This window comes from Chryseobacterium sp. ISL-6 (assembly GCF_018613715.1).
Taxonomy (GTDB): Bacteria; Bacteroidota; Bacteroidia; order Flavobacteriales; family Weeksellaceae; genus Chryseobacterium; species Chryseobacterium paludis.
On record NZ_JAGGPT010000010.1, the window covers coordinates 576,714 to 617,767 of the forward strand.

39 protein-coding genes (1 of these 39 only partly in view) are annotated in these 41,054 nt (G+C 34.2%); 24 read left to right on the forward strand and 15 right to left on the reverse strand.

Annotation, left to right across the window (positions count from 1 at the left end; translation table 11 throughout):
- From J7E44_RS20630 to J7E44_RS20640, 3 genes are all read left to right on the forward strand, one after another.
- Positions 1-765, forward strand: the final stretch of a protein-coding gene (locus J7E44_RS20630) for a TonB-dependent siderophore receptor (protein WP_214833127.1). The gene continues 1,467 nt to the left of window position 1, outside the view; only the last 765 of its 2,232 coding nucleotides appear in the window; its start codon lies off the left edge, out of view; it ends in the stop codon at positions 763-765.
- An 84-nt stretch (positions 766-849) separates the two neighbouring features.
- On the forward strand, positions 850-1,365 hold the full coding sequence (locus J7E44_RS20635; RefSeq protein ID WP_214833128.1) for a PepSY-associated transmembrane domain-containing protein: 516 nt from the start codon (positions 850-852) through the stop codon (positions 1,363-1,365).
- Positions 1,366-1,527: 162 nt separating this feature from the next.
- Positions 1,528-2,121 carry a hypothetical protein gene (locus tag J7E44_RS20640; protein WP_214833129.1) on the forward strand — a complete coding sequence of 198 codons (594 nt, stop codon included), beginning with the start codon at positions 1,528-1,530 and terminating at the stop codon, positions 2,119-2,121.
- Between the two features lie 100 nt (positions 2,122-2,221).
- On the opposite strand, the gene J7E44_RS20645 is transcribed toward J7E44_RS20640, so the two are convergent.
- Positions 2,222-2,857, reverse strand: coding sequence for a peroxiredoxin (locus tag J7E44_RS20645; protein ID WP_214833130.1), 636 nt, complete (start codon positions 2,855-2,857; stop codon positions 2,222-2,224).
- 98 nt (positions 2,858-2,955) lie between these two features.
- Between J7E44_RS20645 and J7E44_RS20650 the strand changes: the two genes are divergently transcribed.
- Complete coding sequence (locus J7E44_RS20650; RefSeq protein ID WP_214833131.1) at positions 2,956-3,834, forward strand: mechanosensitive ion channel family protein; 879 nt, start codon at positions 2,956-2,958, stop codon at positions 3,832-3,834.
- Positions 3,835-3,896: 62 nt separating this feature from the next.
- Here the strand turns inward: J7E44_RS20650 and sucC are convergent, their stop codons facing one another.
- The 4 genes from sucC to J7E44_RS20670 form a co-directional block, all read right to left on the reverse strand.
- Entirely contained in the window at positions 3,897-5,087 is a 1,191-nt protein-coding gene (sucC, locus tag J7E44_RS20655; protein WP_214833132.1) for an ADP-forming succinate--CoA ligase subunit beta, read from the reverse strand.
- 131 nt (positions 5,088-5,218) lie between these two features.
- A complete protein-coding gene (locus tag J7E44_RS20660) occupies positions 5,219-6,496 on the reverse strand; it encodes a chloride channel protein (RefSeq protein ID WP_214833133.1) in 1,278 nt (425 codons plus the stop codon).
- Between the two features lie 5 nt (positions 6,497-6,501).
- Positions 6,502-6,888: a DUF423 domain-containing protein gene (locus J7E44_RS20665; protein ID WP_214833134.1), complete on the reverse strand. Its 387-nt coding sequence runs from the start codon at positions 6,886-6,888 to the stop codon at positions 6,502-6,504.
- 198 nt (positions 6,889-7,086) lie between these two features.
- Positions 7,087-8,415 carry a hydroxymethylglutaryl-CoA reductase, degradative gene (locus tag J7E44_RS20670; protein WP_214833135.1) on the reverse strand — a complete coding sequence of 443 codons (1,329 nt, stop codon included), beginning with the start codon at positions 8,413-8,415 and terminating at the stop codon, positions 7,087-7,089.
- Positions 8,416-8,561: 146 nt separating this feature from the next.
- Between J7E44_RS20670 and J7E44_RS20675 the strand changes: the two genes are divergently transcribed.
- From J7E44_RS20675 to J7E44_RS20735, 13 genes are all read left to right on the forward strand, one after another.
- Positions 8,562-9,821, forward strand: a complete 1,260-nt coding sequence (locus tag J7E44_RS20675; protein ID WP_214833136.1) for a putative DNA modification/repair radical SAM protein — start codon at positions 8,562-8,564, stop codon at positions 9,819-9,821.
- Between the two features lie 54 nt (positions 9,822-9,875).
- Complete coding sequence (locus tag J7E44_RS20680) at positions 9,876-10,634, forward strand: TIGR03915 family putative DNA repair protein (RefSeq protein WP_214833138.1); 759 nt, start codon at positions 9,876-9,878, stop codon at positions 10,632-10,634.
- An 81-nt stretch (positions 10,635-10,715) separates the two neighbouring features.
- Positions 10,716-11,582, forward strand: coding sequence for a DUF4846 domain-containing protein (locus tag J7E44_RS20685; RefSeq protein WP_214833140.1), 867 nt, complete (start codon positions 10,716-10,718; stop codon positions 11,580-11,582).
- Positions 11,583-11,664: 82 nt separating this feature from the next.
- Positions 11,665-12,651 carry a 6-phosphofructokinase gene (pfkA, locus tag J7E44_RS20690; RefSeq protein WP_214833142.1) on the forward strand — a complete coding sequence of 329 codons (987 nt, stop codon included), beginning with the start codon at positions 11,665-11,667 and terminating at the stop codon, positions 12,649-12,651.
- A gap of 28 nt (positions 12,652-12,679) precedes the next feature.
- Positions 12,680-13,684 (forward strand): type I glyceraldehyde-3-phosphate dehydrogenase, encoded by a 1,005-nt coding sequence (gene gap / locus J7E44_RS20695; RefSeq protein WP_214833144.1) that lies wholly within the window; start codon positions 12,680-12,682, stop codon positions 13,682-13,684.
- Positions 13,685-14,100: 416 nt separating this feature from the next.
- Positions 14,101-14,880: a LuxR C-terminal-related transcriptional regulator gene (locus J7E44_RS20700; RefSeq protein ID WP_214833146.1), complete on the forward strand. Its 780-nt coding sequence runs from the start codon at positions 14,101-14,103 to the stop codon at positions 14,878-14,880.
- A gap of 79 nt (positions 14,881-14,959) precedes the next feature.
- Positions 14,960-16,156, forward strand: a complete 1,197-nt coding sequence (locus tag J7E44_RS20705) for an oxygenase MpaB family protein (protein ID WP_214833148.1) — start codon at positions 14,960-14,962, stop codon at positions 16,154-16,156.
- Between the two features lie 175 nt (positions 16,157-16,331).
- Complete coding sequence (gene recA, locus J7E44_RS20710) at positions 16,332-17,339, forward strand: recombinase RecA (RefSeq protein WP_214833150.1); 1,008 nt, start codon at positions 16,332-16,334, stop codon at positions 17,337-17,339.
- Between the two features lie 223 nt (positions 17,340-17,562).
- The gene (gene htpG / locus J7E44_RS20715) at positions 17,563-19,455 is read left to right on the forward strand and encodes a molecular chaperone HtpG (protein ID WP_214833152.1); all 1,893 of its coding nucleotides are present in this window, start codon (positions 17,563-17,565) and stop codon (positions 19,453-19,455) included.
- Between the two features lie 179 nt (positions 19,456-19,634).
- A complete protein-coding gene (locus tag J7E44_RS20720; protein ID WP_214833154.1) occupies positions 19,635-20,720 on the forward strand; it encodes a hypothetical protein in 1,086 nt (361 codons plus the stop codon).
- Between the two features lie 6 nt (positions 20,721-20,726).
- Complete coding sequence (locus J7E44_RS20725) at positions 20,727-21,287, forward strand: LemA family protein (RefSeq protein WP_214833156.1); 561 nt, start codon at positions 20,727-20,729, stop codon at positions 21,285-21,287.
- Positions 21,278-21,640 carry a hypothetical protein gene (locus J7E44_RS20730; protein ID WP_214833158.1) on the forward strand — a complete coding sequence of 121 codons (363 nt, stop codon included), beginning with the start codon at positions 21,278-21,280 and terminating at the stop codon, positions 21,638-21,640. The genes J7E44_RS20725 and J7E44_RS20730 overlap by 10 nt, the downstream gene beginning before the upstream one ends.
- Positions 21,641-21,643: 3 nt before the next feature.
- Entirely contained in the window at positions 21,644-22,417 is a 774-nt protein-coding gene (locus tag J7E44_RS20735) for a hypothetical protein (protein WP_214833160.1), read from the forward strand.
- A gap of 92 nt (positions 22,418-22,509) precedes the next feature.
- Here the strand turns inward: J7E44_RS20735 and J7E44_RS20740 are convergent, their stop codons facing one another.
- Positions 22,510-24,648, reverse strand: coding sequence for a S9 family peptidase (locus J7E44_RS20740; protein WP_214833162.1), 2,139 nt, complete (start codon positions 24,646-24,648; stop codon positions 22,510-22,512).
- Between the two features lie 143 nt (positions 24,649-24,791).
- Here J7E44_RS20740 and J7E44_RS20745 point away from each other — a divergent pair, with 143 nt between their 5' ends.
- From J7E44_RS20745 to ygiD, 3 genes are all read left to right on the forward strand, one after another.
- A complete protein-coding gene (locus tag J7E44_RS20745) occupies positions 24,792-24,953 on the forward strand; it encodes a hypothetical protein (protein WP_214833165.1) in 162 nt (53 codons plus the stop codon).
- Between the two features lie 125 nt (positions 24,954-25,078).
- Complete coding sequence (locus J7E44_RS20750) at positions 25,079-25,591, forward strand: YceI family protein (protein WP_214833166.1); 513 nt, start codon at positions 25,079-25,081, stop codon at positions 25,589-25,591.
- A 74-nt stretch (positions 25,592-25,665) separates the two neighbouring features.
- Positions 25,666-26,493, forward strand: a complete 828-nt coding sequence (ygiD, locus tag J7E44_RS20755; RefSeq protein ID WP_214833168.1) for a 4,5-DOPA-extradiol-dioxygenase — start codon at positions 25,666-25,668, stop codon at positions 26,491-26,493.
- 110 nt (positions 26,494-26,603) lie between these two features.
- Here the strand turns inward: ygiD and J7E44_RS20760 are convergent, their stop codons facing one another.
- The 4 genes from J7E44_RS20760 to hutH form a co-directional block, all read right to left on the reverse strand.
- The gene (locus tag J7E44_RS20760; protein WP_214833171.1) at positions 26,604-28,088 is read right to left on the reverse strand and encodes a S8 family peptidase; all 1,485 of its coding nucleotides are present in this window, start codon (positions 28,086-28,088) and stop codon (positions 26,604-26,606) included.
- Between the two features lie 124 nt (positions 28,089-28,212).
- On the reverse strand, positions 28,213-28,659 hold the full coding sequence (locus J7E44_RS20765) for a GNAT family N-acetyltransferase (protein WP_214833173.1): 447 nt from the start codon (positions 28,657-28,659) through the stop codon (positions 28,213-28,215).
- 106 nt (positions 28,660-28,765) lie between these two features.
- Positions 28,766-29,224: a DUF2059 domain-containing protein gene (locus tag J7E44_RS20770; RefSeq protein ID WP_214833175.1), complete on the reverse strand. Its 459-nt coding sequence runs from the start codon at positions 29,222-29,224 to the stop codon at positions 28,766-28,768.
- An 8-nt stretch (positions 29,225-29,232) separates the two neighbouring features.
- Positions 29,233-30,720: a histidine ammonia-lyase gene (hutH, locus tag J7E44_RS20775; protein WP_214833177.1), complete on the reverse strand. Its 1,488-nt coding sequence runs from the start codon at positions 30,718-30,720 to the stop codon at positions 29,233-29,235.
- A gap of 123 nt (positions 30,721-30,843) precedes the next feature.
- Between hutH and J7E44_RS20780 the strand changes: the two genes are divergently transcribed.
- Entirely contained in the window at positions 30,844-31,608 is a 765-nt protein-coding gene (locus tag J7E44_RS20780; protein WP_214833178.1) for a hypothetical protein, read from the forward strand.
- Between the two features lie 91 nt (positions 31,609-31,699).
- Entirely contained in the window at positions 31,700-33,490 is a 1,791-nt protein-coding gene (uvrC, locus tag J7E44_RS20785) for an excinuclease ABC subunit UvrC (RefSeq protein ID WP_214833180.1), read from the forward strand.
- A 56-nt stretch (positions 33,491-33,546) separates the two neighbouring features.
- Here the strand turns inward: uvrC and J7E44_RS20790 are convergent, their stop codons facing one another.
- A complete protein-coding gene (locus tag J7E44_RS20790) occupies positions 33,547-34,365 on the reverse strand; it encodes an anti-sigma factor (RefSeq protein WP_214833182.1) in 819 nt (272 codons plus the stop codon).
- A 1-nt stretch (position 34,366) separates the two neighbouring features.
- Positions 34,367-34,876: an RNA polymerase sigma factor gene (locus J7E44_RS20795; RefSeq protein ID WP_251040635.1), complete on the reverse strand. Its 510-nt coding sequence runs from the start codon at positions 34,874-34,876 to the stop codon at positions 34,367-34,369.
- A gap of 385 nt (positions 34,877-35,261) precedes the next feature.
- Here J7E44_RS20795 and J7E44_RS20800 point away from each other — a divergent pair, with 385 nt between their 5' ends.
- Positions 35,262-35,831, forward strand: a complete 570-nt coding sequence (locus J7E44_RS20800; protein WP_214833183.1) for a fasciclin domain-containing protein — start codon at positions 35,262-35,264, stop codon at positions 35,829-35,831.
- Positions 35,832-35,914: 83 nt separating this feature from the next.
- Here J7E44_RS20800 and J7E44_RS20805 read toward each other — a convergent pair whose 3' ends face one another.
- The 3 genes from J7E44_RS20805 to J7E44_RS20815 are packed head-to-tail and all read right to left on the reverse strand — an operon-like array spanning position 35,915 to position 38,656.
- On the reverse strand, positions 35,915-36,670 hold the full coding sequence (locus tag J7E44_RS20805; RefSeq protein WP_214833185.1) for a hypothetical protein: 756 nt from the start codon (positions 36,668-36,670) through the stop codon (positions 35,915-35,917).
- 11 nt (positions 36,671-36,681) lie between these two features.
- On the reverse strand, positions 36,682-37,764 hold the full coding sequence (locus J7E44_RS20810; RefSeq protein ID WP_214833187.1) for a putative type IX sorting system protein PorV2: 1,083 nt from the start codon (positions 37,762-37,764) through the stop codon (positions 36,682-36,684).
- 13 nt (positions 37,765-37,777) lie between these two features.
- Positions 37,778-38,656, reverse strand: coding sequence for a DMT family transporter (locus tag J7E44_RS20815; RefSeq protein WP_214833189.1), 879 nt, complete (start codon positions 38,654-38,656; stop codon positions 37,778-37,780).
- Between the two features lie 438 nt (positions 38,657-39,094).
- On the opposite strand from J7E44_RS20815, the gene J7E44_RS20820 reads away from it, so the two are divergent.
- A complete protein-coding gene (locus J7E44_RS20820) occupies positions 39,095-40,723 on the forward strand; it encodes an acyl-CoA carboxylase subunit beta (RefSeq protein WP_214833191.1) in 1,629 nt (542 codons plus the stop codon).
- Positions 40,724-41,054: the final 331 nt, after the last annotated feature.

Sequence of the window (41,054 nt, forward strand, 5' to 3'; positions counted from 1 at the left end):
CTTGTTTATATGCCTAATGACAACCTATCTGTTTTCGCAACCTATACCAATTCTTTTGCACAGAATACAGGGCAGGACATTTATCAGCAAACTCTAAAGCCCACAACCATTGATCAATATGAAATGGGTATTAAAAAGAATTTTTGGAACAATGCGCTTGCGGTTAATTTAACTGCTTATCAAATTGTATATAACAATTATTATCAGACTGCACCTTTTTTAGCAAATGGAAATGCAAACTCTGATTCATTCTATAAAGAATTTGCAGGTAAAATGAGAAGTCGTGGTGTAGAACTGGACATTACAGGAAATCCAATTGATGGTCTTTCAATCATTGGAGGCTTCTCTTATAATAATTCTGTTTATTTAGATACTCCTGAAATATCCGGTTATATAGAAAAACAAAGATTAGTAAGGACTCCGGCAACTACAGCTAATGGTTCAGTATTCTATACCCTACAAAATTTTGCAAAAGGACTAAAAGTAGGATTAAGTGCATACTATATAGGAGATAGGCTGGCAGGATGGAATGACACTAAAACTGGAGCAAATAGTCTGCAAGCCCGAAAAGGAATTAGTAGAGTATTTGAATTAAAAGATTACACCACTGTTGCATTATCTCTAGGCTATGCATGGGATAAATTCAGTATCCAAGGAAAAGTAGGTAATCTATTTGATGTTGTTAACTACAACGTTCATGAAAACTACTCTGTAAATCCAATAACTCCAAGAAACTATTACTTTACATTGACTTACAAACTTTAAAAATAATAACATAAATTATTTTTTCATTTAAAGTGGAAGTTGCATTTTTGCAGCTTTCACTTTTTTAAATAACAAACAATAGATATGGATAAAATAAAGGATACAAGAAGTTTTATGAGGATTACCCATCGATATTTGGGTTATTTTCTGGCAGGAATTATGGCCGTTTACGGAGTAAGTGGTGTTCTCCTCGTTTACAGGGATACGGACCTCTTAAAAAAAGAAAAAAATTACAGTACAATTGTCGGTAAAGATCTTTCTGAAAAAGCATTAGGTAAAGAGCTAAAGATTAAAAATTTTGAAATAGAAAGTAAGGTTGGCAATATCGCATATTTTAAGCAGGGAGCTTACAATATGACAACCGGTGAAGCAAAATATGTAAAAAAAGAATTGCCCTTTATTCTGGATAAAATGACAAAACTTCACAAAGCACAGTCTAAAGACACCCTATCACCACTCAATACTTTTTTCGGAGTCGCTTTATTTTTCTTTGTTATTTCCAGCTTCTGGATGTTCAATCCAAAAACAAAAGCCTTCAAACGGGGAATGATTTTTACTGTTGCGGGACTTATCATTTCTATTATATTGGTCTTTATTTAGAAATTATAAAATACTTAATGAAACGCCCTTTAAAATTGGATTTTCATTTTTCTTAATTTAACATTAATTTGGTAAAATTAGCTAAAAATGAGTACTATGGCACATTTATTGATTTTCACCATCTATAGAATAATAAACATTAATTATTAAAAATTATAAATTATGAAAAAACTAATCTTAACAGGAATACTAGCAGTGGCTGGTTTAGCTACAACAATGAATGCTCAGATTCAAAAAGGTAACTGGATGGTTGGTAGTAGTATTGTAGCTAGTAATTTTGGTCTTAATACAGGTGGCGGATACAACATTTCTTTACAACCGAAAGCAGCTTATTTTATTGAAGATAATATCGCTGTCGGTGGTTATGTTGATTTAGGTTTTAATAAAGTTACAAAGGGAACACCTACAAATTTTGTATATAAAGTTGGTGCTTTAGGACGTTATTATGTATCGCCAGGAGAACAAGGTATAAATAATCTTTTACACCACGGACGTTGGTTCTTTGAAGGTAACGTTGGTATCGGAGGAACATCTACTGAAGGTAGTAATTCTACAACAGGTTTAGATTTTGGTGCTGGTCCTGGATATTCTTATTTCATTACACCTAACATCGGTGTTGAAGGTCTGGTTAAATACAATGGTGTTGCAGGATTTGGTAATGAAGGTTTAACATCTACATTAACTTTCAATATTGGATTTAGTATTTATTTACCTACATCTAAAGGAAAAGAAATTATGAACGACGTAAAAAATTAATCTGTAAAAAGATTAGCTTTTACAAAACATAAAAGTGCCTCGAAGAATTTCGAGGCACTTTTCGTACAAATTAAAACTAAACTATAAAAAATCAAATAAATCACGTATTGGGTTGAGGCGTATATCTTAAATACGGCTTTATTTCAGTAACTCCTTTAGGGAATATTTTACGAGCATCTTCTGTTGATATGGATGGTGGTATAATAACATCTTCTCCATTTTTCCAGTTTACAGGGGTAGCTACTTTATGAGAATCTGTTAACTGAAGAGAATCGAGAACTCGGATAATTTCATTAAAATTCCGTCCAGTGGATGCCGGATAAGTAATAATTAAACGGACTTTTTTTGCCGGATCAATAATCAATAAAGAACGAACTGTAGCAGTCGCTGAAGCATTTGGATGGATAAAATCATACAACTCTGAAATTTTCCTGTCTTTATCTGCGATAATCGGGAACTGAACTTCTGTATTCTGTGTCTCATTAATATCTTTGATCCAACTTTGATGATCTTCCACTCCATCTACGCTCAACGCAATTACTTTTGTATCTCTTGCTTCAAATTCTGACTTCAGTTTAGAAGTAAAACCGAGCTCGGTAGTGCAAACAGGAGTATAATCTGCAGGGTGTGAGAATAGAATCCCCCAGGAATCTCCCAGATAATTATAAAAATCAAGATCACCGGCAGTTGTTTCTGCCTGAAAGTTTGGCGCGGAATCTCCTAGTTTAATTGACATAATATTCTCTTTTTATAGTCTACAAATTTAGTAGACTTTTTCAAACTGGCAAATTTTTTGATGAAAAATTATATATTAGATTAAAAAAAAATTAATACATGGAGAAAATTGGTTTAAGTTATGTTGATGTGGTCTATAAAGTCTTGCAAAGCTGGTATCTGAAATTTGCAGAACTTACCCCTAAATTGATTGTTGGAGTACTGGTTTTTTCTTTTTTCTTATTTACAAGTAAATATCTGAGTAAGATTGCGGTTAAGGTCTTCCATAAATTATTTCCCAAAAGCCAAAAAGAAAGTTCTCTGGTCACTTTACTAGCTGTTTTTCGATTCATCATTATGATGATGGGAAGTTTTATAGCTTTAGAAATAATGGGATTCAGTGGCTTTCTCTGGAAATTCATCGGAAGCTTAGGAGTTGCCGGGGTGATTGCCGGGGTTGCATTAAAAGATCTTGTATCCAGTATATTTTCTGGGATGCTGATAGGAATTGATAAAGCTTTTAAGGTGGGTGATTATGTATCTATCGGAACCAACTCCGGAACCGTACAGGAGATTGGATTTCTTACTACAAAAATAATTACAGATGACGGAAAAAAAGTATATATTCCTAATCAGGTCATTTTCAATTCTCCGTTTTCAAATATTACCGCTTCACCACAGAGAAGAATCATATTGAATTTTGAAATTCCTGCAGATGAAGATATCAACAAAGCTCAAAAAGGAATCTTAGAAGTCATAAAAGGCTTAGAATATGTCGATAAACTGGATACCGCTGAAGTTGTATTTACAGATCTTAAACAGGGAGTATTTAATCTTCAGGCTAAATTCTGGATGACTGTAGGTGCTAATATCACCCGTGTTAAGAGTGATGCTTATTTACAGATCAAACAACGCCTCGATTCCGATAATATCTTACTTGTTACCCCAACAAGTATCAGTATTACAAGTGGAGACAGTAATCTGGCAGGAAATCAATAGAAAAATAAAAAAAACCGTTTCAGTTTTGAAACGGTTTTTTTATTTATTTAAAAATTTCAGGCTTATGCTAAAACTTCTTTTACTTTGTTTGCAGCTTCTTCTAAAGTAATTGCAGAGTGTACTGGAAGACCAGACTCATCAATTAATTTTTTAGCTTCTACAGCGTTAGTCCCTTGTAATCTTACGATCAACGGAACAGGTAAGCTTCCCATAGCTTTGTAAGCATCTACAACACCCTGGGCAACTCTGTCACATCTTACAATACCTCCGAAGATGTTGATCAAGATTGCTTTTACATTTGGATCTCTCAAGATAATTCCGAAAGCAGTTTGTACTCTCTGAGCATCAGCAGTACCACCAACGTCAAGGAAGTTTGCAGGGCTACCACCAGATAATTTGATGATATCCATTGTTGCCATTGCAAGACCAGCTCCATTTACCATACAAGCAACGTTACCATCTAGTTTTACGAAGTTAAGACCAGCTTCACCAGCTTCAACATCCATAGGATCTTCTTCTCTTGTATCTCTTAAAGCTTCAAGATCTTTGTGACGGAACAATGAGTTACCATCCAAAGTTACTTTAGCATCTACAGCGATAATTTTGTTATCAGAAGTTTTCAATACAGGGTTGATCTCAAAAAGAGAAGCATCAATTCCTACGTAAGCGTTATATAAAGAAGTAATGAACTTTGTAAATTCTTTGAAAGCATTTCCTTCAAGACCTAGGTTGAAAGCAATTTTTCTAGCCTGGAAACCTTGAAGACCTAAAGCAGGATCAATAAGTTCGTTGTGAATCAAATGAGGGGTTACTTCTGCAACGTGCTCAATATCCATCCCACCTTCAGTAGAATATACAATTGTATTTTTACCTTCAGCTCTATCTAAAAGAATAGAAACATAAAATTCTTTAGTTTCAGATTCTCCAGGATAATAAACGTCTTCTGCAACCAAAACAGAGTTTACTTTTTTACCTTCAGCAGAAGTTTGTGGAGTTACCAACTGCATTCCGATGATGTTCTGTGCATTTTCTTTAAGTTTATCCATATTTGGAGAGAACTTTACACCACCACCTTTACCACGACCACCTGCGTGAATTTGCGCTTTTACAACCCAAGCTTGTGCTCCGGTTTCAGCAGTCAATTTTTCAGCAGCTGCAACAGCTTCGTCTACATTATTAGCTACGAAACCACGTTGTATTGCTACTCCGTACTTTGATAAAATCTCTTTTGATTGATACTCGTGAAGATTCATATTATTTTTATTATTTTATTTTAAATTTTAAAGGTTGACAAATTTACTAAAAAGACATGGAAGTTCAAGATTCTAAGTCCAAAAATTAAAGGTTAAGCATCTTGATTTTTAACAGGTCTTAGAAATTTTCTTTATTCTTCAGTTAATTTTTCAGACTGTGAACCTATAAAAGGAATTTTAGGCGCCAGGAAATATCCTGTTAAGCTCGCAAAAAGTATAGGAACAAAATAAGTAAACCCAGTTAAGGTCCCCAAAATAATAGTCGTACTCATAGGAGTTCTTGTGACACAGGCGTTGATTGCCGCCATACAGCTTACTATTGCCAACGTGGTATCTACAGAAGGAAAAAGATGATGAATGATTAAACCTAAAGTAGTTCCCACAAAGAATAATGGAATGATAAAACCTCCCCTCCAACCAGAAGTTACGGTAATGGCTATGGCTAAAATTTTAAAGATCAAAACCGAAATTAAAAAGTTTAATCCAAAATTCCCCCCGATAAGTTCATTGACTTCATGATGTCCAAAGTATCTTGTAATTGGAAAATAATAGGCGATAATTCCTAAAATAATTCCGCCAACTAATGTCTTAATATAGATCGGAAAGTTTCTGTATTCAAAAACTTTCTTGAAAAATTTAACTACAAAAATAAAGATCCATCCAACGAAAGTAGCTACAACCGCAAACAGACAAGCGAAGGCAAAATCGTAGACCCCTGAATAATGGTAAGCCTTCAGATCCCATGTTGCTCCAATACCCAAGTGAATGATCAATGCAAACATGACATAGCTAAAGCAGCTAGCAACCAATGCCGGTATTATCGCTCTGTAATATTCTACCGCATGTTTGTGATGCAATATTTCGAGTGAAAAAAGACTCCCTCCAAGTGGAGCACCAAACAAAGCTGTAAAACCGGAAGCCATTCCTGCAATACTTAGAGAACGCAGTTCTTCACCTTTCAATCTGAAAATCTTCCCCAGCCAGGTTCCTGTAGATCCCGTAACCTGAACCAATGGTGCCTCTGGACCTAAACTCCCTCCAGAAGCCACACAAAAAAGTGATGACAAAATCATTGAAGGATTATTTTTAGGATCAAGCTTTCCTTTATTAAATCTGATATTATTAACGATCAAATGGATTTCTCCGGGATCACCAATAAAATGAATCACAAGGCCTGCCAACAATCCGCAGATTGCCATGGTTGGTATCACCATCCATCCCTGGTACTGTGCTAAAAATTCCGTAAAATGTTCAAGAACGATCCAATATAATCCTGCGATCACACCACCCACCAATCCAGTAAGTGCCCACATGAAAAAAGTCCGGCTGAATACAAAAGGATTAAACTTTATAGGCTGATCTAAAAGATTGAACGTTTTTATTAACCTCCTTCTTCTGTTGATCTTCATTGCAACTATATCTTATTTTTAGCAAAATAAAGAATAAGCATCCCCCAGCTAAGGATCATTAGTAATCCTCCAAGTGGTGTAATTGGTCCTAAAAATTTAAGATTAGCACCTAAATAATCCTGAAGGCTCAGAAAATAAATACTGAATGAAAATAACATGGTGCCGGCAATCATTAATATGGAAACCCATTTTTCTGATGAGGTTTCAAATTTCAAAATATACCCTACAATCAATAGAAAGAAAGCAGCATACATTTGGTACCTTACACCAGTTTCAAAACTTTCCAGTCTTTCAACGGATAAAATTTTCTTTAAAGCGTGCGCGCCGAATGCACCTAAAATTACCGACAGCATGCCATAAACGGCACCAAATACTAAAGTAATTGTTTTCATTTTATCAATTTATGAAAACAGATCAATTGAAAATCTGTTTTCTATTTATAGTTTACAATTTTGAATATCAATGCTAAAGCTCCAATGGCAATAAAAACCCAGGCTAATTTTTTATTCTTTGCAAAACCCGGATTTTTAGTAATGCTTAGAAAGATCCCGAACAACAACATAAAAGCTGACAATACAATTCCAAACATGTTATTGGGCCCTTAATCTGTTAAATTCATTGATAACCTCATGATGAGTTACCGTTTTATCTTTAAAGTAAGTGACAAAGTGTTGTTTTTCATCTTCTGTAGCACCCATCTGATTCAAAATATTCAGTAAGTGCATTTTCATATGTCCTTTTTGAATTCCTGTTGTCACTAAGGAACGGAGTGCTCCAAAATTCTGTGCCAATCCTGATACTGCAAGAATACTCATTAATTCCTGAGCCGATGGTTTACCAAGGAGTGCTAAGGAGAATTTTACCAAAGGATGAAGATTTGTTAACCCTCCTACAACTCCAACAGAAATAGGAAGATCAATCCAGAATCTGAATATCCCATTATCCGTAGTACAATGAGTCAGTGACCTGTACTGCCCATCTCGCGCAGCATATGCATGAGCACAAGCTTCCGTTGCTCTGAAATCATTACCTGTAGCAATTACTACAGCATCTACCCCATTCATGACTCCTTTATTATGGGTTGTCGCACGAAACGGTTCTATTTCAGCAATGGTTACCGCCTGCTTAAATTTTCTGGCAAATTCTTCGTTAGAAATTCCACTATCATCTTTCAGATCGTCAATCTTACAGGAAACCTCAGCTCTTACTATACAATCAGGCGTAAAATTGGAAAGGATATTCATAACGATCTGTAAAGAATCTTTTTCCTCCTGGTTAAAATCTTCTTCTTTTGCTACTTCTTCTTTCAATGTCTTTCCAAATTGCTCAAGACAAGAATTAATGAAATTAGCTCCCATTGAATCTACGGTATCAAAACTTGCCTTTAACTGGTAGTAATTAGCCATCTCAGTGGTCTTATCTACCAGTTTGATATCTAAAATTCCACCACCACGGTTTCTCATGTTGGCTGTTATTGCTTCCGTAGCTTCAAATAACTTTTTCTTCAATTTAAAATTAAAGAAGTGTAACAATTTGTGAGCCTCTACATTAAATATAAAATGGGTATGTCCCAGTTTCTCTGTATTAATGATCGTTGTTTTAAAACCTCCTTTATCGATCCAGAATTTAGCCGCTTTAGATGCTGCTGCTACTACCGAACTTTCTTCCACAGCCATTGGCAAAGCTATTAACTTACCGTCTATTAAAAAGTTCGGGGCAATTCCGTAAGGCATATAAAAATTGGAAATTGTATTTTCGGAAAATTCATCATGAAGTTTCTGAAGATCAGTATTTTCGTTCCAGTATTGTTGCAATATATTTTGATATTCCTGGTTTCCGTCAAGATACTCATTAACGAGCCAGTCCATTTTCCCTTGTTTCGTCAACTTGGAAAAACCTTCAATCGGTTGATGATTCATAGTTTAACTTTAAAGAACCGTAAATATAATGATTTTGATGCGTTATTCTGTTGATAACTTTATGTTAAAAAGCCTGACATTTCTCAATTTTGGAATTACATTTGATCTTAAATTCATGACGTTAAACCGACGTTACATTATAACAAATGAACTTTGACCGTCTAAAAGAAAAACTTGAAATCCTTGCTGACGCAGCGAAATACGACGTTTCCTGTTCCTCAAGCGGAGGTACCCGAAAGAACAAAAAAGGGGCTTTAGGAGACAGTTCCATAAGCGGAATTTGTCATACCTATACAGAAGACGGACGATGTGTTTCACTTCTCAAAGTTCTTTTAACCAATCATTGTATTTATGATTGTGCTTATTGTGTTTCAAGAAGCTCCAATGATATCAAAAGAGCAGCCTTCACGGTGGAAGAGGTGGTTGATTTAACTATAAATTTTTACCGAAGAAATTATATTGAAGGACTTTTCCTAAGCTCAGGTATTTTCAAAAATGCTGATACTACCATGGAGCGTTTGGTAAGAGTAGCTAAAAAGTTGCGTCTGGAAGAAAACTTTAATGGATATATTCATTTAAAATCTATTCCTGGGGCGAGTGATGAACTGATGCAGGAAGCCGCCTTATATGCAGATCGGCTATCTATAAATCTTGAAATTCCAACTGAAAGTGGATTAAAATTACTTGCTCCGGAAAAGAACAGAGCAGATATGATCAGTCCAATGCGATATATCCAAAATGGAATTTCGCTGTATAATGACGAAAAGAAAATCTTCCGAAACGTTCCAAAATTTGCTCCAGCTGGCCAATCTACTCAAATGATTGTTGGAGCTACTAATGAAAATGACCTGCAGATCATAAAAGTTGCAGATCATTTTTATAAAAATTTCAACCTTAAAAGAGTTTATTATTCAGGATATGTTCCGGTTTTAGAGGATAAAAGATTACCCTCCTTAACGACAGAAGTTCCGATGTTAAGGGAAAACAGATTATACCAATCGGACTGGTTAATGAGATTTTATGGTTTTAAGGCAGAAGAAATTTTAGATCCCAATATTCCGTTTTTAGATCTTGAGATTGACCCTAAATTAAGTTGGGCACTCAGAAATCTGAACCAATTTCCCATAAACCTGCAAACAGCAGATTATCGAATGATTCTTAGAATTCCTGGGATTGGTGTAAAGACCGCAAAAAAAATCGTTCATGCCCGACGTTTTCAGGTCTTAAACATCGATCATCTTAAAAAACTGGGAGCCGCTGTAAACAGGGCAAAATATTTCATTGACTTTGATGCTGGAAATATGTACCTAAGATATCTTACCGATAAGAATTTCAGAAGGCTACTTATTGGCGGAAGCTCTTCCAAATTTCAAAATCAGTTTTCGCAGCAACTTACTTTGTTTTAGACACTATTTTTTTTCAGAAATGAACACGAAACTTTTACATTGCTATATTAAATAATGATCACCCTACTCTATGACGGCAGTTTTGACGGACTTTTAACTGCGGTATTTGAAGTATTCGAATACCGTTATAAAGATGTGGAAATTTTCAATAGAGAAAGGTTTCATCAGGAAAATATTTTTGCAGAAATACACGAGGTAATCACCCAAAATGATAAAGCAGAAAGGGTTTTAAGTAAACTGGAACAAAATATAGGTAAATCCGGAATCAATCAATTATTAAAAGTCTTTTTATCAGAAGACCCAGAGTCAGAACAAATCATTTTATCTGCCATAAAACAATCCATTCAACATCCCGTAGAAAATATCCTTCAAAATTATGCTGATAATGATATTTTAAAAATCTCAAAGATCTGTAAATCTGTAGATAGAGAACGACATCGGATGACCGCTTTTGTAAGGTTTGAAAAAATGCAGGATGGTGTTTTCTTTGCAAAAATAGACCCGGATTTCAATGTGATCCCGCTGATCAGAAAACATTTTAAAGACCGATATCAGGATCAGAAATGGATGATTTATGATCTCAGAAGAAATTATGGGATCCTATATGATCTTGAAAACTGTGATTTCTTCTATCCCGATGAAAAATTAAACCTAGATCAGTATCAACAGAAATTCCATGAAGAAGAAGCACAGTATCAAAAACTCTGGCAGCGTTATTTCACTAAAACAAACATTGTAGAAAGAAAGAATTTAAAACTTCATATTCAGCATGTTCCAAGAAGGTATTGGAAGTATCTGACAGAGAAGAGTTAATTTCAAAATAGGTCCTCCTGCAGATAAAATGCAGATTTTAAATCCAACTATTTGATAACATGCTTAGGCAAATGAACTATGATGATAAAAATACTATTAACAATCACTTTAACAACAATTCTAAGTTGTAACAATGATAAAACCTCAGGTATCAAAAGTGGCACAAAAGAAAATTCAGCTCCAAAAACTTTAGTTACAATCAATAAAGATAAAAATACCATCAAGAATAGATTTTCTACTCCTGATGGTTATGAATGGATCAATGAAAAGCCAGAAACATTTGGATATTTTCTCGAAAACTTTAAACTAAAACCTTATGAAAGTCCAATCCTTAAATATGACGGAACTCCTATTTCCACGCAGCATCTTCATGAAGCTGTGTTTGATATAGATACCGGAAATAAAGATTTACAACAATGTGCTGATGCAGTCATTCGACTAAGGGCTGAGTATTTATTCAAAATAAAAAAATTTGATGACATAAAATTCCATTTTACCAACGGAGATCTGGTTAGTTGGAATGATTATAAAAATGGAATAAGAGCCTATATAAATGGTAATTCTGTAAGCTTTAGGAAAACAGCTAGTTTCGACGATTCTTATCAAAATTTCAGGAATTATCTAGAATTGATCTTTAATTATGCAGGAACCATTTCTTTAAACAAAGAAACTACACCAATTACAAAAAATACAGACTTAAAAACCGGGGATATTTTAATAACAGCCGGTAGTCCAGGACATGTTGTATTGATAACCGGAATATGCAGAAATAAAGAAGGTAAAAGCCTATTTTTGTTAAGCGAAGGCTTCACACTAGCCCAATCTATCCACCTTCTTTCCAATCCTTTTGATAAAAATATTTCGCCATGGTACGATTTGGATGTAAATGCTCCAGAGACGAAAACTGCGAGATATGTTTTTAAACCAACAAATTTTAGAAGTTTTTAAAAATTTATATCCAAACTATTGTCAAGTTACTACTATAATCTGAACTTGTTTTTGTAAATTTGTGTTCGAAATTTTTTACTAGATGAAAGAAAGTGCTGTAAAAAAAATTGCAGTTCTTACTTCCGGAGGAGACGCTCCGGGTATGAATGCCGCATTAAGAGCGGTGGTAAGAACGGCAAATTACTATGATATCGAATGTTACGGAGTAAGAGAAGGTTACAATGGCCTTATCAACGATGATTTCTTAAAAATGGGACCACGTTCCGTAAAAAATATAATCAACCAGGGTGGAACCATTCTAAAGTCCGCCAGATCCGTAGAATTTAGAACTGAAGAAGGGCGTAAAAAAGCCTACAATAATTGTGTTAAACACGGTGTTGAGGCCATCGTTTGTATTGGTGGGGACGGAACTTTTACCGGAGCAAAGATCTTCAATGAAGAATTTGGCATCAGAGTAATTGGAGTTCCGGGAACTATTGACAATGATATTTTCGGTACCGACAATACTATTGGCTACGATACGGCTTTAAATACTGCTATGGAAGCCATTGATAAGATCCGTGATACGGCAACTTCTCACAATAGAGTTTTCTTTGTTGAGGTAATGGGTCGTGACGCTGGTTTTATCGCTTTGAACAGCGGATTAGCAACCGGTGCTTTAGATATTCTGATTCCCGAGAAAAAAGACAGCATAGACGAGCTTTTTGCAACGTTCAGAAATGCTGAAAAAACGGGTAAAGCTTCCAGCATCGTTGTGGTGGCAGAAGGCGAAAGACTAGCAAATATTTACGAACTTGCAGAGAAAACCAAGCAGGAGTTTCCTGATTACGATATTCGAGTTGCTATTTTGGGACATATCCAGAGAGGTGGTTCTCCAAGTTGTGCAGACAGAGTACTGGCAAGTAGATTAGGTTATGGAGCTGTAGTCGGATTAATGGAAGGAAAAACGAATGTAATGGCTGGAATGCGATCTAATGATATGGTTTATACACCGATTGAAGAAGCCATTAAAAAACATAACGAAATTAATAAAGATCTTTTATTGATCTCAGAAATATTAGCAATCTAATTTTTATAATTGTAAAAATCAAAATATTATGTCAACAATTAAAGTAGGTATCAACGGGTTTGGTAGAATTGGACGTCTTGTTTTCAGAGCAATGACTGAAAGAGACAACATTGAGGTAGTAGGAATCAATGACCTTATCAATGCAGAATACATGGCTTACATGTTAAAATACGATTCTGTACACGGAATCTTCCCAGGTGAGGTATCTGTAGAAGGTAACGATCTTGTGGTAAACGGGAAAAAAATCAGAGTAACTGCAGAAAGAGACCCGAACAACCTAAAGTGGAATGAAATAGGAGCTGACTATATTGTAGAATCTACAGGTCTTTTCTTATCTAAAGATACTGCTCAGGCTCACATTAATGCGGGTGCAAAAAAAGTAATCCTTTCTGCTCCTTCTAAAGATGATACACCAATGTTTGTAATGGGTGTAAACCACAAAGAGCTTACAGATGATATCAAAATCTTATCTAATGCTTCATGTACTACAAACTGTTTAGCTCCTTTAGCTAAAGTTATCCACGATAACTTTGGAATTGTTGAAGGTCTAATGACAACAGTACACGCTACAACAGCTACTCAAAAAACAGTAGATGGTCCTTCAGTAAAAGACTGGAGAGGTGGTAGAGCTGCTCTTAACAATATTATTCCTTCTTCTACAGGTGCTGCTAAAGCAGTAGGAAAAGTAATCCCTTCATTGAACGGAAAACTAACAGGTATGTCTTTCAGAGTACCAACAGTAGATGTTTCTGTAGTAGACCTTACAGTAAGAATTGAAAAAGCGACTTCTTACGATGAAATCTGTGCTACCATTAAAGCAGCTTCTGAAGGAGAATTAAAAGGTATTCTTGGATACACTGAAGATGCAGTAGTTTCTCAGGATTTTGTAGGAGATAAGAGAACTTCAATCTTCGACAAAGATGCAGGTATCATGCTTTCACCTAACTTTGTAAAGCTTGTTTCTTGGTATGACAACGAAATGGGTTATTCTAACAAATTAGTTGATATGCTTGTTCACGCTGCTTCTTTATAGTAATTAACTAAGCAATTAAATATATAAACCCCGCTCAGAATTTGAGCGGGGTTTTTAGTTTATCATTTCCAAACAACTAATAAAGAAAGTATAAACTATTATTTTCCTGAAGACTTTTTTCCATACTGCACATACACTCAAAAGGATATATGTTTAAATATTCATTAAAAAATAAATATTACGAAATAATATACTACTTTATAATTACTTTAATTTAATAAATTAATATATTTCCGAATTGTAATTAAATTACCTAAAATGACAATTAAAATAAAATTTCTAAAACAGTTTTGGAAATTAAGTTTTCAGGGTTATTAGTTTACAACAAATTTTGCATTTTTTTCAAAGCAAAAAAATCCCCCTTTGGGGGGATTTTTTAAGAAAATTTTAACTATTTTTAAAACAAAGCAATATTCATGGAAGATTCTGAAAAAAAACATCCATTAATCGAGGTTTGGAATACTTATCCAGGTACCAGGAAAGAGAAGAAGGAAATATTGAAAAAGCCTCCTATCGAGCGTATCATAGGTGAAATGTTTGCCATCGGGGAGTTTTACTATTATGTAATGAATCTTACCAACAGTACCCTTTCTCATCACCATGAAAATATTTTAAAATTGCATGGTTTAAAGAAGTTTCCGGAAAATTTAAAAGAAGTCATTGATCTTACCCATCCAGAAGATATTCCTTTTGTTATAAAAGCAGAGCAGGCTGTTATTACAAAAATGTTGGAAATAGGTGTAGAACACCATCTTTATCTTAAATCCAGCTACTGTTTCAGAATGAAAACAGCAAAAGGAAATTATGAACTGTTCCATCATCAGGCGATGCCTACACTGGAAGATGAGAATGGTAATCTTATTCAGGCAATTAATATACATACCAACATTAATCACATTACCAAACAAAATCCGTATACCGTGCTGGTGTCAGGAATAGGCCCAAGAAATGATTTCCACCAGATTAAAATAGAAGATCCTTTTCTAGCTACCCATCAATGTTTGGAAAGCTTAACTAAACGGGAAGTGGAGGTACTATCTCTCATTGCAAAAGGTTATTCGGGTACAGAGATCTCGGAAATACTTATTTTATCACAACATACAGTTCGCTCTCATCGCAAAAACATTTTAACTAAAACCAATTCAAGGAACGGCAAAGAACTTTTAAAAAAAGCTTTCGAATGGGGTATTATTTAATGTATATATAAAAAAACATTTCTCCAACTGATAAATCTCACTCATACATTTCGGTGTAAAACTTGTACTTTTATAAGAGATGGAAAGACCTATTTTACAACCACGTTTTAAAAATTCACCTCATTTCAAAGACTTCTGGGAAAAAGGAAATGGAAAACAGCTTATTGAGTTTTCCGGAGCAGAAATAAGTTTCAAAGATTTTGGAAAATTTGCAGCGTATTTCTATCACGTAGATGAAATTGGTGACCAGGTTGTAAAAGATGTTTATCTGACTAAAAAGTTTCATGAAGCATCACGAGAGATTGAACACTATATTCGTAATGGAGTTTTACAAGATGACAATGTACCAGAAAGTGTAAAAAAACTTTTCATAGAAACTCAAAGAAAACCGGAATGGCTGAATGATGACTTACTGAAAAGTGGTGCTGAACTTTGTATGAGAAGCGGATTGGATGCCTTAATTTCTTTGCGGGATTATTGTTTAATCGGCGGTTACGATTATGCTTACCTCAACAAACCTCTTATTGTAACTGAAGCTTTAAAAAAAGGAGCTGTAAAACGTCTTTCTGAAACCCTTGATTTTTGGGTTAATGCTACTCGCTATAATGCGTTAGAAATCCATTCTAAAGGTTATGAATTCGCCATCAAAACTCGCCTTATTCACTCCTACGCCAGACTTTCTATTAAAAAACATTATCAAAACTGGGATACTGAGAACTGGGGTGAACCCATTAATTCATGGGATATGATGGCAACCTATATTGGTTTTAGCCTGGTTTTTCTACACAGTTTACAAAAATTGGGAAACACTTTTTCTAAGGAAGAAGAGTTGGGTATTTTCCATCTTTGGAAATATGTTGGATATTTATTGGGTATACCGGAGAGTCTTTTACCTGATAATAAAAAGCAGGCTACAGAATATTTTTATTTATGGACAGCTATTCAGCCACCTTCGGATAAAGATTCGGCACTTCTCGCCCACTCTCTCCTGAATGAATCTTTAGAGAATCCCATATTAAAGTTTAAGTTTCAAAGAAAAAATCTGAGATATCTCCATATCTGCTGCACCTGGTATCTTTTGGATGATGAAGTGTGCAAACGGTTAAGCATACCCGATGTTTCCAATAAGAATGCATTTCCAGTAGTAAAAAAAATGATCAACAAAGTTTACAATACCTTGATAAGCCGTAATACACGAATTGAAGCCGGCAATAAAAAACATCTCAAGGTTCTGGAGGATTACCTAAGAATTACAGCAGCTTCCAACTTTCATTAAACCAAATTGTCTTAAACTATAATTTAGGTATCCTATCATTTCATTCAGAATAAGATAGCACTTATTTAGCCAATCGGATTTATTGGATTTTTAACGTTAAAAAGAGATTTTGAAATAGAAAAATATTAGTTTTTGATTCCAAAATTATGTACTTTTGAGAAATTATTTTATAGAAATGAGTAACATTGAAGATAAGAAAAAAGCATTGGCATTAGTGCTTGATAAACTAGATAAAACATACGGAAAAGGAACTGTAATGACATTGGGAGATAATTCTGTTGATAACACAATAGAAGTTATCCCTTCTGGATCTTTGGGATTAGATATTGCACTAGGAGTAGGCGGATACCCAAGGGGAAGAATCATTGAAATTTATGGTCCTGAATCTTCTGGTAAAACAACTTTAACTCTTCACGCTATTGCGGAAGCTCAAAAAGCAGGTGGAATTGCAGCATTTATTGATGCTGAGCATGCTTTTGACAGAAGCTATGCTTCAAAATTAGGTATTGATCTAGAAAACTTAATTATATCGCAGCCAGATAACGGTGAGCAAGCTTTGGAAATTGCTGACAATCTTATCCGTTCAGGAGCTATTGACATTGTTGTTATTGACTCTGTTGCGGCTCTTACTCCAAAAGCGGAGATCGAAGGCGAAATGGGAGATTCAAAAATGGGTCTTCATGCAAGATTGATGTCTCAGGCATTAAGAAAATTAACGGCTACTATTTCAAGAACAAAGTGTACCGTAATTTTCATCAACCAGTTGAGAGAAAAGATAGGTGTCATGTTTGGAAATCCTGAAACGACAACAGGGGGTAATGCTTTGAAATTCTATGCATCTGTAAGAGTAGATATCAGAAAAGCAAGTGCACCGATTAAAAATGGCGATGAAGCAGTTGGAAGCCGTGTGAAAGTGAAGATTGTTAAAAATAAAGTAGCTCCACCTTTCAAACAGGCTGAATTTGATATCATGTATGGAGAAGGGGTTTCTAAAACAGGAGAAATTCTTGACCAGGCTGTTGAATTAGGAATTGTTAAGAAAAGCGGTTCTTGGTTCAGCTACGAAGAAACAAAATTAGGACAAGGGCGTGATGCCGTAAAAGATGTTCTGAAAGACAATCCTGAACTTTCCGAGGAACTTGAAAACAAGATCAAGGCAGAATTGAAAACCAAAGTAAAATAGTTTTTCAAAACACTATAATTAAAGACAGCCATCGTGCTGTCTTTTTTGTTATAATAAAGTTTACTTATTTCTGATTAATCATCATATTCATATATAAACGCGTTTTAATTCTTATCTATTTTAATTTTTAAATTTTTAAATTAAGGTAAGCCTGTCAATCTGTCACTTTCCTTGGTATGGTATTTTTTTTGAGAAATTATAGGAAATTTAAAACCCAAAAATTATGACTAAAGGAAATATTAATGTTTCTGTGGAAAATATCTTTCCACTTATCAAAAAATTTCTTTACAGTGATCACGAAATATTTTTAAGAGAATTAATTTCCAATGCCACTGATGCTACTTTAAAGTTAAAACACTTAACAAGCATTGGTGAAGCTAAAGTAGAATATGGAAATCCTAAGCTTGAAGTAAAAATCAATAAGGAAGAAAAAACACTTCGTATTATTGATCAGGGAATCGGGATGACTGCAGAGGAGGTTGAAAAGTACATCAATCAGGTTGCTTTTTCCGGAGCTGAAGAATTTTTAGAAAAATATAAAGACAGCGCAAAAGATTCAGGAATTATCGGACATTTTGGTCTTGGTTTTTATTCTGCATTTATGGTTGCTGAAAAAGTAGAAATTCTTACAAAGTCATATCGTGATGAACCTGCTGTTCGTTGGATATGTGATGGAAGTCCTGAATTTACTCTTGAGGAAACTGCAGATAAAACTGAAAGAGGAACTGAAATTATTCTTCATATTGCAGAAGACTCTACAGAATTTCTTGAGGAATCAAAAATTCGTGAATTACTATTAAAGTACAATAAGTTCATGCCTGTTCCGATTAAATTCGGTACTAAAACGCATACACTTCCACTACCTGAAGACGCGGCAGAAGATGCTGTAGCTGAAACGGAAGAAGTGGACAATATTATCAATAATCCAAATCCAGCATGGACGATCGCTCCAAGTGATCTAACGAAAGAGGATTATGTAGCGTTCTATCACGAGCTATATCCTATGCAGTTTGAAGAACCATTATTCAATATCCACCTGAATGTTGACTATCCATTTAACCTTACAGGAGTATTGTTTTTCCCTAAACTGGCTAACAACCTGAATATTGAAAAGGATAAAATCCAGTTATACCAGAATCAGGTATTCGTTACTGATGAGGTAAAAGGAATTGTACCTGATTTCCTAATGCTTCTTCGTGGAGTAATTGATTCTCCGGATATCCCGTTGAATGTTTCCCGTTCATACTTACAAGCTGATGGCGCAGTAAAAAAGATCTCTTCTTACATTACTAAAAAAGTAGCTGATAAAATGGCTTCTCTTATCAATGAAAGCCGTGAAGACTACGAGAAAAAGTGGAATGATATCAAGATCGTAATTGAATACGGAATGATCTCTGAAGAGAAATTCTATGAAAAAGCTGATAAGTTTACTTTATACCCTACTGTTGATGGAACTTACTTCTTATGGAATGAGCTTACAGAAAAAGTAAAACCGATACAAACTGACAAAGACGGCAATCTGATCATTCTTTATGCATCCAATGCTGATGAACAACACAGCTATATTCAGTCTGCAAAAGACAAAGGCTATGAGGTTCTTCTGTTAGATTCTCCAATCGCACCTCACGTTATTCAAAAGCTTGAAGGTTCAAAAGAGAAAATTTCATTTGTAAGAGTGGATGCAGATCACGTTAATAATCTGATCAAGAAGGATGAGCCTGTTATTTCTAAATTGAATGATACTGAAAAGGAATCATTGAAAAAGAATGTTGAGGAAACAATTAGTGATAAAAAGTTCACTGTTCAGCTGGAAGACCTTGATAGTACGGATGCACCTTTTACTATTACGCAACCAGAATTCATGAGAAGAATGAAAGAAATGCAGGCAACCGGTGGAGGCGGAATGTTCGGAATGGGAGGTTTCCCTGAGATGTACAATCTTGTTGTGAATTCAAATAGTGAATTTGCTGGTCAGATCCTGAAAACAGAGAGCCCTGAAGAAAAAGAAAATCTTATAAAATATGCATTAGACCTCGCTAAGCTTTCTCAAAATTTACTAAAAGGGAAAGATCTTACAGACTTCATTCAAAGAAGTTATAAGCAGCTTGAGAAATAATACAATCAAAGCGGTACAGATGATCTGTACCGCTTTTTTATTATACTGTATTTCCTTTTCTGGTAAGAGTACATAGATTCATCTCGCTTTAATTTTATTTAGCTGTAAGGTTTTTGTCAATTTGTAATTGATATTTAATTCTTTACCGAATATTCTTACATTTGTTCAAAACCTAATAAATGTTTGAGATCTCTCCTGAAATTCTTCCTTTCTTAGTCCTATTCAGTTTAGGGATTGCCTTATTCCATACTTTAATTTTATCCGGAATATTTAATGTGAATTTAAAGCCAAGCTGGTTGATGTTCATTATAGATCCGGTTATTTTAATCCTTGCTTATTTATTTGTCCCAAAAGAATCAGGAATTATTTTTATCGGATTATTTGTATCCGTTTTTATAATGGCCATCATTGGTTTTATTAAAAACGGAATAGAATCGACCATAGAATCTTTCAGGGAACAACGAAAAAATAAGACTCCTGTATGGAAAATTATTGGCGGTGCATTTTTAGCTCTTTTTGCTTACTTAGCTTTCTTCTATCTGGGAATCTATTCTTTCTTTATTATTTTTTTTCTGATCATCTTAAGCTCTTTACTTCCCAATAATAAAAACAGGTTTTATTTTTACCAGAGGACTTTGCCGACCTCAACTATAAAAAGTATTGCTATGGGTCTTGCTGAAATTTCAGGGAGGGCTAAGGCTATAGAAACGGTTATTTCTCCCGATACAGATACTCCATGTGTAGGATACATTTACACTGTTGATGAAATAAGTACTTCCAGAGATGATGATGGCAGAACCTCAACTTCATACCACGAAATTTCCAGGAAAACTGAAATTAAAAACTTCCACATCGAAGACGAGACAGGGAAAATAGAAATTATCCCGGATAAGTTGCAATGGCTTAATTTTTCAGCTACAAATTCCAGAGAAGATCTGGGACGTCGATACCGGGAATTTATCATTGACGAAAAAACGGATTTCCTTTTAATAGGTCAGGCTTTTTATGAAGGTTCAAAATCGGTTTTCCGTTTTGATGAAAACAAGAATGTCTTCGGCATTGCACCATTAGATATTGTTAATTTCTCGAATAAATGGAGACCTTTAAAATTAAGAGCATTAACTACTTTATCTTTTATAGCTATTTTCTCAGCATTCATTCTTTTTACACCAATCAGGATGGTAGGAAATAAAATTATTATAGAACAAAAAAACTGGAAAGAAACCTTTCAGTCCAATCCTTTTGACTGGTTCATAAAGAAATAACTAAATATGATTTCACTTTTAATTTTAATTATCGTTAGCGTTGGACTGGTTACATTTCTAATCAACACCTACAACCGATTGGTATTATTAAAAAATAACATGCAAAAATCTTTTGCCAACATTGATGTGGTTTTAAAACAACGTGCGGATGAGGTTCCTAATCTGGTAAAAACAGTGAAAGCAACTGCTCTTTATGAGAATACCACCCTTAAAGACTTGGTTTCACTCCGTTCTCAGTATTTTAATTCCAATAAAGACAACGAAAAGATGAAAATTGCAGAACATATCGATAGCAAGCTTAAGTCATTTATGATTACCGTAGAAAACTATCCAGAGATAAAAGCAACTCAGTCTTTTCTTGAGCTTCAGAAAAGATTAAGTGAGCTGGAAGACATCATTGCAGACCGAAGAGAATATTTCAACGAATCTGTAAATTTATATAATACGGGTATCGAAGTCTTTCCTGATTTTATTTTCGCCAAAATGATGAACTATCAAAAAAAGGAAATGTTGAAATTCTCTGAGTCAGAAATACATAACAGCAAAGAAACATTATCATGGAAATAGATCTAGGTATTATTGGCAGTTTTATCAATTCTCAAAAATTTTTTGGAAGTCTGGCTATTGGATTTCCGGTTTTCACCTTTGGATTGTTTGGTTTATACGGTATTTTTAAAAATGTTTTTTTTATAAAAAAGATCCTGAAGTTTATTATTCTCACCTTCGGATTATCTATTATCATACTTATTCCTTTTGTTTTTTTCTCGGCTTTTGTTGGTTTTGATAAGTTGAAACTTAGTCTCATTTATTTATCTATCTTACTTTGTGTAACGGTCTACACACTATTTAATACCGAAGAAACTGTAAACTTTATAAAAGAGGCATCAAAATTAAAAGATAAACAAAATCGAAAATTTTAATTGATGGGAAATTTCATGTTATACATACCGTTGGCTTTTACAGCTTTTATTCTTTTTATGAATTACCGAAAAAAGAAGTCGAAAGATGAAAAAATCTCTTTGCTCACCGTTGTTTTTCAAGGTGTAGTTGTTTATGCATTATCTGCCCTGTTCTTTGGACTTGTTGCAATGTGTTCTTCTACCATCGGCTCCCTTTTATTCAAAACTAAGTATGAAGCCCGGGTTGTAGAGCATGAAGCCTCAAGTTCTGAAGATACATATCGTGCAGTGGTGGAATTTAAGGACAGTAATAACCTACTGATCAAAAAACCTCTGAACTATGGTGGAAGTGATCCTGTCGAAATTGGAAAAATGATTACAATAGGATACGAAAACGGAGATAAAACCGTGACAAATCTAAGTTTTGGAACGCAAAAGCTTGTTGTTGGCGCAGTTCTTCTTTTCTTTTTCGTCCTGGGTTTAGCTGTATCAGCAATATTCTTACATGCTGTGGGTAAAGATTACTCAATCGTTCTCCGTATTGCTTTAGGATTTGTGGTATATATCGTCTTTCCACTTGCAATGCTTTTTTTTATAGGGGTAATGTCCTGGGTGATATGGGAGTATTTTCAAGGAAAAAGAGATGACATGCCAATTTGGGCATTGGGAATATGCAGTCTTTTTGTTACCATTTTAATTCCTGCTTTTTTTGGATATATGAAAATGCTTTTCTCAAAAGACAAGTCAGTCATTAAATTAAACAGAAGATCTGAGATAAAGAGAAGAATTTCTAAATAAGTAAAAAAACAGTGATCTGTTTTATCCTTTTGAAAAATATTATATCAAGAATATTCAAATAAAAAAATCCAACCTCATCGGTTGGATTCTAATTATTTTTTCAAGTTCTGATCAAAATAGTCTGTGATCTTTTGCATCAGATGCACTCTGTCTTTTCCTATTACATTGTGAGGATGTCCCGGATACACAAAGTAATCCAATTGAACTCCGTTGTCTACAGCAGATTTGATAAATTTAATAGAATGCTGCCAAACGACTACATCATCCTGTGCTCCATGGATCATCAATAGTTTACCTTTTAGATTCTGAACTTTATCCAATAGGTTTGCCTTTGCATATCCTTCAGGGTTCTCCTGTGGAGTATCCATATATCTTTCACCATACATAATCTCGTACATCTTCCAATCGATAACAGGCCCTCCGGCTACACCTACTTTGAAAACATCAGGCTGACGAAGCATAAAACTTGTGGTCATAAATCCACCGAAGCTCCATCCATGAATTCCCATTTTCTCAGAGTCCACGTACGGAAGAGACTTTAAATATTCCACTCCTTTCATCTGATCATTCATTTCCGTAGTTCCCAGATTTCTGAATACTGCCTGCTCAAATTTCAGTCCACGGTTTGAAGAACCTCTTCCGTCCATTGTAAAAATGATGTATCCATTTTGAGCCATATATTCATACCAAAGATTTCCTGATGCCGGAAATGTATTGGTGATCAATTGAAGATGGGGTCCATTGTATAAATAAACAATAACCGGATATTTTTTATTAGGATCAAAATTGGTTGGAAGAATGATCTTTCCAAACAATGGAGTTCCATCATCTGCTTTTAGATTTATATTTTTAATTTCCGGTCGCTGATAATTTTTTAATGTGTTTTCAGCAGTAAGGATATTGTTATACTTTAAAGTATTGGTGTTAATAATATTGGTGACTCTTGGTGTATTGGCATTACTGTATACATCATATAAATAATTTCCATCACTGCTCAAAAGCCCTGTATGCATTCCTTCCGCATCATCCAGTTTTTGCATTTTAAAATTCGTCCAGTTGATTTTATATAGATGTCTTTCAAGAGGAGTTTCTTTTGTAGAAACGAAAAAGATTTCTTTTTTCTTTTCATTAAATCCTAAAATATCAGTAACCAACCAATCTCCTTTGGTAATCTGAGAAACCAATCCTTTTTCTAAACTGTAATGAAATAAATGATTATATCCAGTTCTTTGACTCTGCCAGATAAAATCGGTATTAGATTTTGGAAAAAACACAAGTGGATGCTGAGGTTCTACATATTTATCACTTGACTCTTCAAAGAGGGTTTTAACAAGCTCTCCTGTTATAGCATCATACTGATTCATTTTCATATGGTTTTGTCCTCTGTTTAAAACACCAACAAAAATATATTTTGAATCAGGACTCCAGGTAATAGCAGTCAGATACTGATCTTTCTCTCCTTCTACCTTTAAGAAAGTAGTTGATTGATTTTTAATATTGTAAACACCCAATGTCACCTGATGTGATGCCTGCCCAGCCATTGGATATTTCATATTGTGATTTACAGCAGGTGTTACAGACCAATCGATAACAGGATAATCTGCAACCATACTCTGATCCATTCTATAGAAAGCTACAGACTCGGAATTTGGAGCTGGAAAAATTCCTGTATCAATTCCAAATTCATTTCTATGTACTGCCTGTCCGCTGATGATATTTTCATCAGTATCATTTGTTACTGCTATAGATTTTCCATTTCTATTGACGTACAAATTATTTTTTACTGTGTAAGCTAATGTCTGATTATCTCCAAAGATCTTTACATTTGCTGCATTTTCATTCAGTGATAAAGTACTTTTTACTTTCCAATCGTTTCCTGATTTTTCCACCCAAAACATCTGGCCATCAGAATTAAAATAACCATTGGAATTGTTTAGAAATTTAACTGGAGGCAATGCATTCAGTTTATTTGTTGTAAACTGTTTATTCAGCTGGTTTAAAGACAATAAAGTATCTTGCTTGCTTGTCTTCAGATCGGTAATTAAATACCCTCCTTTTACAGCCTGAATGTAAGATTTACCATCTTCAGTCCATGAAAATTGAGAGATATTTTTCACTGCCAGATTAGTTCTTAAGCCATTTACAGCCTCCGCCATCGTAAATTTTTGGGTCTGGGCAAAAGCTGATCCACCCAAAACCACCATCAATAAAGTAAACTTATGTAATTTCATTATTTAAAATTGAATCCACCAAAAATAAGAAATAAAAGTCATCCGTTAAGAAATGTTAAATTAAAAACATTCATAAAATGATATTATTATGTTAATTAAATAATTCCTTAACTTATTGTCGTGTTTTCTTGACCGTTTTTTAATTGGTTCCTACTGAGTTGTCATTCAGAGGAGAACAAAGTGGAGTGCGGAATCTGCGCTTTGCTCACAATGACAGATATCTTAGCCCCGATAGTAACGGTTACCCCACAGCAAGAGCTTGGAAAGCGATGGAGCGAGGAGTAAAAGTGAATAGCGGGAAATAGCTCCAAATTCTGATACTCTAATATTAATAAATCATTAATCCTCATTTCTTATCCTATATCAATGTTTTGAACCCGGTTCTTGGTGTAGATTTGCATTATAAATAACAATAAAAAAATACAATACAATGGCAACAAAATGGAATTTAGACCCAGCACATAGTGAAATTACTTTTAAAGTAAAACACATGATGATCTCTAACATTAAAGGAAATTTCACCAATTTTAATGCAGAAATCGAAGCTGACGATGACACTTTTGCTAACGCAAAAACAACGGCTACTATTCAGACTAATTCTATAGCAACCCATAATGAAGACAGAGATAATCACTTAAAAGGTGAGGAGTTTTTTAATGCTGAACAGAACCCTACAATTACATTCGAATCTCAGGCATTGAACGGAGATGTAACTGGAAATCTTACGATCAACGGAATTACAAAACCTGTAAAGCTTGATGTAGACTTCAATGGAATTAATGTTGATCCATGGGGAAATACTAAAGCAGGTTTCTCTTTTGAAGGTAAAATCAACAGAAAAGACTTCGGATTAAACTGGAATGCAGCTCTTGAAGCGGGAGGTGTAATGGTAAGTGAAGAAGTAAAATTAGGCGGTGAATTACAGTTTGTAAAACAAGCATAATTTTCATTCATATATTTAAAAGGTTCGGGGATTTCTAAAAACCTTGAACCTTTTTTATTTTTAATACAATTCTTATGAACCTCAACGATCTACAAAACATCAGTGATAATTTTCAAAGCACTCAAAGAATGCCGGTTCTATTTCTTGGACATGGTTCGCCAATGAATGCTATTGAAGAAAATCAGTTTGTACAGGGATTTCGAAAAGCGGCAACAGAGATTCCCAAACCCAATGCTATTTTGTGTATTTCTGCACATTGGTATACACCGGGAACTTTTGTAACTGCGATGGATATGCCAAGAACAATTCATGATTTTGGAGGTTTCCCTAAAGCTTTATTTGATGTAGAATATCCTGCTCCCGGAAATCCTGAATTGGCAAAAGAAACGGCTGAGCTTTTAGCTCCTGTTTTGGTTGAAGAAGATCATAATTGGGGATTAGATCATGGTGCATGGTCTGTCATTAAACATATGTATCCTAATGCGGATATTCCCGTAATTCAGTTGAGTATTGATTATACAAAACCTCCGCAATATCATTTTGATTTATCTCAGAGATTAAATAAGCTTCGTGAAAAAGGTATTTTAATTATTGGAAGTGGAAATATCGTTCATAATTTACGATTAATAGACTGGAGAAATATTAATACAGTTGGAGCTGGATGGGATTGGGCTATTGAAGCCAGAGAAAAAACTAACAATTGGCTTCTTGACGGCAACTTTCAAAATATAATTGACTACCAAAAACAGGGTGCTTTTCTACAGTATGCAGTTCCTACACCGGATCATTATTTACCTTTGCTTTATAGTTTAGGATTAAAACATCAGTCGGAAGAACTTCGTTTATTCAATGATGAATTAATAGGTGGTTCTTTGAGTATGACGAGTGTGAGGATCGGTTAGAAGTAAGGGATGTTTTTATATTTATACATTTTGTAATATTGTTTACATTCTCTCTGAAAAATAAAAAAGGAAATATCTTAGTTGAGATATTTCCTTTTTTATGTATTATTTTATTGTACCGCGTTTAGCACATTAATATTTCCATATCCGTAACTGGAATTCGGATTCGGATAATATGTTGCTGACTGTCTCATTTTATTAAGCACCTGTTCTCTTGTCCATGATGGATTTTTTGACCATACTAAAGCTGCAATTCCGGCAGTAGCCGCTGTTGCTACAGAAGAACCACCTACATAATCGGCCTGTTCATTATAGTAACTTAGAACAGGAACGGTATTTCCTGAAGCTCTTTCCATCTGGAATGTAAAATCGATCTGGCTTCCAGAATGGCAAACATCACATTTCTGATTGGAAGTGTTTTCTTTAACCCCTGTAATCGCCTGTGTTTCCGACATTGATGCCGGGAATATCACCCCCACAAAGTTGGTAAAACTGGTAGATGTTCCACCCGCACAGAAGATCAGTTTTCCTTTAGAATAGGCATATTTTACGCCATCTTCAATTTTTCCGACAGAGAATATATGTCCCATCGACATAGAGATAATCTTTACATTGGTATTATTTGCCAGTTCGGTAAAAGCTGTTTTAACACCAGTCTGCTCACTGGAAGTTTCCAGTACAACATTTTCTGCAGCTCTGTAAGCTATTAAATTGGCATTATAAGCGACACCTACTGGTAATCCCGAATTATTTCTTGGAGCTGTCATTACGGAAGCCATTTTTGTTCCGTGTCCACATTGATCTCCTGAGCCATCAGAATTATATACTCCAAATTTATTGATTGTTCTTCCTGATGAAGCACCATTGTTAAAATTGCTTCCTAATAAGGTCTGGTCCGGAGAGATTCCAGTATCAATGAGACCAATGGTAACACCTGCCCCTGTACTGTAACTCCAGGCATCAGGAATACTGTGTTTTGTAAAAGCCCATGGAATTTTTGCACTTGGAGTAGTAGCGGTATAATCTGCTGCATTTATAGTAGTTGATGAAAAGCCACATCCCGAGGAGCCACTCCCTGAAGATTTTGCTGTTGCATTATATTGAGCTTCAAATTCAAAATAATGGTAATCTGCCGGCTCCAGATATCGGATTATTTTCATTTGCCGGAGAGCAGAAATAGTTTCTTCTTTTTCAATCACAACATCCATCTGATTCAGATATCGGTCAGAAAGAAGAAGAAACGCTCTCTCATCTTTTCCTTCATATTTTTTGATAACAGACAGGATTTCCTTCTCCATTTCATTAGTGTTCGGGGATTTGCTTCTGTCGAAATCTTCTTTAGAAGAACCAAATCCGATGGATACCATTCTGTTTCCACGGAAAATTGCACTCCACAGAACGTGATTGGAAGACTGACTCCAATTGAAAGAGCCTTTGTCTTTAATAGATTGATTGATCTCAGCGTTGATCTGTTTCGCTGTTAAAGGATCTTTTTGAAAAACTTCGACGTCAGCTGTCTCATTTTGTACACCTTCCCTGTTACACGAGGCTACAAAGAAGAATAAGATTAAAAGGTAAAATACATTTTTTTTCATATAATTAATTTTGATTGGTAAACAAAAGATATCACTTTCTTTTGAATTACAATTCTTTAAAAATTAATTTAGTATTTCCCGAATATTAATTTTTCCAAAATGATTTAAGAACTATAAACTTAAGTTATACCAGTTTTTCAAAACAAACACTGTTCTCAACTCCTATATATTGTCCATAATTAGCTGTTTTTTTATAGCCTCTTTTCTCATACAAAGCAATGGCCTCAGGTTGTTTAATTCCTGTTTCCAAAATACATCTTTCATAGCCGCATTCTCTGGCCCAGACTTCAAGTTCATTTAGCGTCATTGAGGCTAAACCTTTACCTCTATACTGAGGGTTGGTATACATTCTTTTAATTTCCACTGTACCATCAGAAAAAGGTTTGAAAGCACCACAGGCAACAGCTATATCATCGATAGATACTACAATACAGTTTTTTAGCATATCTATCCCATTGAACTGATGGTAAAATGCGTGATCATCACCATCACGAATAGCCAGATCAGCATCAAGGAGTTGTACAAGATTCTGAAAGTCGGTATTAGAGGAGTCTACTCTTTTTATTATCATTATTTTTTTTGACAAATATAAGGGATAGGGGATTTAAAGATTGAATGTTATTTAAAAATTGAAAGATTTACAAAATAAAAAGCTTCCTGATGGGAAGCTTTTTTATTTATTTTGAAGAAGGCATTGGAGGAGGTGGTGACTGTAAATATCCCATTTTCTCTAAATCATCATTAATTGTTTGATTAATTTTCATTGCCCAATTACGAGTAACATCTTGGATTTCAGCTATCATAGTTGGTGCATTTTGAATAACTTTTTTTCCTACATCTGATTTATAAAAAATGAGTAATTGATCAATTTCTTTTTCATTAAATTTATTCCCATACATATCAACCACTTTATCCACAAGTTCATCAATATTAATCTTCTCTTCGATAGGTTTCCAAGCTAAATCTGGAACATGGCTATACCTTTTCTTATATTCTGAAATAAAATCCTTTTTTACTTCTTTTGAGATGGTAAAAGTTCCATTTAAAGAAATTAGCTCTTTTATTTTATCTTGTTTTGTTTGAGCAAAAGTACTTATTCCCAAAAATAAAGCACTTACAACAACTATCTTCTTCATTCTCGTTATTAATTCACAATAAACTTTCTATCATTAATTAATTCTGCGATAGCCAGCATATCCTTTCCTATTAATCTGTCATCCTCAAGCTTTGCTACTTTAGTACGAAGAATAGCAAAATTCTCTTCGATAATCTTTGAGCACTTAGCAGGTCTTCTGAATTCCAGTCCCTGGGCTGCAAACATCAATTCCACAGATAAAATATTCACCAAATTCCCTAAAACCTGGTTGAATTTTCTTCCTGAGATACTTCCCATAGAAACGTGATCTTCCTGTCCTAAACTTGTAGGAATAGAATCTGCAGAAGCCGGGAAACATAAGGTTTTATTTTCTGTAACCAATGCTGCTGAAGTATATTGAGGAATCATGAATCCAGAATTCAAACCTGAGCTTTCCGTTAATAGTCTTGGAAGTCCATATTTTCCTTCCAGGAGTAAATAACTTCTTCTGTCAGAAATATTTCCTAATTCAGCTGCTGCCAATGTTGCATAATCTAATGGCATAGCCATTAGCTGTCCGTGGAAATTCCCTCCTGAAATAGATTCTTCAGCACTTAATATAATTGGATTATCTGTTACGGAATTCAATTCTGTTTCAGCCATCTGTTTCAGATGCTCATAAGCATTTCTGCTAGCTCCGTGTACCTGAGGAACACATCGCATTGAATAAGGATCCTGTACTCTTTCGCAGTCTTCATGTGCTTTCATATTCTCAGAATTCTTAAGGAATTTCAGCATTCTTGCTGCCACTTTTTTACTTCCTTCAAATGGCCTGATATCATGAAGTTCCTTTTTAAATGGACTCTCAGAACCTCTGTAAGCTTCGAGACTCATTGCAGCAGTCATATCTGCCAGATCTAATAAATATTCAAATTTCTCTAATCCTTTAATAGCGTGAGCCAGGATAAATTGAGTTCCATTAATTAATCCTAATCCTTCTTTTGGTCCTAATGTCAAAGGTTCCAGATTATGTTTTTCTAAAATTTCAGCCGTTTCATAAATATTTTCGCCTTCCCAAACCTGTCCTAAACCTAATAAAGGAAGTACTAAATGAGCTAATGGAGCTAAATCTCCTGAAGCCCCTACAGACCCTTGCTCAGGAACTACAGGAATGATATCTTTTTCAAGCATTAGAATAAGTCTCTCAATAACCTCCATAGAAACTCCTGAATATCCCTTTGACAATGCATGAACTTTAGCGATCATCATGATCTTAGAAAAATCTTTGTGAATTGGCTTTCCAACTCCTACGGCATGAGAGATAATTAAATTGTATTGTAACTGCGCTGTTTCATCGGCAGAAATTTTAGTATCACAAAGAGGACCAAAACCGGTATTTATACCATAAACACATCGATCCGATGCCACAATTTCCTGAACATTCTTTTGAGATTTTAAAATCTGCTCTTTTGCTGCTTTATTAAGTTTAGCTTTATTTGGTTTTTTACAGATTTCCAATACATCATGGAAACTGAAAATATCTACTCCGTATATCATTTCTAAAAATTTCTTTAAAATTACACATTTAGCAATAATTGTAAAAACTAAATATGACCATAATTTATTTTAACAATAAGTGGTTTAAATTGTTATTTTTACGCCGATAAAAAACAATAATCTATGAAATTTAAAACTCTACTGCTTGCATTGTGCTTTGTAAGTACAGCTTCTTTTGCACAAGACAAGGTAAAATACTCAAAAGAAGAGATCAAGAAAATGGAAACTTATCTCTTCAATGAAGGATTCAACCTTCCATCCCCTAAAAAAACATCTACCATTGTTTTAAAAGACGGAAGCTCTCACAAAGGTTTTTGTGGAAAAATTGAAGCAAAAAAAGGACAGATCTACGAAGTTTCAATCAAAGACAGTATTTCTAAAAAAAATGAAACTTTTAATGCTGATCAGATTAGTGAAATGTATTTGTATCCAAGTAATGCAGAAAAAATAGCTAAGGTTGCAAAGTACATGGGAAACATCAGAAACTTTGGAACTAAAAAACTGACCAAAAATACAACAGGTGAGCGTATACATTTTGTTAATCAAACTGTTTCATTAAAAAACAAAAAAGACGAAAAAGAATTCTTAATGCAATTGATCAATCCTGATTTCAGTGAAATAATTTCCGTTTATCATGATCCAAGAGCTAAAGAAACAGGTGGATTTTCAATCGGAGGCTCTCCTCAACTTGGTGGTGGCGTTATCAAATCTTACTATGTAAAAAAGGGAGATAAAATCATGTGGCTTCATAAAGATGATTTCGAAGATAATTATGACTTCTTATTTGGGGACAATCCTGAATTCATGAAAAAATATCCAAAAAAAACTACTGAATGGGATTATTTCAGCTTTTTAGTGAATGCATACACTGAAATGAGCAACGGATAAAATTTAATTTTAACATATATGATAAAACTGCAGAAAATTCTGCAGTTTTTTTGTTCTTTTAAATACCGGATGGATTCCGTAATTTTGTTATATGAATCCTTCTTTAGAATTACAGCTCAAAACTTTACCATCTGAACCTGGTGTTTATCGTTACTACGATAAAAACGATCATCTATTGTATGTTGGGAAGGCAAAAAACTTAAAGAAAAGGGTTCTATCCTACTTCAATAAAAACCTACCGGGTTATAGGATTAAAATAATGGTTGGAAAGATCCAACGATTAGAAACTACTATTGTAAATAGTGAATATGATGCTCTTTTATTAGAAAATAACCTGATTAAAGAACACAGACCTTTTTACAATGTAATGCTCAAGGATGATAAAACATATCCTTGGATTTGTATTAAAAATGAAGCTTTTCCTAGAATTTTTCTGACAAGAAATATTATTAAAGATGGTTCAGAATATTATGGGCCGTACGCAAAGGTTCGTCCGGCAAAAATATTACTGGATACGATAAAGCATATTTATAAGCTGAGAACTTGTAATTTAAATCTGGCACAGAATAAAATTGAAGATGGCAAATATAAAGTTTGTCTTGAATACCATATTAAAAACTGTGAAGGGCCTTGTGAAGGGCTGGAAAGTAGAGCGGAATATGATGAAAAGATCGATTCCATCCGGGGAATAGTAAAAGGAGATTTCCGAAAAGCCAAAGATTATCTGATTAACCAGATGATGAAACATGCTTCTAATTTACAATTTGAAGATGCTCAAATTATTAAAGAAAGACTGGATATCCTGGAAGATTATCAGGCTAAAAATACAGTGGTAAATCCAAATATTGATGATGTAGATGTTTTTGGAATGACCAGTGATGAAACCGCAGCATATGTCAATTTCTTCAAAATCAGAAATGGAAATATCATTCAGAGTTTCACTACGGAAATTAAAAAGATCCTTGAAGAAACTGATGAGGATATTATGGAAGAGGCTTTGATCGAGATTCGTCAGAAATTCGGCTCCGATTCCAAAGAAGTACTGCTCCCTTTCCATTTATCTGTAGAAATTCCTAATGTAAAGTTGATCGTTCCCAAAGTGGGTGATAAAAAACGTATCGTAGAACTTTCTGAAAAGAATGCAAAAGAGTATCGCTTAGAGAAATTAAAACAGGTGCAGATCGTAGATCCTGAAAGACATACCAACAGAATTATGGCTGAGATGCAGAAACTGCTAAGAATGCCTGTGGAGCCAAGACATATTGAAGGTTTTGACAATTCCAATATTCAAGGAACCAATCCCGTTTCTGCTTGTGTTGTTTTTAAAGATGGAAAGCCAAGTAAAGCAGATTATAGGATTTTTCATCCAAAGACCGTAGAAGGAGCTAACGATTTTGCAACTATGGAAGAAGTTATTTACCGCCGTTATAAAAGAATGTTGGATGAGGCCGAACCACTTCCTCAACTTATTCTTATCGATGGAGGAAAAGGGCAACTATCTTCAGCTATAAAAAGTTTAAAATTATTAGGACTGTATGGAAAAATTACTATTGTTGGAATTGCTAAAAGGTTGGAAGAAATTTTCTTTCCTGAAGATTCCATTCCATTGTATCTTGATAAAAAATCTGAAACACTTAAGATCTTACAACGGGTTCGTGATGAAGCCCACCGTTTTGGTGTAAAGCATCACAGGACAAGAAGAAAAAACTCTACGATAAAATCTGAGTTAGAAGAGATTCCAGGCGTTGGTGAAAAAACAATAGAATTATTATTATCAAAATTAAAATCCGTTAAAAGAATTAAAGAATCTAATTTGGAAACTTTAGAAGAAATACTGGGTAAAAGTAAGGCTAAAGTTATCTGGGAATATTTCAATGATTAAATAAATAAAAAAACGCTCTTCCGAGCGTTTTTTTATTTAGATGGTAAATCATATTTTTATACACCTCCCATTACATACATATTTTCCATTGTAGGCACCTCACTTCCGCCTTCTTTTTCAAGAGTTATGGCAAAAGCCTGGGCTTTAGATATGTTGGCAAGAGCAATTTTACTGTCTTTTTCTTTTGTATACATTCCTGCATTTACCGGCTTTCCATCCGCTATGGCCCAAAGCTGATACTGCATTCCTGCCGGAGCTTTCGGCAAGTCTTCAGCATTTAGATAGACCTCTTTGGTATTCTTGTTCCAAAAAACCATAGCTTTGGAATCTGCATGTTTCTCCACTCCTTTTAACTTGACCATTTGCATATCGGGGCTGGACATCATATTCCATTTTTCATTCATCTTTTGCAAAGCCAGATCTTTAGACTGTTTTTCAGTTTCTAATTTCGCTATATCTGCCTTGTTTTTGGATTGATTATTCATCCAAAATAGATTCCCTGCTATACTTACTAAAAATAACACCGAAGCCGCAATAGCATATGTCTTCCAAGTATTATTTTTCTGAACCACAATTTCTTTTGTCTCCTTTTCAGAATGTACATTGGATTCATTTTGTAAAACTACCGGTTTTATTTCGTCAATAGTTTGCTCCTTTTGAATCTTAGCCCAAATCTTAGACTTTAATTCTACAGGTGGAGCTACAGCCTGTGCTGTCGCAAGATCTTCCAATGTTTTTTGTGCTTCCTCAAAAGCCGCCTTTACTTCAGCATTATTTTTCATCACACACTCCAAAATACCTGCCTCCTCTGGAGAAGCAAGACCTAGAATATAAGATTCTATGATTCCGGATGATATGTATTCCTTAGTGTTCAATTTATTGATAATCTTTTAACAAATCCTTTAATTTTATTAATGCATTTCGCATTTTCGTTTTTACCGTACCCAAAGGTATTTTCAATTTATCAGATATTTCATTCTGTGTATATCCCTGATAATAAGCCAGATCTATAAGTTCCTGCTTATCAGATTCCAAACTTTCAAGTACATTATTAAAACCAATGAAATCAGATGCGTCATTCGTGGTAGAAAGTTCTGCACTGTTATATACGAAATCCGGAATTGATTGGTTTTTTAGTTCGTTTTGAAAACTTTTTGATTTTAAATAATCGATCGCTGTGTTTCTGGCAATATTAATCATCCAGGTATAGAATCTCCCTTTACTGATATCATATTGATGAATGGAATTCCAGATTTTTACGAAAACGTCCTGAATAATTTCTTCAGTATATTCTTTTGATTGTACAATTCGGAGTACTACACCATAGAGCGCACCAGAATAGTGGTCATACAAGTAATGAAAACCAGCTTCGTTTTTTTCTTTCAATAAAACGACAAGTTCGTCCTCCGAATAGATTGTTTTAATAGCGAATATTTTTCATTCCAAATGTAACAAAATAAAACATATAACAAGTAAAAACCAAAAGTTCTTTTATTTCGTATATGATTTTAAGTAAAAAAAGTAAGAATATGGAAAATACCTTTTTAAAGACAATTTCTTTATTCTTTTTAATACTGACTTGCAGAAAATATGTTATTCAACCAAAAACTAAAAAATTAAACCCATAGTACCCTGGTGTATCCATTACATATTTAAACAGAGCTTAAAAATTTAAAAACAAAATCTTTTTAAATCTGAAATGACATTAATGTCGTAAATGATGATAAGAATAAGATAAGAATCAAATATTATTTAATTAAAAAATCAAAAAATGAACACAAGATCAAAAATCGCCGTATTCGGAATGGTCACTTTATCATTCGTATTAAGTGGGAAGGTAACAGCACAAACAATGAAAGAAAAAACAGTAATGGTAGGTGGGGCTGCTATGTATCCCTCAAAAAATATCATTGAAAATGCTGTAAACTCTAAAGATCATAAAACATTAGTAGCTGCAGTGAAAGCCGCTGGATTGGTAGAAACTTTACAAGGAAGTGGACCTTTTACTGTCCTGGCTCCTACTGATGCTGCATTTGCTAAACTTCCAAAAGGAACGGTAGAAAATCTGGTGAAGCCTGAGAATAAAGAAATGCTCACTAAGATTTTAACCTATCATGTACTCGCTGGAAAGTACAGTGCTAAAGAAATTTGGGCCGCTGTAAAAGCTGGAAATGGGAAAAGTATGATGAAGACTGTAGAAGGTGAAGATGTCACATTCTGGACGAAAGGTAAAGATCTTTATATTAAAGATGCAAAGGGTAACAGTGCAAAAGTTACTATCGCAGACGTCAATCAATCCAATGGAGTAATTCATGTCATAGACACTGTTTTAATGCCATAGTTTTTAATTTTTAAATGGTTTAATAAAAATCCCTTGTCTGTTTAGACAAGGGATTCTTTTATATCCTAATCGATAATAATATCTTATTTACCTAAAAATATATCTTTAGAATATCCACCATTTGCAGCAGGAACTTCTATTACAATATTTCCATTTTCATAATAACCAATCGTAGTATCTCCATTTTCAAACTTCACTCTGAAAACATCTCTTTTTGTTGTTTCCTTAAAAGTAGCATAAGGAATAGAGCTATCAGGTCTTACAAGAATAAACTGACTGTTGTCGATCTGTACTTTCTGTAGATTTAATTTACCATTACTATATTTGCTAGCAGTACTTCCAGAAGAAGTAGAGGAAGCAACAACTTCAGTTGTTGGAGTCTCTTTAACCTGTTCAATACTTTTAGTTTCAGTCTGAACGGCCATTACAGTAGGGTAAGAAACAGGCAATGCCACAAAGGTTTGCTTTAATGCATCCTGAAATCCTTCTTTATAATCTTTAATGTTTGAAGCTCCTTTGCTCGCCAATACAATTTTATCATGACAGTCTTTAAACTGTAAAACAACCTTATTTCTTAAAAAACCACTGTCGTCCACAACATCTGCATTTAGAACATTACAAGAATTATCTCTTGCTTCTGCAGGCCACTGATCTTTATTTCCCTGAAGAACAACATATTTCTTGCTTTTAAGCGATTTCGATAGTACCATATCTAACTCAAAATTTTCTTTAAAAGTTGTAAACTTCTCCGGAATAGAAATATATTTATAGTCTGATACTTTTTGTCCGAAAGTTAACATTGAACAAACGGTCAATATAAATAGTGATGCTTTTTTCATTTTTTTAATTTTTAATCATTTCTAAATGTTCCCATATCTAACTTTAGGGAAAAGAAATTAGAATAGAAGTTAGATCCTCCAATTCCCGAGTTTGTAATCGCATAATCTAAAGTAAGTCCCCTGTATCTAATACCTAAACCAGCACTCGGTTGAAAAGAAACTTTTCTTTTTAAATCTTCAATATCCGTAATAGACTGGAAACGATTTACCCCTAGTCTTACAAAGATCATTTTCTGATAACCTAGTTCAGCTCCGGCATAAGGTGTAATACTTGCAAAATCTGTTGAAACCAGAGCCGCAGTTTTAGCAAAATCTACATTTATTCCAGCTTCCGGTAAAACGTATATGCTGCTGTTAATTTCAAATATCTTACTAGCTCCTACATTAAGCTTGGGCATCGTAAGTTCCATCTTATCTTTGGGTGCCGGGTTAAATTCCTCACCATTAACAACTGTAGATAATTCTTTTTGATTAATACTCCAGAAGTTAACTGTTGTTGTAGCATCGCGAAGCATCCCGCCAAACTTCCAGCCATTATCTGCCTTATAAATGGCTCCAACATCGAAACCAAATCCGTATCCGCTGGCAAATTTCCCAACATTTCTATATACTATTTTCGCATTTACTCCTACATCTAATTTTGTATTTCCCGCTGGATGAAAAGCATAAGAAAGTATTGCAGCATAATCAGATTGTGAGAATTTCGTGATTTTATCATAATCAATATTACCTTCAGCATCGATCATTTGAGTTGTATTCAAGATATTATCAACACCAAGTCTAACAACTGAAACTCCAAAAACTCCTTCTTCCAATACTTTTGCATAAGCCAGATAATCATATTTAGCAATGGATTCGAAATATTCAGCATGCATTGCAGCACCCTGCCAGTCTCTTTCGATTGACATTAAACCTGCGGGATTCCACATTGGAGAGTAGACATCATCCTGGTTTGAAATCACAGCACCTCCCATAGCCAGTCCTCTTGCTCCTGCTCCAATATTTAGAAATTCATTGGAATATTTCCTGATAATTTGGGATTGAGACATCCCGAATAACAGTGAAAATAAAAATAATAGATATTTTTTCATCATATAAATTTGATGCTTAATTAGTTTTTTTTTGTTTTCTGGCTTTTATCAATCCATTGGCTATAATTGCCAATATCATAACAAATGATGCTATATAAAATATAGGGCTCATATGTTCTGATTCGCCAAAGATAAAAAAAGCTAGTATAATTCCGTAAACTGGTTCTAAATTAACTGTTAAAATTAGTGTAAACGGAGAAATATACTTCATTAAATTAACCGATTCCAACATTGGAAAAGCCGTAAAAACACTTGCTAACAAGCATATTAACGCAATATCCCTATAGTTTATTTCATCCATTTGAAAAATTTGTCCCGAAAACAAATAAAATATCAACAAAACTGCCCAACCACAGAAAATTTCATAAAAAATGATATTTCCTGAACTTGTTTTTCCAAACATTTTACCATTAAAGACTGAAAAGACAGTCCCGAAAATTGCACATAATACCCCGTAGAGAATTCCCTCTTTATATTGAAACTCTGTTTTAAAAATTAAAAGAATACAAGCCACTATGACTATTCCCATGATAACTTCTGAAACATCGATCTTTCGTTTAAAGATAATAGGTTCTAATATCGAAGCAAAAAGAGTTGATAACGATAAACAGCTTAAAGCTATAGAAACATTCGAGACTTTAATGGAATAGAAGAAACAAAACCAATGGATAGCCATTGCAGTTCCTATGGCCGCCAATTGAAAAAATATTTTCCTTGAAACCTTTATACTTTCCTTTTTATAGATTCTTATATAGGCGTATAGGCAAATGGCTGCAAATAGCATTCTGTAAAATACAAGAACTTGTGCATTGGCATGAATTAATTTTCCCAAGATTGCAGTGAACCCCCATAAAAATATAATTAAATGCAATCTGAAAAGTGCTAATTTATGCATAACCTATCTTTTGAATTTTTAAGATGCAAATTTACGAATAGGTTTTACAATTCTTTGATAAATAAAAATAGATTTGAAGAAAAAGCAATTAAATTTTATTCGACTTTTTCAGAATTTTATAAGTACTTAATTTCAATAAATTGACAGACTTGGAAAACGAAATAAAATGAATAAAAAAACCCCGAAAATTTATTCAACTTTCGGGGCTTTCAAATAATAAACTATTAAAAAAATAAACTAGGAACAGAGTATTTTGCGAAGGGAATAATACCCCTCAATACTCTTACGTAAAGTTAGCAAAAATATCAATTAATCAAAAATAATTTTCTGTTAAATATTTCACAATTTTCTGTAAACCAACCTATTAAACACTTGTTTTACCAAAAATAATATTCTCTTTAAAAATAGTATCTTTAGGCGTAAAAAATTAAAAATTTTATGGACATCGAATTCAACAAACGAGAAGATCAAAATAGATTAAAATTATCCGAAATAAATCGTTTACTTGCTGAAATAAAAAAAGGAGGTGGAGAGAAAAAGCTTCAAAAGTTACGTGACGAAGGAAAAATGACTGCAAGAGAAAGAATTGAATATCTCCTTGATAAGAATTCAGATTCCATAGAAGTAGGAGCTTTCGCTGGTTATGAAATGTATACCGAGCATGGTGGATGTCCTTCTGGTGGAGTTGTTGTAGTTATAGGTTATGTTTCTGGAAGACAATGTCTTATTGTCGCTAACGACGCTTCAGTAAAAGCTGGTGCCTGGTTTCCAATTACTGGAAAGAAAAATCTCAGAGCTCAGGAAATTGCAATGGAAAACAAACTTCCTATTATTTATCTGGTAGATTCTGCTGGTGTTTATTTACCTATGCAGGACGAAATATTTCCTGATAAAGAACACTTTGGAAGAATTTTTAGGAATAATGCTAAAATGAGCTCCATGGGAATCATTCAGATTTCTGCAGTAATGGGCAGTTGTGTTGCTGGTGGTGCTTACCTGCCTATCATGAGTGATGAAGCCATGATTGTTGATAAAACAGGTTCAATTTTCTTAGCTGGCAGTTATCTTGTAAAAGCTGCTATTGGTGAAAGTATAGATAATGAAACTCTTGGAGGAGCTACTACACACTGTTCTATTTCGGGTGTTACTGATTATAAAGCTAAAGATGATAAAGACGCTTTAGATAGAATAAAAAATATAATGAAATCTATCGGAAGTACTGAAAAAGCAGGTTTTGATAGGATTGAAAGTTTCCCTCCAAAAGAAAATCCAGAGAACATTTTTGGTATTATGCCATCTTCCAGAACTGAACAATATGACACATTAGATATCATAAAATGTATGGTTGATAATTCTGAGTACGAAGAATATAAACCTGATTATGGAAAAACCATTATTTGCGCAACTGCGCGGGTAGATGGCTGGTCTGTAGGAATTGTTGCTAACCAGAGAAAATTGGTAAAAAGTGGCAAAGGAGAAATGCAATTTGGAGGAGTTATTTATTCTGATTCAGCGGATAAAGCGACAAGATTTATTGCGAATTGTAATCAAAGAAAGATTCCTTTGATCTTCTTACAGGATGTAACAGGATTCATGGTAGGCTCAAAATCTGAACATGGGGGAATTATTAAAGATGGGGCCAAAATGGTAAATGCAGTTGCAAATTCTGTAGTACCAAAATTTACAATCATTACAGGAAACTCTTATGGCGCAGGAAACTACGCAATGTGTGGTAAAGCATATGACCCAAGATTAATTGTGGCATGGCCATGGGCAGATCTTGCCGTAATGGGAGGATCCCAGGCTGCTAAAGTTCTGGCTCAGATCCAGGAATCTACATTGAAAAAACAAGGTAAAGAAATTACTGAAGAAGAGCATAATGAAATTTTAGATACTATTTCTAAAAGGTATCAAAAACAAACAGAATCTACCTATGCTGCTGCCAGATTATGGACAGATGCTATTATTAATCCTATTGATACAAGAAAATGGATCTCCATGGGTATTGAAGCAGCTAATCATTCTCCTATTACAGAAAAATTCAACTTAGGAGTAATACAGGTTTGATAAAAATAAAATATTATAAAAAATGCCTTACTTTAGAAGTAAGGCATTTTTTATTCCCTCCTTTTATGTCAGCAAAAACTCCCCATACCTTTTGATAGGTTGAGTTGTCAATCAAAATTAAGAAGAATAAACCAGTTTTAAAAAGTACTGATTATTGAAAGAATGGAAGGTTAATAGTTGAAAATTGAGGGTTGAAAGTTTACCAGCAGAGTTTTAAGTTTTGGCTAAAGCCGAGTGGACTTTGATTTATATGGAAGGTGGGCTTTAGCCCACCTCTATTGATCAAGTTATTATTTAAAAAGAGAAGCAAAAGTAAGTAAGTAAGTAAGTA

Excerpts from the sequence above, each read along its gene's own strand:
- sucC (WP_214833132.1), bottom strand. The coding sequence starts at position 5,087 with ATGAATCTTCACGAGTATCAATCAAAAGAGATTTTATCAAAGTACGGA.
- J7E44_RS20735 (WP_214833160.1), top strand. The coding sequence starts at position 21,644 with ATGGGAAATTTCATGTTATACATACCGTTGGCTTTTACAGCTTTTATT.
- J7E44_RS20645 (WP_214833130.1), bottom strand. The coding sequence starts at position 2,857 with ATGTCAATTAAACTAGGAGATTCCGCGCCAAACTTTCAGGCAGAAACA.
- J7E44_RS20810 (WP_214833187.1), bottom strand. The coding sequence starts at position 37,764 with ATGATGAAAAAATATCTATTATTTTTATTTTCACTGTTATTCGGGATG.
- J7E44_RS20640 (WP_214833129.1), top strand. The coding sequence starts at position 1,528 with ATGAAAAAACTAATCTTAACAGGAATACTAGCAGTGGCTGGTTTAGCT.
- J7E44_RS20720 (WP_214833154.1), top strand. The coding sequence starts at position 19,635 with ATGTTTGAGATCTCTCCTGAAATTCTTCCTTTCTTAGTCCTATTCAGT.
- J7E44_RS20635 (WP_214833128.1), top strand. The coding sequence starts at position 850 with ATGGATAAAATAAAGGATACAAGAAGTTTTATGAGGATTACCCATCGA.
- ygiD (WP_214833168.1), top strand. The coding sequence starts at position 25,666 with ATGAACCTCAACGATCTACAAAACATCAGTGATAATTTTCAAAGCACT.
- J7E44_RS20750 (WP_214833166.1), top strand. The coding sequence starts at position 25,079 with ATGGCAACAAAATGGAATTTAGACCCAGCACATAGTGAAATTACTTTT.
- J7E44_RS20685 (WP_214833140.1), top strand. The coding sequence starts at position 10,716 with ATGATAAAAATACTATTAACAATCACTTTAACAACAATTCTAAGTTGT.
- uvrC (WP_214833180.1), top strand. The coding sequence starts at position 31,700 with ATGAATCCTTCTTTAGAATTACAGCTCAAAACTTTACCATCTGAACCT.
- J7E44_RS20680 (WP_214833138.1), top strand. The coding sequence starts at position 9,876 with ATGATCACCCTACTCTATGACGGCAGTTTTGACGGACTTTTAACTGCG.
- J7E44_RS20725 (WP_214833156.1), top strand. The coding sequence starts at position 20,727 with ATGATTTCACTTTTAATTTTAATTATCGTTAGCGTTGGACTGGTTACA.
- J7E44_RS20760 (WP_214833171.1), bottom strand. The coding sequence starts at position 28,088 with ATGAAAAAAAATGTATTTTACCTTTTAATCTTATTCTTCTTTGTAGCC.
- J7E44_RS20700 (WP_214833146.1), top strand. The coding sequence starts at position 14,101 with ATGGAAGATTCTGAAAAAAAACATCCATTAATCGAGGTTTGGAATACT.
- J7E44_RS20670 (WP_214833135.1), bottom strand. The coding sequence starts at position 8,415 with ATGAATCATCAACCGATTGAAGGTTTTTCCAAGTTGACGAAACAAGGG.
- J7E44_RS20675 (WP_214833136.1), top strand. The coding sequence starts at position 8,562 with ATGAACTTTGACCGTCTAAAAGAAAAACTTGAAATCCTTGCTGACGCA.
- J7E44_RS20820 (WP_214833191.1), top strand. The coding sequence starts at position 39,095 with ATGGACATCGAATTCAACAAACGAGAAGATCAAAATAGATTAAAATTA.
- pfkA (WP_214833142.1), top strand. The coding sequence starts at position 11,665 with ATGAAAGAAAGTGCTGTAAAAAAAATTGCAGTTCTTACTTCCGGAGGA.
- J7E44_RS20800 (WP_214833183.1), top strand. The coding sequence starts at position 35,262 with ATGAACACAAGATCAAAAATCGCCGTATTCGGAATGGTCACTTTATCA.
- htpG (WP_214833152.1), top strand. The coding sequence starts at position 17,563 with ATGACTAAAGGAAATATTAATGTTTCTGTGGAAAATATCTTTCCACTT.
- gap (WP_214833144.1), top strand. The coding sequence starts at position 12,680 with ATGTCAACAATTAAAGTAGGTATCAACGGGTTTGGTAGAATTGGACGT.
- J7E44_RS20815 (WP_214833189.1), bottom strand. The coding sequence starts at position 38,656 with ATGCATAAATTAGCACTTTTCAGATTGCATTTAATTATATTTTTATGG.
- J7E44_RS20740 (WP_214833162.1), bottom strand. The coding sequence starts at position 24,648 with ATGAAATTACATAAGTTTACTTTATTGATGGTGGTTTTGGGTGGATCA.
- J7E44_RS20705 (WP_214833148.1), top strand. The coding sequence starts at position 14,960 with ATGGAAAGACCTATTTTACAACCACGTTTTAAAAATTCACCTCATTTC.
- J7E44_RS20665 (WP_214833134.1), bottom strand. The coding sequence starts at position 6,888 with ATGAAAACAATTACTTTAGTATTTGGTGCCGTTTATGGCATGCTGTCG.
- J7E44_RS20770 (WP_214833175.1), bottom strand. The coding sequence starts at position 29,224 with ATGAAGAAGATAGTTGTTGTAAGTGCTTTATTTTTGGGAATAAGTACT.
- J7E44_RS20765 (WP_214833173.1), bottom strand. The coding sequence starts at position 28,659 with ATGATAATAAAAAGAGTAGACTCCTCTAATACCGACTTTCAGAATCTT.
- J7E44_RS20650 (WP_214833131.1), top strand. The coding sequence starts at position 2,956 with ATGGAGAAAATTGGTTTAAGTTATGTTGATGTGGTCTATAAAGTCTTG.
- hutH (WP_214833177.1), bottom strand. The coding sequence starts at position 30,720 with ATGATATACGGAGTAGATATTTTCAGTTTCCATGATGTATTGGAAATC.
- J7E44_RS20780 (WP_214833178.1), top strand. The coding sequence starts at position 30,844 with ATGAAATTTAAAACTCTACTGCTTGCATTGTGCTTTGTAAGTACAGCT.
- J7E44_RS20730 (WP_214833158.1), top strand. The coding sequence starts at position 21,278 with ATGGAAATAGATCTAGGTATTATTGGCAGTTTTATCAATTCTCAAAAA.
- J7E44_RS20805 (WP_214833185.1), bottom strand. The coding sequence starts at position 36,670 with ATGAAAAAAGCATCACTATTTATATTGACCGTTTGTTCAATGTTAACT.
- J7E44_RS20660 (WP_214833133.1), bottom strand. The coding sequence starts at position 6,496 with ATGAAGATCAACAGAAGAAGGAGGTTAATAAAAACGTTCAATCTTTTA.
- recA (WP_214833150.1), top strand. The coding sequence starts at position 16,332 with ATGAGTAACATTGAAGATAAGAAAAAAGCATTGGCATTAGTGCTTGAT.